This window comes from Pseudomonas sp. 5P_3.1_Bac2, from assembly GCF_025465995.1.
Taxonomy (GTDB): domain Bacteria; phylum Pseudomonadota; class Gammaproteobacteria; order Pseudomonadales; family Pseudomonadaceae; genus Aquipseudomonas.
The window spans coordinates 168,536-225,252 of record NZ_JANLNY010000006.1; the positions used below are offsets into that span (position 1 = coordinate 168,536).

The 56,717-nt window shown below is 58.5% G+C and carries 55 protein-coding genes and 1 tRNA gene (2 of these 56 running past the window's edge); 30 read left to right on the forward strand and 26 right to left on the reverse strand.

What is annotated here, in order from left to right; all coding sequences use genetic code 11:
• Positions 1-217 carry the start of an adenylate/guanylate cyclase domain-containing protein gene (locus NTD81_RS05140; protein ID WP_262180161.1) on the reverse strand. Its footprint begins 1,166 nt before the window's first position, so 217 of the gene's 1,383 nt are visible here — the first part of the coding sequence; its start codon is at positions 215-217; its stop codon lies off the left edge, out of view.
• A gap of 174 nt (positions 218-391) precedes the next feature.
• Positions 392-709, reverse strand: a complete 318-nt coding sequence (locus tag NTD81_RS05145; protein WP_262180164.1) for an Mpo1-like protein — start codon at positions 707-709, stop codon at positions 392-394.
• Between the two features lie 148 nt (positions 710-857).
• Between NTD81_RS05145 and NTD81_RS05150 the strand changes: the two genes are divergently transcribed.
• Positions 858-1,886 carry an AraC family transcriptional regulator gene (locus tag NTD81_RS05150; RefSeq protein ID WP_262180166.1) on the forward strand — a complete coding sequence of 343 codons (1,029 nt, stop codon included), beginning with the start codon at positions 858-860 and terminating at the stop codon, positions 1,884-1,886.
• On the opposite strand, the gene NTD81_RS05155 is transcribed toward NTD81_RS05150, so the two are convergent.
• Both NTD81_RS05155 and NTD81_RS05160 read right to left on the reverse strand, forming a co-directional pair.
• Positions 1,863-3,317 (reverse strand): TrkH family potassium uptake protein, encoded by a 1,455-nt coding sequence (locus NTD81_RS05155; RefSeq protein WP_262180168.1) that lies wholly within the window; start codon positions 3,315-3,317, stop codon positions 1,863-1,865. The two genes, NTD81_RS05150 and NTD81_RS05155, sit on opposite strands and share 24 nt — an antisense overlap.
• Before the next feature lie 79 nt (positions 3,318-3,396).
• Positions 3,397-4,851 (reverse strand): TrkH family potassium uptake protein, encoded by a 1,455-nt coding sequence (locus NTD81_RS05160; protein ID WP_262180170.1) that lies wholly within the window; start codon positions 4,849-4,851, stop codon positions 3,397-3,399.
• 154 nt (positions 4,852-5,005) lie between these two features.
• On the opposite strand from NTD81_RS05160, the gene NTD81_RS05165 reads away from it, so the two are divergent.
• Together NTD81_RS05165 and NTD81_RS05170 are read left to right on the forward strand one after the other, a co-directional pair.
• Entirely contained in the window at positions 5,006-5,377 is a 372-nt protein-coding gene (locus tag NTD81_RS05165) for a YkgJ family cysteine cluster protein (protein WP_262180172.1), read from the forward strand.
• 67 nt (positions 5,378-5,444) lie between these two features.
• Positions 5,445-6,002, forward strand: a complete 558-nt coding sequence (locus NTD81_RS05170) for a nitroreductase family protein (protein WP_262180174.1) — start codon at positions 5,445-5,447, stop codon at positions 6,000-6,002.
• Here the strand turns inward: NTD81_RS05170 and NTD81_RS05175 are convergent.
• The 5 genes from NTD81_RS05175 to NTD81_RS05195 form a co-directional block, all read right to left on the reverse strand.
• Positions 5,999-7,327: a sensor histidine kinase gene (locus tag NTD81_RS05175; RefSeq protein ID WP_262180176.1), complete on the reverse strand. Its 1,329-nt coding sequence runs from the start codon at positions 7,325-7,327 to the stop codon at positions 5,999-6,001. The genes NTD81_RS05170 and NTD81_RS05175 overlap by 4 nt on opposite strands.
• Positions 7,328-7,397: 70 nt before the next feature.
• Complete coding sequence (locus NTD81_RS05180; protein WP_262180179.1) at positions 7,398-7,838, reverse strand: LTXXQ domain protein; 441 nt, start codon at positions 7,836-7,838, stop codon at positions 7,398-7,400.
• Between the two features lie 106 nt (positions 7,839-7,944).
• Positions 7,945-8,622, reverse strand: coding sequence for a response regulator transcription factor (locus tag NTD81_RS05185; protein ID WP_262180181.1), 678 nt, complete (start codon positions 8,620-8,622; stop codon positions 7,945-7,947).
• Positions 8,623-8,626: 4 nt separating this feature from the next.
• Positions 8,627-8,953 (reverse strand): translation initiation factor 2 (IF-2, GTPase), encoded by a 327-nt coding sequence (locus NTD81_RS05190; RefSeq protein WP_262180183.1) that lies wholly within the window; start codon positions 8,951-8,953, stop codon positions 8,627-8,629.
• Between the two features lie 104 nt (positions 8,954-9,057).
• Positions 9,058-9,357 carry a YciI family protein gene (locus NTD81_RS05195; RefSeq protein WP_262180185.1) on the reverse strand — a complete coding sequence of 100 codons (300 nt, stop codon included), beginning with the start codon at positions 9,355-9,357 and terminating at the stop codon, positions 9,058-9,060.
• Positions 9,358-9,503: 146 nt separating this feature from the next.
• Between NTD81_RS05195 and NTD81_RS05200 the strand changes: the two genes are divergently transcribed.
• The 6 genes from NTD81_RS05200 (at position 9,504) to rluB (ending at position 14,186) form a co-directional block, all read left to right on the forward strand.
• Positions 9,504-10,379 carry a PHP domain-containing protein gene (locus tag NTD81_RS05200; protein WP_262180188.1) on the forward strand — a complete coding sequence of 292 codons (876 nt, stop codon included), beginning with the start codon at positions 9,504-9,506 and terminating at the stop codon, positions 10,377-10,379.
• Between the two features lies 1 nt (position 10,380).
• A complete protein-coding gene (locus NTD81_RS05205; RefSeq protein WP_262180190.1) occupies positions 10,381-11,010 on the forward strand; it encodes an L-threonylcarbamoyladenylate synthase in 630 nt (209 codons plus the stop codon).
• Between the two features lie 120 nt (positions 11,011-11,130).
• Complete coding sequence (locus NTD81_RS05210) at positions 11,131-11,829, forward strand: segregation and condensation protein A (RefSeq protein WP_262182043.1); 699 nt, start codon at positions 11,131-11,133, stop codon at positions 11,827-11,829.
• Between the two features lie 2 nt (positions 11,830-11,831).
• A complete protein-coding gene (gene scpB / locus NTD81_RS05215) occupies positions 11,832-12,668 on the forward strand; it encodes an SMC-Scp complex subunit ScpB (RefSeq protein WP_262180193.1) in 837 nt (278 codons plus the stop codon).
• Positions 12,669-12,690: 22 nt separating this feature from the next.
• Positions 12,691-12,870 carry a DUF1289 domain-containing protein gene (locus NTD81_RS05220; RefSeq protein WP_262180195.1) on the forward strand — a complete coding sequence of 60 codons (180 nt, stop codon included), beginning with the start codon at positions 12,691-12,693 and terminating at the stop codon, positions 12,868-12,870.
• 137 nt (positions 12,871-13,007) lie between these two features.
• Positions 13,008-14,186, forward strand: coding sequence for a 23S rRNA pseudouridine(2605) synthase RluB (gene rluB / locus NTD81_RS05225; protein WP_262180198.1), 1,179 nt, complete (start codon positions 13,008-13,010; stop codon positions 14,184-14,186).
• 79 nt (positions 14,187-14,265) lie between these two features.
• Here the strand turns inward: rluB and NTD81_RS05230 are convergent, their stop codons facing one another.
• From NTD81_RS05230 to NTD81_RS05250, 5 genes are all read right to left on the reverse strand, one after another.
• A complete protein-coding gene (locus tag NTD81_RS05230; protein WP_262180201.1) occupies positions 14,266-15,192 on the reverse strand; it encodes a GGDEF domain-containing protein in 927 nt (308 codons plus the stop codon).
• Between the two features lie 194 nt (positions 15,193-15,386).
• Positions 15,387-16,127 (reverse strand): YciK family oxidoreductase, encoded by a 741-nt coding sequence (locus NTD81_RS05235; protein WP_262180204.1) that lies wholly within the window; start codon positions 16,125-16,127, stop codon positions 15,387-15,389.
• Between the two features lie 62 nt (positions 16,128-16,189).
• Entirely contained in the window at positions 16,190-16,861 is a 672-nt protein-coding gene (mupP, locus tag NTD81_RS05240; protein WP_262180206.1) for an N-acetylmuramic acid 6-phosphate phosphatase MupP, read from the reverse strand.
• Between the two features lie 5 nt (positions 16,862-16,866).
• A complete protein-coding gene (gene ubiG / locus NTD81_RS05245; RefSeq protein ID WP_262180208.1) occupies positions 16,867-17,565 on the reverse strand; it encodes a bifunctional 2-polyprenyl-6-hydroxyphenol methylase/3-demethylubiquinol 3-O-methyltransferase UbiG in 699 nt (232 codons plus the stop codon).
• Between the two features lie 142 nt (positions 17,566-17,707).
• Entirely contained in the window at positions 17,708-19,027 is a 1,320-nt protein-coding gene (locus tag NTD81_RS05250) for a TRZ/ATZ family hydrolase (RefSeq protein WP_262180209.1), read from the reverse strand.
• Between the two features lie 141 nt (positions 19,028-19,168).
• On the opposite strand from NTD81_RS05250, the gene NTD81_RS05255 reads away from it, so the two are divergent.
• The 16 genes from NTD81_RS05255 (at position 19,169) to NTD81_RS05330 (ending at position 39,772) form a co-directional block, all read left to right on the forward strand.
• Positions 19,169-20,239: a s-methyl-5-thioribose-1-phosphate isomerase gene (locus NTD81_RS05255; RefSeq protein WP_262180211.1), complete on the forward strand. Its 1,071-nt coding sequence runs from the start codon at positions 19,169-19,171 to the stop codon at positions 20,237-20,239.
• 245 nt (positions 20,240-20,484) lie between these two features.
• The gene (gene gyrA / locus NTD81_RS05260) at positions 20,485-23,283 is read left to right on the forward strand and encodes a DNA gyrase subunit A (protein ID WP_262180213.1); all 2,799 of its coding nucleotides are present in this window, start codon (positions 20,485-20,487) and stop codon (positions 23,281-23,283) included.
• 85 nt (positions 23,284-23,368) lie between these two features.
• Complete coding sequence (gene serC, locus NTD81_RS05265) at positions 23,369-24,454, forward strand: 3-phosphoserine/phosphohydroxythreonine transaminase (RefSeq protein WP_262180215.1); 1,086 nt, start codon at positions 23,369-23,371, stop codon at positions 24,452-24,454.
• Positions 24,454-25,548: a prephenate dehydratase gene (gene pheA, locus NTD81_RS05270; RefSeq protein WP_262180217.1), complete on the forward strand. Its 1,095-nt coding sequence runs from the start codon at positions 24,454-24,456 to the stop codon at positions 25,546-25,548. The genes serC and pheA overlap by 1 nt, the downstream gene beginning before the upstream one ends.
• Positions 25,549-25,631: 83 nt before the next feature.
• Positions 25,632-26,738, forward strand: a complete 1,107-nt coding sequence (hisC, locus tag NTD81_RS05275; protein WP_262180220.1) for a histidinol-phosphate transaminase — start codon at positions 25,632-25,634, stop codon at positions 26,736-26,738.
• A 44-nt stretch (positions 26,739-26,782) separates the two neighbouring features.
• Positions 26,783-28,990 (forward strand): bifunctional prephenate dehydrogenase/3-phosphoshikimate 1-carboxyvinyltransferase, encoded by a 2,208-nt coding sequence (locus NTD81_RS05280; protein WP_262180222.1) that lies wholly within the window; start codon positions 26,783-26,785, stop codon positions 28,988-28,990.
• On the forward strand, positions 28,987-29,673 hold the full coding sequence (cmk, locus tag NTD81_RS05285) for a (d)CMP kinase (protein ID WP_262180224.1): 687 nt from the start codon (positions 28,987-28,989) through the stop codon (positions 29,671-29,673). Before NTD81_RS05280 ends, cmk begins: the two co-directional genes overlap by 4 nt.
• A gap of 152 nt (positions 29,674-29,825) precedes the next feature.
• Positions 29,826-31,511 carry a 30S ribosomal protein S1 gene (gene rpsA / locus NTD81_RS05290; protein WP_262180226.1) on the forward strand — a complete coding sequence of 562 codons (1,686 nt, stop codon included), beginning with the start codon at positions 29,826-29,828 and terminating at the stop codon, positions 31,509-31,511.
• 150 nt (positions 31,512-31,661) lie between these two features.
• Complete coding sequence (gene ihfB / locus NTD81_RS05295; protein WP_090387490.1) at positions 31,662-31,946, forward strand: integration host factor subunit beta; 285 nt, start codon at positions 31,662-31,664, stop codon at positions 31,944-31,946.
• A gap of 465 nt (positions 31,947-32,411) precedes the next feature.
• Positions 32,412-33,365 (forward strand): UDP-glucose 4-epimerase family protein, encoded by a 954-nt coding sequence (locus NTD81_RS05300; RefSeq protein ID WP_410017129.1) that lies wholly within the window; start codon positions 32,412-32,414, stop codon positions 33,363-33,365.
• A complete protein-coding gene (locus NTD81_RS05305) occupies positions 33,365-34,381 on the forward strand; it encodes an MraY family glycosyltransferase (protein ID WP_262180231.1) in 1,017 nt (338 codons plus the stop codon). The genes NTD81_RS05300 and NTD81_RS05305 overlap by 1 nt, the downstream gene beginning before the upstream one ends.
• Before the next feature lie 101 nt (positions 34,382-34,482).
• On the forward strand, positions 34,483-36,471 hold the full coding sequence (locus NTD81_RS05310; protein WP_262180233.1) for a polysaccharide biosynthesis protein: 1,989 nt from the start codon (positions 34,483-34,485) through the stop codon (positions 36,469-36,471).
• A 142-nt stretch (positions 36,472-36,613) separates the two neighbouring features.
• A complete protein-coding gene (locus NTD81_RS05315; RefSeq protein ID WP_262180235.1) occupies positions 36,614-36,958 on the forward strand; it encodes a ComEA family DNA-binding protein in 345 nt (114 codons plus the stop codon).
• A 215-nt stretch (positions 36,959-37,173) separates the two neighbouring features.
• Complete coding sequence (locus NTD81_RS05320) at positions 37,174-37,980, forward strand: SDR family oxidoreductase (RefSeq protein ID WP_262180237.1); 807 nt, start codon at positions 37,174-37,176, stop codon at positions 37,978-37,980.
• 116 nt (positions 37,981-38,096) lie between these two features.
• Entirely contained in the window at positions 38,097-39,263 is a 1,167-nt protein-coding gene (locus NTD81_RS05325; RefSeq protein WP_262180239.1) for a CynX/NimT family MFS transporter, read from the forward strand.
• A gap of 80 nt (positions 39,264-39,343) precedes the next feature.
• Entirely contained in the window at positions 39,344-39,772 is a 429-nt protein-coding gene (locus NTD81_RS05330) for a hypothetical protein (RefSeq protein ID WP_262180241.1), read from the forward strand.
• Here NTD81_RS05330 and NTD81_RS05335 read toward each other — a convergent pair.
• The 3 genes from NTD81_RS05335 to dacB form a co-directional block, all read right to left on the reverse strand.
• Positions 39,769-40,023 (reverse strand): YheU family protein, encoded by a 255-nt coding sequence (locus NTD81_RS05335; protein WP_262180244.1) that lies wholly within the window; start codon positions 40,021-40,023, stop codon positions 39,769-39,771. The two genes, NTD81_RS05330 and NTD81_RS05335, sit on opposite strands and share 4 nt — an antisense overlap.
• A 50-nt stretch (positions 40,024-40,073) precedes the next feature.
• Complete coding sequence (locus NTD81_RS05340) at positions 40,074-42,818, reverse strand: hybrid sensor histidine kinase/response regulator (RefSeq protein WP_262180246.1); 2,745 nt, start codon at positions 42,816-42,818, stop codon at positions 40,074-40,076.
• Between the two features lie 152 nt (positions 42,819-42,970).
• The gene (dacB, locus tag NTD81_RS05345; RefSeq protein WP_262180248.1) at positions 42,971-44,416 is read right to left on the reverse strand and encodes a D-alanyl-D-alanine carboxypeptidase/D-alanyl-D-alanine-endopeptidase; all 1,446 of its coding nucleotides are present in this window, start codon (positions 44,414-44,416) and stop codon (positions 42,971-42,973) included.
• A 231-nt stretch (positions 44,417-44,647) separates the two neighbouring features.
• Between dacB and NTD81_RS05350 the strand changes: the two genes are divergently transcribed.
• Complete coding sequence (locus NTD81_RS05350; RefSeq protein WP_262180251.1) at positions 44,648-44,989, forward strand: YggL family protein; 342 nt, start codon at positions 44,648-44,650, stop codon at positions 44,987-44,989.
• Positions 44,990-45,038: 49 nt separating this feature from the next.
• Here the strand turns inward: NTD81_RS05350 and NTD81_RS05355 are convergent, their stop codons facing one another.
• The 7 genes from NTD81_RS05355 to NTD81_RS05385 all read right to left on the reverse strand — a co-directional run bounded on the left by NTD81_RS05355 (position 45,039) and on the right by NTD81_RS05385 (position 52,898).
• Positions 45,039-48,008 carry an HD domain-containing phosphohydrolase gene (locus NTD81_RS05355; protein ID WP_262180253.1) on the reverse strand — a complete coding sequence of 990 codons (2,970 nt, stop codon included), beginning with the start codon at positions 48,006-48,008 and terminating at the stop codon, positions 45,039-45,041.
• Between the two features lie 112 nt (positions 48,009-48,120).
• The gene (locus NTD81_RS05360) at positions 48,121-49,176 is read right to left on the reverse strand and encodes an FUSC family protein (protein ID WP_262180255.1); all 1,056 of its coding nucleotides are present in this window, start codon (positions 49,174-49,176) and stop codon (positions 48,121-48,123) included.
• Between the two features lie 4 nt (positions 49,177-49,180).
• The gene (locus tag NTD81_RS05365; RefSeq protein WP_262180257.1) at positions 49,181-50,512 is read right to left on the reverse strand and encodes a deoxyguanosinetriphosphate triphosphohydrolase; all 1,332 of its coding nucleotides are present in this window, start codon (positions 50,510-50,512) and stop codon (positions 49,181-49,183) included.
• Between the two features lie 86 nt (positions 50,513-50,598).
• Positions 50,599-51,762: an EAL domain-containing protein gene (locus tag NTD81_RS05370; RefSeq protein ID WP_262180259.1), complete on the reverse strand. Its 1,164-nt coding sequence runs from the start codon at positions 51,760-51,762 to the stop codon at positions 50,599-50,601.
• 106 nt (positions 51,763-51,868) lie between these two features.
• Positions 51,869-52,171, reverse strand: a complete 303-nt coding sequence (locus NTD81_RS05375; protein WP_262180261.1) for a hypothetical protein — start codon at positions 52,169-52,171, stop codon at positions 51,869-51,871.
• Between the two features lie 13 nt (positions 52,172-52,184).
• Positions 52,185-52,571 carry a phage holin family protein gene (locus tag NTD81_RS05380; RefSeq protein WP_262180263.1) on the reverse strand — a complete coding sequence of 129 codons (387 nt, stop codon included), beginning with the start codon at positions 52,569-52,571 and terminating at the stop codon, positions 52,185-52,187.
• A 9-nt stretch (positions 52,572-52,580) separates the two neighbouring features.
• On the reverse strand, positions 52,581-52,898 hold the full coding sequence (locus tag NTD81_RS05385; RefSeq protein ID WP_262180264.1) for a YqjD family protein: 318 nt from the start codon (positions 52,896-52,898) through the stop codon (positions 52,581-52,583).
• A gap of 465 nt (positions 52,899-53,363) precedes the next feature.
• Here NTD81_RS05385 and NTD81_RS05390 point away from each other — a divergent pair, with 465 nt between their 5' ends.
• The 4 genes from NTD81_RS05390 to NTD81_RS05405 all read left to right on the forward strand — a co-directional run bounded on the left by NTD81_RS05390 (position 53,364) and on the right by NTD81_RS05405 (position 56,265).
• Positions 53,364-54,518, forward strand: coding sequence for a DUF5610 domain-containing protein (locus NTD81_RS05390; protein ID WP_262180266.1), 1,155 nt, complete (start codon positions 53,364-53,366; stop codon positions 54,516-54,518).
• 50 nt (positions 54,519-54,568) lie between these two features.
• Entirely contained in the window at positions 54,569-54,811 is a 243-nt protein-coding gene (locus NTD81_RS05395; RefSeq protein ID WP_262180268.1) for a glutaredoxin family protein, read from the forward strand.
• A 42-nt stretch (positions 54,812-54,853) separates the two neighbouring features.
• Positions 54,854-55,735, forward strand: a complete 882-nt coding sequence (locus NTD81_RS05400; RefSeq protein WP_262180271.1) for a chemotaxis protein CheV — start codon at positions 54,854-54,856, stop codon at positions 55,733-55,735.
• A gap of 182 nt (positions 55,736-55,917) precedes the next feature.
• Entirely contained in the window at positions 55,918-56,265 is a 348-nt protein-coding gene (locus NTD81_RS05405) for a hypothetical protein (RefSeq protein WP_262180273.1), read from the forward strand.
• A 69-nt stretch (positions 56,266-56,334) separates the two neighbouring features.
• Here the strand turns inward: NTD81_RS05405 and NTD81_RS05410 are convergent.
• Both NTD81_RS05410 and NTD81_RS05415 read right to left on the reverse strand, forming a co-directional pair.
• Positions 56,335-56,411 (reverse strand) — tRNA-Pro (locus tag NTD81_RS05410).
• Positions 56,412-56,542: 131 nt separating this feature from the next.
• Positions 56,543-56,717, reverse strand: the 3' portion of a protein-coding gene (locus NTD81_RS05415) for a YgdI/YgdR family lipoprotein (protein ID WP_262180276.1). Its footprint extends 47 nt past the window's final position; 175 of the gene's 222 nt are visible here — the last part of the coding sequence; its start codon lies beyond the right edge, outside the window; the stop codon is at positions 56,543-56,545.

Here is a 56,717-nt window from a genome sequence, read left to right on the forward strand (position 1 = left end):
GCAGGGGGTAATCGTCTTTAAAACGCAGCTTGATCTGATAAGCCAGGTGCGGATAGAGCAGGGCGTAGGGCACTAGCCACAGAATGCTGTATGAGAAATAGTGGCTGTAGGTGCCGGCCGCGATGCTGGCAGCGACCACCATATAAGCCAGAATGCGCGAGTAATGCTCGCGCAGATTGGAGTGAATCAAGGCAGCTTGTGCGCTGTTGACGTTCATCCGTTGAGGCAACCCCCGGCAGCTTTAGCCGCGCCCTGTTGGGGGCTTGGCGACGTAACGAACTGCTACGCTTTGTGACGGGGATCATAACTAGGGCAGAGCCAGTCGCCAAGCACAACTAGCACTTAAGTACTTGTCTGTGCTTGCTTGGCGCGCTGTTGGGCTTAAATCCTACTAAAACTTAATACGGCCGGTGAACGCATCTTTGAGCATGACCCAGTCGCCCATCAGCGAATACAGCGGGTAATCAAAGGTGGCTGGGCGGTTCTTCTCAAACACAAAATGGCCCACCCAGGCAAAGCCATAGCCAACCACTGGCAGGGCCAACAGCCACAGCCACTGTTGGCTGAGCAAGACATAGCCAACCAAGGCTACGATCAACAGGCTGCCGACGTAATGCAGGCGGCGGCACACGGCATTGCTGTGCTCTTGCAGGTAATAGGGGTAAAAGTCAGCGAAACGGGTGAAGCGTGCTTGGGTCTCAGTGCTCATCACGGGCCTCCTGTTATGGCTGGTGTGTGCTTGCATACGCGCATCTTTGGCCTAGTCATCAGTCTAGGTCGACTGGCGAAGTGTTCCACTGACATTGGGTGCCAGTTTAGTATCCTTGTGTCGCCCACCTTACCAATAAGAACAAGTTATGAGTGAACGTACGACATCTTCCAGTTGGGCTTCGGGAATAGTTGCTGCGCTGGAGTTGGGCGGGGTTGATTGCCACAGCCTGTTTCAGCAACTGGGCCTTAACTACGCTGCCTTGAGCGATCCTGATGCGCGTTTTACCCAGGATGCCATGACCCGTCTCTGGCAACTGGCAGTTGATGTGTCTGGTAATCCGGCAATCGGTCTTAATATGGCCAAGGTGCTGCGCCCAGCGTCCTTGAGCGTGGTTGGCTATGCCGTGATGAGCAGTCGCAACCTCGCCGAAGGCTTTGCGCGTTTGGTGCGCTATCAAAGGATTATCGGCGAGGGTGCTGACGTCAGCTTTCAGGCCACGCGCGAAGGTTATGAGGTGCAGATGAGCATCCATGGTGATCGCCTGCCCGCTGTGCGGCAAAGTGCTGAGGCGTCCCTTGCGCATTCTCTGGCTTTTAGTCGCTGGCTCACCGGCAAGACGCTGAAGCCGCGCTGGGTATGCCTGATGGGTGAGGCGCCTAAGGACTTAAGCGCCTATCAAGAAGTGTTTCAGTGCCCGCTTAAATTCAACTCGACACAGTACGCCATGCTGTTTGAACGGGCGGATCTGGACGCGCCGCTGCCGTCGGCCAACGAAGCCTTGGCGCAGATCCATGATCGCTTTGCTGGGGACTATTTGGCGCGCTTTAGCGGCAGCCGGGTGACCCATCTGGTGCGGCAGGTGCTCTGCCGGCTGTTGCCGCAGGGCGAGCCCAAGCGCGAGGCGGTGGCGCAGGCGCTGCTGTTGTCGGAGCGCACCTTGCAGCGGCGCTTGCAGGATGAGCAAACCAGCTACCAGCAAGTCTTGGATGACACTCGCCGTGAGTTGGCCGAGCAGTATCTGCAACAAGCCAATCTGACCTTGCTGGAGATTTCCTACCTGCTGGGGTTCTCCGATCCGAGCAACTTCTTCCGCGCCTTTCGCCGTTGGTTTGACAGCACTCCCGGCGAGTACCGCGTGCGGGTGCTCGCCTCAGTGGCGCCAAAAGGCCGGTAGCATCAGGACCAGCACAGTGAGGATCTCCAGCCGGCCAAGCAACATGCCCAGGGTCAGCAGCCACTTGGCGGTGTCCGGCAAGCTGGCGAAGTTACCGGCCGGGCCAATGATCGGGCCCATGCCCGGGCCCACGCCGGATAAGGTGCTGGCTGCGCCAGTCAGCGCGGTGATCCAGTCCAACCCGCACAGGGTCAGGGCCAGCGCCAATACGGCAATGGTGATGGTGAAGAAGAACGAGAAGGTCAAGATCGAGCGGACGATGTCTTCGTCCAGATTGTGCCGGTTGTACTGCTGCTTGATCACCGCGCGCGGGTGCACCAGTTGCATCAAGTTAGCCTTGAGCAGCGTGTAAGCCACCTGGAAACGGAAGATTTTCAGACCTCCGGCCGTGGACCCCGAACAGCCGCCGATAAAGCCCAGATAGAAAAACAACATGCCGGCGAAGCCACCCCACAGGCTGTAGTCACCTAGGGCCAGGCCCGTGGTGGTCATGATCGAGGTGGTGTTAAAGGCCACGTGGCGGATGGCGTCCATAAACGGCATATCGGTGGTCAGGTAATACCAAGTGCCGAGTACCACCCAAGTGCTCAGCAGGATGGTGAGAAAGCCGCGTACCTGCTGATCATTGAGCATGGCGCGAAAGTTACCGCGCAACAGCGAAGCAAATAGCACAAAGGGCAGGCTGCCCAAGATCATCAAAACGATGGTGACCCAGTGTACGGCGGGTTGGTTCCAGTGCCCAATGGACTGGTCGGAGGTGGAGAAGCCGCCAGTGGAAATCGCCGACATGCAGTGGTTGATCGCATCGAATAAATCCATGCCGGCCAGCCACAGCGCCAGACAGCCGAGCAAGCTGAGGGTCAGGTAAGCGCCGACCATGTATTTGGCGACCATATGCGAGCGCGGCATGATCTTCTCGGAACGGTCCGAGGATTCGGTTTGGAACAGGCGCATGCCACCGATCCGCAGCATTGGCAGAATGGCCACGGCCATGGCGATAAAGCCGATGCCGCCGAGCCAGTGCAGCACTGAGCGCCAGATCAGAATGCCCGGCGACATGCTATCCAGGCCGGTGAGCACGGTGGCGCCGGTGGCGGTGATGCCGGACATGCTCTCGAAGATGGCGTCGGTGACGCCCAGGTGTTGGCTGAACATAAAGGGCAGGGAGGCGAACAGGCACACCAGCACCCAGCTGGAAACCGTCAGCATGTACATATCGCGGGGACGCAAATGGCTGTCTTGAGAGCGGCCTTGAATCACCATGGCCATGCCAAACAGCATGGTCAGCAAGCTCGACCAGAGAAACGGATTAAGCTCTTGCGGGCGTGAGAACAGCAGCAAGGTCAGGGTCGGAATCAACATGCTGATGGCCAACGTCAGCAGGAAAATACCGTTGATAAAAATGATTGTCCGCAGTGTTGACCAAGCCATGCAAGGAATTCCATTTAAGCGTGACGGTGTGACTAGTCACTCTAGTCAGTTGTAGCCGTTAACACGGCGCAAAAACTTATCAGTGGCGCCAGAAGGCCCGGGTAAACAGCACTAATACGGTCAAAATCTCCAAGCGCCCCAGCAGCATGCCGATGGTCAGCAGCCATTTGGCCGCATCCGGCAAGCTGGCAAAGGTGCCGGCCGGGCCAATCACCGGGCCTAAACCTGGGCCCACGTTACATACCGCGGTGGCGGCGCCAGTCAAGGCCGTTACCCAGTCCAGCCCTAACAGAGCCAGACCTAAGGCAATGACGCCGATGGTGATGGCAAAGAAAAACGAAAAGGTGATCAGCGAGCGGACGATTTCTTCGTCGAGGTTGTGGTTGTTGTACTGCTGCTTGATCACCGCGCGGGGGTGGATCAGCTGCTGCAAGTTGGCCTTAAGCAGTACCGCCGCCACTTGAAAACGGAAGATTTTTAAGCCCCCAGAGGTTGAGCCCGAGCAGCCGCCGATAAAGGTCAGGTAGAAGAACAGCAACACCGCGAAGCTGCCCCAGCTGCTGTAGTCACCCAGGGCAAAACCGGTGGTGGTGACCACCGAGGTGACGTTAACCGCAACGATGCGTACGGAGTCCAACCAACTGTTGTCCGAATGTAGGTGCAGCCAGGTGCCAAATAGCAGGGTGACCACCACTAAAAAGCCGATGAAGCCGCGCACCTGATGGTCGCGCAGCAGTGCTTTGCGATTACCGCGCAGGGTCGCCACATAAAGGGTAAAGGGCAGACTGCCGCTGATCATCATCACTACCGCTACCCAATGCACCGCCGGTTGGCTCCAGTGGGCCAGGGATTGATCCGAGGTGGAGAAACCGCCGGTACTGATCGCAGCCATGGAGTGGTTGATCGCATCGAAGATGCCCATGCCCGCCAGCCAGAAGGCCAACCAGCCAACCAGGGTCAGGCCCAGGTAAATCACCAAGATATATTTGGCGGCCATATGCGAGCGGGGCATGACTTTCTCGCCCCAGTCCGAGGATTCGGTCTGGAACAGGCGCATGCCACCAACGCGCAGCAGCGGCAGAATCGCCACGGCCATGCCGATAAAGCCAATCCCGCCGAGCCAATGCAGCATCGAACGCCAGATCAGCAGGCCCGGCGAGCTGTGGTCGAGATCGGTGAGCACGGTGGCGCCGGTGGTGGTGATGCCGGACATGGTTTCAAAAAACGCATCGGTGTAGCTCATGTCGCGCACCAGCGTCAGCGGCAGCGCGGCAAACACGCACACCACCAGCCAGCTGGCGGTGGTCAGCAGGTACATATCGCGCGGGCGTAACTGCGCATGTTGCGGCCGCCCCGGTAGCAACAGGGCAATGCCGGCCCCTGCGGTGATCAGGCTGGACCAGGCAAACGCGCCGAGGTCATCGGTGCGCGAATAAATAAATAACGTCAGCATGGGGATTAACATGCTGATGGCCAGGGTAAGCAGGAAAATGCCGAGAATGAAGGCAATGATGCGCAGTGTCGGCAATGACATGATGTAGGCTCGGGTGTGCGGCGGCAAAGGGCGACATTCTACCCTTGCTGGGCGGGCTGTACAGCGCCGGTGGTGCCCCCTCTTTACAACGGCTTGGCACTGAATAAAATACTCGGCGCCGCCGGCCTCTCGCCGGATTCTGAGCCTCTACATCATGTCTGATAGCAATCCTTGCCTTACTTGCGGCGCCTGCTGCGCGTTTTTCCGTGTGTCGTTTTTCTGGGGTGAGTGCCAATCGGCAGGTGGAACCGTGCCGGACGACAAGGTCGTACAGATCAGCCCGCACCGGGTGGCGATGATCGGCACCGACGCGAAACCCTCCCGTTGCACCGCCTTGCTGGGCTCGGTTGGCGAAGGGGTGCGCTGCACCTTGTACGAACAGCGGTCCAGCCCGTGCCGCGAGTTTGAGGCCTCTTGGGAGCACGGCGTGCACAACCCGCGTTGTGACGATGCCCGTCGCGCCCATGGCCTGCCACCTTTGACGCCACCGCAAGCGCCCAGCGTTTCGCCGGATCGGGTGGCGTAACCAAGGCTTGCCTGTGCTTGCCCGCTAGGCACTAGAATGGCCGCCTGAATTGATTAAGAGGTGGCCAATGGATGCTCTGGATGCGCTGTTAAACCGTGTTTCTGTACCGCGCTTGGTGGCGCCTGCGCCGACTGCCGAGCAGCGGCAAGTGTTATTTCAAGCGGCATTGCGCGCGCCGGATCATGGGCAGCTACGGCCTTGGCGTTTTCTCACCGTTGAAGGTGCGGCGCTCAATCAACTCGGTGAAGTGTTTGCCCGCGCGTTGCCGGCCGATGCCAGCCCAGAGTTGCTGACGAAAACCCGCAATATGCCGCTGCGCGCACCCTTGCTGGTGGTGGTGATTGCCACCCTAAGCGAACACCCCAAGGTGCCGGCCAGCGAACAACTGCTGGCTGCCGGCTGCGCCGCCCATGGCATTTTGTTAGCCGCCCATGCGCAAGGTATTGGCGCGGTCTGGCGCACTGGCGAGCTGTCGTATAACCGCCAGGTCGCGGCGGGGCTGGGCCTGGCCGAGAATGAGAACATCGTGGCTTACCTGTACTTGGGCACCGCCGAGCGCGCCCTGCGTGACGCGCCTAAGCTCGAGGTCAGCGACTTTGTGCAGAGCTGGTCGCAACCCGCTTAAGCGCTGTGTTGCGCGAGCGGCAGTTGCAAGCTGGCACTAAAACCACCTTGCGGGTGGTTGGCCAGGAGCAGACTGCCGCCATGGCGCTCGGCGGCGCGCCGGGCAATGGCCAAGCCGAGACCGTGGCCGCTGTTGGCCTGACCGGGAGCGCGATAAAACGGCTCGCCGAGATGGGCTAAATGTTCTGCGGCCACGCCGGGCCCATGATCGCGGACGCTGACAATCAGCTGCTCCGCATTGCGCCGGGCCTGCAACTCAATGGCTTGTCCGGCCGGGTTGAAGCGCAGGGCATTACGCAGCAGATTGTCCAGCGCCCGTTGCAGTAAATCCGGCCAGCCATTGAGGCTTAGGTTCGGCTCCACCTGAATATTGATCTGCTGATGAGGCGCCTCGATGCGGGCGTCATCGCACACTTTGCCCAGCAGGGCAGCGATGGCCACCGGCTGCGCCGCGCCACTGTCGGCATCGACCCGGGCGAGGTCGAGAATCTCACTGATCAGCGCTTCTAAACGGTCGCACTCCTGGCTGAGACGCGGCCAGTATTTTTGCTGTTCGGCTGAATTGGCCCGCTCCGTCAGGGCCAGAGCGATGCGCAGACGCGCCAGGGGGGAGCGCAGCTCGTGGGAAACGTCGCGCAGCAATTGGCGTTGGCTGCTGATCAGGCCCTGGACCCGTTCGCCCATGCGGTTAAAGTCAGCGGCCAGTACTCCCAGCTCATCGCGGCGGCCGGCCAGCTTAGCCAGGCTGCTTTTTTGGTAAGCGGTCTGCCCGAGGTCGTGTACCGCGCCGCGCAAACGGTTAAGTGGGCGGGTGATCGACAGGGTCAGCCAGAGACTGAAACAGGTCAGCACCAACACCGCGATGCCTAAGGCGCTGAATGGCCAGAGCAAGCTTTCGCGCTGCCAGGAAGCCAGCGCCGGGAAGGGAATGCGATAGATAAACAGATAGGTTTCACCGCTCTTGGCGCTGGTGTATTCCGTGCTTAGGCGGCGCCAGGGCAAGTGTTCTTTCTTCGGGTGGCGGGCCTCAAAGGCAGCGGCGCGGGGAGGGAAGGTGCCCTTGATCACGGGATGACCGTTTTCATCGAGCACCTGCACATCGATGCGAAACTGGCGCTTGTGGTCTTCCAGTAACTCTTGCGCGGCGGCCGCGCCTTGGCTTTCGAAGCGTTGTGTCCACTGCTTGGCTAAGTCACGCACGGCTGGGTGCTGGCTGAGCAGCCAGGCGTCTTGGTTGAGGGCGCGGCCGAGCAGAATCGACAGCCCGGCTACCAAGGCAATGGCCAGCCAGAAGCTGGCAAAAAAACGCCAGAACAGTGATCGCACAACGGCTCCTTAAATAAATACGCCCATCAAGCTACGCAGCTTGATGGGCGGGGTGGTTCAGATCAATGCCTTAGTTCTTCTTGGCTTGCTCGGCTTGCTCGGCTTGCCAGGCTTTAAAGGCGGCGAATTCCGCGCGGCGTTCAGCCATTTTCTTTTGCTGTTCATCAAAGGTTTTTTGCTGCTCGGGTTTCAGCAGGTCGCGGATAGCTTTTTGCTGTTTAGCCTGAGCGGCCTTGAGTTCATCCTGCATGGCTGTTTTTTCGTTGGCCGGCAGTTTGTCTAAGTAACGCTGAGTGATGTCATGGCGATTTTTCAGTTCTTCGCCCATCAGTTTGCGGATTTCCCGCTGCTGCTCTTTGCTCAGGTCCAGGTCTTTGAATGGACGTGGACCTTGCTCTGCGCCATGCCGTGGGCCGAAGTCGCCGCCGCGCCGTGGGCCGTCTTCTGGCATTGCCATGGCCAGGGTGGGCAGGGTCATGGCCAGCAGTACTGCAGTCAGGGTCTTGCGCATGGTGTGTCTCCTTCTCATGGCCGGTGGATACCGGATGACTACAGTCTAGGGCGGTCAAGGTCAGGCGCAGTCAGGGCTAAGTAAAGCTTTGGTAAAGAGCGACGCGCTAGGTGCAGTAGTAGTAGCCACGGCTGCGCAGGGCGAGGATGCGCTGGCGACCATCAGGGTGCGGACCGAGTTTTTTGCGCAGGTTGCTGACGTGCATGTCGAGGCTGCGGTCGTACAGAGTCAGCTTGCGACCCAAGGCCAGTTGCGCCAACTCTTGCTTATCGACCGGCTCGCCCGGCTGCTGCAGCAAGGCTTCGAGGATGCGGCTTTCGGAGAGGGTGAGCAGCACCTCTTGATCACCCAAGGTCACGGTGCCGCGCAGTTGGCTGTAATGCAGGTCGCCGATATCGAACGGATTGCTTGCGGCCACCGGAGCCCTACGGCGCAGTACGGCGCGCAGGCGAGCGGTGAGTTCGCGGGGATCGCAGGGTTTGGCCAGGTAATCATCCGCGCCTAGCTCTAGGCCCAAGATCCGATCCAGTGGCTCGCCGCGGGCGGAGAGCATCAGCACGGGGAGCTCGGCATGCTCGCTGCGCAGTTGCTTGAGCAGTTCCAGGCCGCTGCCGTCGGGCAGCATGACGTCCAGCACCACCGCGTCGGGTTGTTCTTGCTTAAGCGCCTGGCGGGCGCTTAAGCCATCGTGGCAGGCATTGACCACAAAGCCTTCTTGGCTCAACCAACTGCTGAGCAGCTCGCAGAGCTCAATGTCATCGTCAATTAACAGCAAATTACTCATGCGATCAATTCAGCCACTCACGTCGGGTACCACGCCCACCGCGCAGCAATGCACCGGCTAAGACACCGAGCAAGGCGGCTGCCGCGCCGACCACAAACCAGGTTTGTTCTTCACTAATCAGGGGCGTGGTGCTGTTGGCTTGGGCTTCTTTAAGCTGCAGTTTGAGCCGTTGGTTTTCCTGGCGCGCGCGCTGCAATTGCGCGGCCTGGCGCTGTAGCTCCTCGTTGTCTGGCGCGCTCGCTACAGGCTGCGCAACAGGCTCTGCAACACTGGCAACGGGCGCTGCCGCGCTGGGTTGTGCCAACTGAGGTGGGGTGGTTTCTTCAGCCATAAGCCTGGCTGGCAGGCACAGCATCAGGAGCAAAAGCATTGAGCCTAGACGCATCGGAAATCCTATTGTTGGCAGTTGTTATTATGGGGGCAGCGCTGTAGTGGTTAAGGCAAGACTAACTTGAAGGGTTTTACCAGTACCGAGGCATACACACCAGCCGCCCGATACGGATCGGCATCGGCCCACTGCTGCGCGGCTAGCAGCGATTCAAACTCGGCGACGATCAAGCTGCCGGTAAAGCCCGCTGGGCCTGGATCGTTACTGTCTACTGCGGGCAAGGGGCCGGCGAGGATCAAGCGGCCTTGGCTTTTCAGCAACTCCAGGCGAGCCAAATGCGCAGGGCGGGCGGCGAGGCGTTGCGGTAGGGAGTTGTCCACATCGGTGGCATAGATGGCGTAGAGCATCGCAGTCCTTAAATTCGGCTAGTGAGTGCAGGTCGTCCGAAGCATGGGGGCGATCTACGGAATATTGAGGAATTATCGGCGTAAGCCAGCAAGAATCCCTATCTGGCGGCATAATAACAAAGATAAATTTCTCGGAAAGTGTCCCTATGGATGTTGATTTGCATTGCCACAGCACCGCTTCGGATGGCGCTCTGGCGCCCGCTGTGGTGGTGGCGCGTGCCCATGAGCGAGGCGTGCGCTTGCTGGCACTGACCGATCACGACACCCTCGAGGGTTTACCCGAAGCCGCTGCCGCCGCCGCACAGCTGGGCATGCAGTTTATTAATGGCGTGGAGCTATCCTGCACGTGGGGCGGGGCGACCATCCATATCTTGGGCTACGGTTTTGATTTGCACGCGCCCGCTTTGGTCGAAGCGCTGGACGCCTTGCACCACGGACGTTGGCAGCGTGCCGAGGAAATTGGCAAGCGCCTCGCGGCCAAGGGCATGCCCGGTGCTTTTGAGGGCGCGCGGGCGTTGCAGCAAGAACTCGGTTGCAGCGCTAACGCGCCGGCGCGCCCGCATTTTGCTGACTATTTGGTGCGCAGCGGTTACGTCAAAGACCGCGCCGAGGCTTTTCGCAAATGGTTAGGCTCGGGCAAGTTGGGCGATGTGAAGCAGCATTGGCCGGAGTTGGCTGAAACCGTCGACACGCTTCGTCGCGCCGGAGCTTGGGTGAGCCTGGCGCACCCTTGCCATTACGACTTTACTCGCAGTAAAAGACGCAAGTTGGTAGCCGACTTTGCCAGCGCTGGTGGCCATGCTCTGGAAGTGGTCAATGGCATGCAGCCGGCCGATCAGGTTGGCACCCTCGCGATTTTGGCCCGCGAGTTCGGTATGTTGGTCAGCGCCGGCAGCGACTTCCACGCCCCTGGGCAGTGGTCGGAGTTGGGCATTTACCGGCCGCTGCCGGAGGACTTGCCAGCGTTGTCGGCGCGGTTTAAACCTAGCCAAATGGCTTTCGTCAACTCAGCAGGGATTTAGCGTGAGTCAATTTTTTCAGGTCCATCCGGAAAACCCCCAAGCCCGGCTGATCAAGCAGGCGGTGGAAATTATCCGTGCCGGCGGGGTGGTGGTGTATCCGACCGACTCGTCCTACGCCATCGGCTGCCAGATGGGCGATAAAGCGGCGATTGAGCGGGTGCGCCGTTTGCGCCAGTTGGATGACAAGCACAACTTCGCGCTGATCTGCAGTGACCTGTCGCAACTGGGCCTGTTCGCCAAAATTGATACCGGTACTTTCCGTCTGCTCAAGGCCCATGTGCCGGGGCCATATACCTTTATTTTGAATGCCACCCGTGAAGTCCCGCGTTTGTTGCTGCACCCTAAGCGGCGCACCATTGGTTTGCGCGTGCCGAGTAACCCGATTGCTTTGGCCTTGCTGGCTGAGCTGGGCGAGCCGCTGATGAGTGTCAGCTTGATCATGCCCGGTGAAACCGAAGCCTTGAATGATCCCTATGAAATGCGCCAACTGCTCGAGCATCAGGTTGATCTAATCATCGACGGCGGCTTCGGTAACTTGCATGCCTCCACGGTCATCAGTTTGGCCGACGGCGAACCGGAGCTGATTCGTTTGGGTTGTGGTGACCCGGCCCCCTTTATAGGCGAGGCCTAAATGGCCGAGGTCGAAGCTCCCGACGCCCAGGCCGGCGCCCAGCAAGAGCTGCCCTTTGCCTTGGTCTATGGCCAGGCCGTCACTGAGCTGCCGCAAGATCTGTACATTCCGCCGGATGCCTTGGAAGTCTTTCTCGAGGCTTTTGAAGGGCCACTGGATTTACTGCTGTATTTGATCCGCAAACAGAACATCGATGTGCTGGATATTCCCGTGGCGGAAATCACTCGCCAGTACATGGGCTATGTCGAGTTGATGCAGGCGGTGCGCCTGGAGCTGGCTGCTGAATATCTGGTGATGGCGGCCATGCTCGCGGAGATCAAGTCGCGCATGTTGCTGCCGCGCTCAAGCACCGCCGAGGAAGAGGAAGAAGATCCAAGGGCCGAGCTGATCCGCCGCTTGCAAGAGTACGAGCGCTTTAAGGCTGCTGCCGAGGGCATTGATGGTTTAAGTCGGGTCGGCCGGGATCTGCATGTGCCTAAGCTCGATGCTCCCGAAGCGCGGGCGCGTAAGCTGTTGCCGCAAGTCAGTCTGGAAGAGTTGCTGGTCTCCATGGCTGAGGTGCTGCGACGCGCCGATATGTTTGAAAGCCATCAGGTGACCCGTGAGGCTTTGTCCACCCGTGAGCGCATGAGCGAGGTACTGGAGCGTCTTAAAGGCGGCGCATTTGTGCCCTTCGTCACGCTGTTTAGCGCCCACGAAGGCAAACTAGGGGTGGTTGTGACCTTTATGGCGGTACTGGAATTGATCAAGGAATCCCTGGTGGAGTTGGTGCAAAACGAAGCGTTTGGGCCCATCCATGTGCGCGCGCGGGCCGAATAAGCATGAATTTGAACGATCCCACTGAGCTGGCCAGTCTGCTTGAAGCCTTTTTACTGGCCAGCGGCAAACCGCAGTCCCTTGAGCGCTTATTTGAGCTGTTCGAAGAGGCCGAGCGCCCCGAGCCCAAGGTGTTTCAGGGGGCCTTGGCGATTTTGGCCAAGTCCTGCGCGGGCCGCGCTTTTGAGCTGGTCGAGGTGGCCTCCGGCTATCGCCTGCAAGTGCGTGAGCGCTATGCGCCTTGGGTCGGCCGGCTCTGGGAAGAACGACCGCAGCGCTATTCCCGGGCCATGCTGGAAACCTTGGCCTTGATTGCCTACCGCCAGCCAATCACCCGCGGTGAGATTGAAGATGTGCGCGGTGTGGCGGTTAACAGCCAAATCACTAAAACCTTGCTCGAGCGCGAATGGATCCGCGTGGTGGGCTATCGCGATGTACCGGGTAAGCCGGCGATGTTCGCCACCACCAAGGCGTTTCTCGATCACTTCAACCTCAACAGCCTTGATCAGTTGCCGCCATTAGCTGCGCTGCGTGAGCTGGAACCGGAGCCTGCGCTGGCCTTCAGCGATGAAGATCCAGCCGTGCCGGCTGACTTGCAGGCCCGCGCCGATCTGGCCGTGGCTGGCGCTGAGCCGGAGCCTGAGCCCTCCGAAGAAACCAGCTTCAGCAGTCTGTTGGCCGAACTGGATTCCATGGAGCAGGGGCTTAAGACCGACTTCGATGATTTGCCCTTAGCGGATGAGGAGGCCGAGTTGGCCGCCGCTGTCGAGGCAGAATTGGCCATGAATGCCATTGATACGGACTATGAAACCCCGGACGAGGAGGATCAGTCGCAGCAATGAATCATTTGCTGAGGCGTTCGTGGTGTCCAATCCCTGTATCAAGCTCTGTAAGTTCGACCGTGAAATTTGCCTGGGCTGTGGTCGCAGCAAGGCCGAAATCAAAGTCTGGAAGAAACTCGATAAGCCCAGCCGCCGGATGGTCTTGGCTGAAGCGCAGATGCGTTTGCTCGGCCGCGCCTTGCTGATCAGGGCGCCTAGCTAAACGTAAGTCGCGGCTGGCGGATAATCGGCTAGTCTGAATCCGTGCGTGGCCTGCGCATTTCGCGTATGCTGCGCGCCCTTTGACGCGGCAGTGGTTGTGCGCGTCTACTCACTAAGACAACACCGGGAGGTGCCCAGATGAGTGAAGTTGAAGAATACAGTCCGTCCGGCGAAAAACTGCAGAAGGTCATGGCGCGTATGGGCCTGGCTTCGCGCCGCGAAATCGAAGCGTGGATCAGCGCGGGCCGAGTGAAGGTCAATGGCGCCGTGGCCAGCTTGGGGATGCGCGTTGATCTGCACGACGCGATCGCCGTTGATGGCAAAGTGATCCGCCGCGAAGAAGCCGCTGAAAGCGTGCGCCGCGTGATCATCTATAACAAACCCGAAGGTGAAATCTGCACCCGTGACGACCCAGAAGGTCGCCCCACGGTGTTTGATCGCCTGCCACGGCCTAAAGACGGGCGTTGGATCAATATCGGTCGTCTTGACATCAATACCACCGGTTTGCTGATGTTCACCACTGACGGAGAGCTGGCCAACCGCCTGATGCACCCCTCGTACCAAATGGACCGCGAATACGCCGTGCGCGTACGCGGCGAAGTGGATGAGGAGATGATCGAGCGCCTGAAAACCGGCGTCATGCTCGAAGACGGCCCGGCGAAGTTCACCGACATTAAAGAAGCCCCTGGCGGCGAAGGCTTTAACCATTGGTACCACTGCGTGGTGATGGAAGGCCGCAACCGCGAAGTGCGGCGTCTGTGGGAGTCCCAAGGTTTGGTGGTCAGCCGCTTGAAGCGCGTGCGTTTCGGTCCGGTATTTATCACGTCCGACCTGACCATGGGCCGCTGGCGCGAAATGAGCCAGCGTGAAGTCGACATCCTCAGCGAGGAAGTAGGCCTCAAGCCGGTGGCTCTGCCGGAAATGAAAGAAAAGACCCGTGACAAGCTGGAGCGTCTGCAGCGTAAATCGGCCAAGCCAGTGGGCCGTGCCGAGCGTCCGCAGCGCACCCTGCGCCCGGCCCATGGTGGCCCTGCTGAAGGTGAGCAAGGGCGCGGTCGCAGCAGCCGTGGTGATGAGCAGCGTCCAGCGCGCACGCCGCGGCCAGCCCGGCCTGAGAGCGGTCGTGGCACGCCGGTGGCGGAGCGGCCGAGCGATGTCAGCAAGAAGCGTCCAAGCAAGCCCGGCGCCCAGCGTCCTGGCGTTGAGCTGACTGAGCGGCCGGCGCGTAAGCCCGCCGGTGCGCCGGTTAAACGGCGTAGCCAGACTGAGCGTGAGGGTCAGCGTCCAGGCTTTGGCCGCGACCGCAAGCCCGAGTAAGGCAGCGCGGCGCAAGCCGCTTATGTGACTGGCAAAATAAAGGCGACCCTGAGGTCGCCTTTATTGTTTCTGCGTCGGATTAACCGGCCATGGACAGACGGTTACGGCCGCCGCGTTTGGACTCATACATGGCCTGGTCGGCACGCTCCAGCAGGCTGTCCATGGATTCTGCGCCTTGCAAAGTGGCGCAGCCCAAGCTGACGGAGAGGGGCAGCGGTTGGTTATGCACCAGATGCTGAATGTTCTGCACTGCCAAGCGCACGCGCTCGCCGACCATGGCTGCGCCTATTGGATCGGTGTTGGAGAGCAGCACCATAAATTCCTCCCCGCCGAAACGGAACACCATGTCGACGTTGCGCAGGCTGTCCTTCAAGGCATTGGCGACGGCGATCAAGGCTTGGTCGCCAATCAGATGGCCGTACTGGTCGTTGATCTGTTTGAAGTGGTCAATGTCGACCATCAGCACTGACATCGGCTGCATATTGCGCCGGGCCAGCTCGACTTCTCGCTTAAGGCTCTGCTGCATGGCTATGCGGTTGCCGGTTTGTGTCAGCGGGTCACGCAGGGCCGTTTGCAAGGCCGCGCGGTAGAGCAGGGCGTTGCGCAGGGGGAACAGCATGCTGGCCAGCAGTGATTCGAGCTGACCGAGTTCCTCATCGGTAAAGCGCTGATTGCGCCGCAGGGTCAGCTCGCCGAGAAAATCACCGTCATGATTAAGCCGGTAGCCGGCGCTATGGCTGGCACGCTGGCCGAACTCCAAGTGCAGATCGCAGGCGTGCAACTGATAGCTGACGGCCCCCAGCGGCACTAAGCGCTGCACTTCGTGGAAAAACATCTCCACGATGCGCTCCACCTCCAGGGAGGTTTGCAGGCGCATATTCAGCTGTTGGCGCAATTGCGCCAAGCTGATGGGCTGCAAGGTTTTATGCAGCTCACGGGCATAGCCCAGGCGCTGCAGCTTGGCAGCATCAAAATCAATGGTATTGGATGGCGGGCGGGTGACCATGAAGCCTTACCTCAAACGCACGAAGCGACGATAACTGAGGTTTAGCGAATTTCATGCCAAGTTATTTGGTTAGGATTTAACCCTTAACTTACAATGGCTTAGTTGTGCGGTGGATGGTCAGTGGCAGATTTTTGCCGCTAATTAGTCGGCGTGATGGCCATTTGCCGCCGGAAAACCGGCGGCAGTTCACATTTTTACTGGGCGTCAAACGCCTGGCCATTAACGCCTTTGCTGTCTGGACCCATCAGATACAGGTAGACCGGCATGATTTCGGCGGGCAGCGGGTTGTTCGCTGGATTTTCCCCAGGATAAGCCTGGGCGCGCATATCGGTTTGGGTGGCGCCCGGATTGACGCTGTTGGCGCGCACTTGGCTGATTTCGTCGACTTCGTCGGCCATGACCTGCATCAGGCCCTCGGTGGCAAACTTCGACACGGCATAGGCGCCCCAGTAAGCCCGGCCTTTGCGCCCCACGCTGCTGGAGGTGAATACCACCGAGGCATCTGCGGACAGCTTAAGCAGCGGCAGCATGGTGCTGGTCAGCATAAACATGGCGTTGACGTTGACCTGCATGACACGCATGAAGTTGTCACCCGACAGCTGCTCCAGGGGCGTGCGCGGGCCAATGATCGAGGCGTTATGCAGCAGGCCATCGAGCTTGCCGAACTCGGCTTCGATCATTGCCGCCAGTTCGTCGTACTGGTGTGGCAGGGCGGTTTCTAGGTTGAACGGGATCACGGCGGCTTGCGGATGGCCGGCGGCCTCGATGGCGTCGTAAACGCGGCTTAAGTTTTCTTCGGTCTTGCCCAGCAGCAACACGGTGGCACCGTGGGCGGCGTAAGCCTTGGCGGCAGCGGCGCCGATGCCACGGCCAGCGCCGGTGATGAGAATAACCCGGCCTTTGAGCAGGTCAGGGCGGGCTTGGTAGTCAAACATGGTAGGCCTCGTATACAGGTGCGGCCGCCTCCGGGCGACCGGCTTCAATCAATAAGTGGCGCTTAGCAGCCGCACAGCGCGCTTTCGAGCACATCACGCAGTTCCATCGGGTGGTCCACGACCACGTCGGCGCCCCAGTTGCGCGGGTTGTCCTGCGGATGGATATAGCCGTAAGTGACAGCGGCAGTCTTGCAGCCCGCCGCGCGGCCGGCCTCGATGTCGCGCTCATCGTCGCCGACAAACAAGGTGGCGGCAGGGGCCACGCCGATTTTCTCGCAGGCCAGCAGGATCATTTCCGGATCGGGCTTGCTGCGGCTGACATGGTCCGGGCAGACCAGCACCGAGGAGCGCTGCGCCAAACCCAGCTGTTGCATGATCGGTTCGGCGTAGCGCACGGGCTTGTTGGTGGCCACGCCCCAGATCAGCTTGGCCTGCTCAATCTCGTTCAGCAGTTGCTCGATGCCGGCAAAGGGTTTGGTCAGTACCGCGCAGTGCTGCTGGTAGCGCTCGAGAAACTCTTGGCGCAGCGCTTCGAAGCCGTCGCTGTCTTCCTTGATGGCGAAGTTGGCTGCCACCATGGCGCGGGCGCCGCCGGAGATGTGATCGCGGATCAGTTTCTCGGCAATCAGCGGCAGGCCGCGTGCAGTGCGCATGGCCTGGCTGATGGCGATAAAGTCCGGCGCGCTGTCGAGCAAAGTGCCGTCCATGTCAAAAAGAACTGCTCGTAAGCGCATGCGCCTTACTCCTCGCGCAGGGTCTGGATCATGTAGTTGACGTCCACGTCGGCTTGCAGCTTGTACTGCTTGGTCAGTGGGTTGTAGGTCAGGCCGATGATGTCTTTTACCGTCAGGCCCGCTTCACGGCTCCAGGCGCCAAGCTCGGAAGGACGGATAAACTTCTTGAAGTCGTGGGTGCCGCGCGGCAGCAAGCGCATCAGGTATTCGGCGCCAATAATGGCGAACATATACGCCTTCGGATTGCGGTTGATGGTCGAGAAGAACACCTGGCCGCCGGGCTTAACCAGCTGGTAGCACGCGCGGATTACCGAGGCCGGGTCGGGGACGTGCTCAAGCATCTCCAGGCAGGTAACCACGTCGAACTGGCCGGGCATTTCTGCGGCCATGGCCTCGGCGGTGATCTGCCGGTACTCGACCTGCACGCCGGATTCCAGTTGATGCAGACGTGCTACGCCGAGTGGCGCTTCGCCCATGTCGATGCCGGTGACGTTGGCGCCACGCTGAGCCATCGACTCGCTGAGGATGCCGCCGCCGCAACCGACGTCAAGCACGCGCTTGCCAGCCAGGCCGACGCGTTCGTCGATCCAGTTGACGCGCAGTGGATTGATGTCGTGCAGGGGCTTGAACTCGCTTTCGCGGTCCCACCAACGGTGGGCAAGGGCTTCAAATTTGGCGATTTCAGCGTGGTCGACGTTGCTCATAAAAATCCCTGTATCAGGCTGCGGCATAAGCGGCGCAGGAAAAATGATCATGTTGCCAGTTTCGCGGACGACATGGGGTGCCGCTGGGGCGGCCGATGTATGTCAGTTTGTCGCAGTGCCGGCCTGTTGGCGAGCTTCGACCTCAATGGCCGGCAATTTTAGCGCCCCAACTGCGCGCATTGGCGATTATCCGCGCTTCATCCATGCGGGTCAGCACGCCGCCGTCGAGCAACTGTTTACCCGCCACCCACAGATGTTCCACACACTGCCTGCCGCCGGTGTAGATCAATTGCGAGACTGGATCGTAAATCGGTTGTTGGGCCAGGCCGTTGAGGTTGAAGGTGACCATGTCAGCGGCCTTGCCCAATTGCAGCGAGCCGATTTCATCCTGCCGGCCTAAGGCGCGGGCGCCATTGAGGGTGGCCATGCGCAGGGCGCGGTGGGCGCTCAGGGCGGTGGCACTGCCGGCCACGGCCTTGGCCAGGAGCGCGGCGGTGCGGGTTTCGCCAAGCAGGTCGAGGTCATTGTTACTGGCCGCGCCGTCGGTGCCGATGGCCACGTTGACGCCGGCTTGCCAGAGGCGCTCCACCGGGCAAAAGCCGCTGGCCAGCTTGAGGTTGGACTCCGGGCAGTGGATCACGCTGGTATTGCTGGCGACCAGCAGGGCTAGGTCGTCATCGTCGATCTGGGTCATGTGCACGGCCTGGAAGCGCGGGCCGAGCAAACCCAAGCGGTGTAGCCGCGCCAGGGGACGTTCGCCGCGCTCGGCCAGGCTTTGCTGCACTTCGTGGGCGGTTTCGTGGACGTGCATATGAATGCCGGCGTCCAGCTCCTCGGCAAGCATGCGCACGCTTTCCAGCTTGTCGTCGTTCACCGTATAGGGCGCGTGGGGGCCGAAGGCGACGCTGATGCGCGGGTGCTGTTTGAGATCATCGAACAGGCGCAGGCCGTCGCGCAGGGCGCTGTCAGCATCAAGCGCGCCGGGGATCGGGAAGTCGAGCAGGGGAATGCTGATTTGCGCGCGGATACCGCTGGCGTGCACCACGCCGCTGGCCAGGTGCGGATAGAAGTACATATCGGCAAAGCAGCTGATGCCGCTTTTGAGCTGCTCGGCAATCGCCAGCTCGGTGCCATCCTCGACAAATTGCTCGTTGACCCACTTGGCTTCGGCGGGCCAGATATGCTTTTGCAGCCAGGCCATGAGTGGCAGGTCGTCGGCGATGCCGCGAAACAGTGCCATGGCGGCATGGCCGTGGGCGTTGACTAGACCGGGGCAGAGCAGGCGCCCCGGCAGTTCCAGCACCTGTTTGGCGCTGTGCTTGAGCGCCTCGGTACGTGGTGCCAGCAGCACGATACGACCATCGCGCACGCCTAGGGCATGCTCCTGCAGGACGACTCCGGCAGGTTCCACCGGCACCAGCCAGCTGGGCAGCAGCAACAGGTCGAGGGGCGTTGAGGTCATGCTGGGCTTCCGCTGGGCAGTAAAGCGCCGAGTGTATAGGGCAACGACCTAGGCTTAAAACTTAGCCGTGATTACGCCGCTGGCGCCGTGCTAGTGCGGCGCCTGTGGGTATAATGGTCGGCTTTGCGGCGGAGAGATCAAATGCGCGAGCAGCTATTGGCCACGGAGCAGGTTAAGGCCATTGAGTGGCGTGATGGCGCGTTGCATCTGCTCGATCAGCGCGATTTGCCTGGGCAACAGCGGTGGCTCAGTTGTGAGCGTCTGGAGCAAGTGCTTGACGCCTTGCGCGACGGCGTGGTGCTGGGCGCGCCACTGAGCGCGGTGTGCCTGGCCTATGGTCTGGTGTTGGCCCTGCGTGAGCGGGTGGCGCAGGGGGCCGGCTGGGGTGAGGCTTGGCTGCAAGATTGGCAGATGCTGGTTGCCGATCAGCCCGCCGATGGCAGTTGGTCCTGGGTGCTCAAGTTGATGCGCGAGCGACTCGAACGCAGCGGCCCCCAGCAAGCCCCTGTGCTTGAGCTAGAAGCTGAGGCGGCAGCTATCCATTGCAGCCTCCTTGAAGGCTGGCAAAGCATGGCGCGCTCAGGTTTACGCTTGTTGCGCCGGCATCAGTTGGGAGAGCAGTGTTTGCTGACCCATGGTCATGCCTCGGTGCTGGCGGGTGGTGGAGGGCCGTTAGCCGTTTTGGCGGCAGCCTACGATGATGGCTTGCTTGAGCAGGTCTATCTGGAACAGCCACAGGCAGGCTCGGCTGCCAGCCGATTGACGGCTTGGCAGTTGGCTGAGCTGGCCATCCCGCAAAGCCACTACAGCGCCGCGGCCTGCGCACAACTGATGAAGGTCGGCAGCATCACTTGGGTAATAGTCGGCGCGCAGCGCATCGCCGCCAATGGTGATCTGCTTAACACCGTTGGCACTTATCAATTGGCGGTGAATGCCATGCATCACGGTGTGCGCTTGATGGTGGTGGCGCCCAGTACGGTGATTGATCTAAGCCTCGAGCAAGGCGATGACGCAGCGCTTGAAGACTTGCTAGAGCCGGCGCTGTCGGCGGACGTCACTGAGGCGTTGGCGGCGGAGGCAGGTCGTTTCGCCCCGCAGTTGGATGTCACCCCGGCAGACTTTATCGACTTCTTAGTCACCGAGAAGGGGGTGGTTGAGCGTCCCGATGCCGAGAAAATCGCTCAGTTGCTCTGTCGCAAGCGTTTGCATTGAGGCTTTGTCACCTACACGGTAGCCGCTAAAGTCGCTAGGCGGAGCTGGGGATAGGTGTGGCGCGGTGTTTGTGGTAAGCTCCGGCGGTTTCGAGGGTGCCCGATGCGGGCCCCATTACTGCGCAGATACATGGCATAACTTATTGATTTGTCGTGAGTCGCTACGCTGCAATGCGCAGCGACAGGCTTCACCCCATCCAGGACGGATGGCGTGGAGTTTCACCAGAAAAAGGAACCAGGCTACTCATGGGCGAACTGGCCAAAGAAATCCTCCCGGTCAATATTGAAGACGAACTCAAGCAGTCCTACCTCGACTACGCAATGAGCGTAATCGTCGGTCGTGCGCTGCCGGATGCGCGTGATGGCTTGAAGCCAGTGCATCGCCGTGTGCTGTTTGCCATGAGTGAGTTGGGTAACGACTGGAACAAGGCGTACAAGAAATCCGCCCGTGTGGTCGGTGACGTCATCGGTAAATATCACCCCCACGGTGATACGGCGGTGTATGACACCATCGTGCGGATGGCGCAGCCATTCTCCTTGCGTTACCTGCTGGTCGACGGCCAGGGTAACTTCGGCTCGGTGGACGGCGACAACGCCGCCGCCATGCGTTACACCGAAGTGCGCATGACCAAGCTGGCCCATGAGCTGCTGGCGGACCTGCACAAAGAAACCGTTGACTGGGTGCCTAACTACGACGGCACCGAGCAGATCCCGGCGGTCATGCCTACGCGCATCCCCAACCTGCTGGTTAACGGCTCCAGCGGTATCGCCGTGGGCATGGCGACCAACATTCCGCCGCACAACCTTACCGAAGTGATCAACGGCTGCTTGGCTCTGATCGACAACGGCGAGCTGACCGTCGATGAGCTGATGCAGTTTATCCCCGGTCCAGACTTCCCCACGGCCGGTATCATCAACGGCCGTGCCGGTATCATCGAGGCGTATCGCACCGGTCGTGGGCGCATCTATATGCGCGCCCGGGCTGAGATCGAGGACATCGATAAAGCCGGTGGCCGGCAGCAGATCATCGTCACTGAGCTGCCTTACCAGCTCAACAAGGCGCGTCTGATCGAGAAGATCGCCGAGCTGGTTAAAGAGAAGAAACTCGAAGGCATCACCGAACTGCGTGACGAGTCCGACAAGGACGGCATGCGCATCGTGATCGAGCTGCGTCGTGGTGAAGTGCCAGAAGTGGTACTCAACAACCTCTACGCCCAGACTCAGATGCAGAGCGTGTTCGGCATCAACGTGGTGGCTCTGGTTGATGGTCAGCCGAAAGTGCTGAACCTCAAGGACATGCTCGAGCAGTTCATCCTGCACCGTCGTGAAGTGGTCACCCGCCGTACTGTGTTCGAGCTGCGTAAAGCTCGCGAGCGCGGCCACATCCTCGAAGGTCAGGCGGTGGCCCTGTCCAACATCGACCCCGTGATTGCCCTGATCAAAGCCTCGCCGACCCCGGCTGAAGCGAAGCAGGCGCTGATCTCCACTGCCTGGGAATCCAGTGCTGTGGAAGCCATGGTCGAGCGCGCTGGCGCCGATGCTTGCCGTCCGGATGATTTGGACCCGCAATACGGTCTGCGTGAAGGCAAATACTTCCTGTCGCCGGATCAGGCCCAAGCCATCCTTGAGCTGCGTCTGCACCGCCTGACCGGCCTTGAACATGAAAAACTGCTGGCCGAGTACCAGGAAATCCTCACCCAGATCGGCGAGCTGATCCGCATCCTCACCAGCGCTGTGCGCCTGATGGAAGTGATCCGCGAAGAGCTGGAAGCGATCAAGGCTGAGTACGGCGATGCCCGTCGTACTGAAATCGTTGCCTCGCGCATGGACCTGACCATGGCCGACCTGATCACCGAAGAGGAGCGGGTGGTCACCATCTCCCACGGTGGTTATGCCAAGAGCCAGCCGCTGCATGCCTATCAGGCCCAGCGTCGCGGTGGTCGCGGCAAGTCCGCCACCGGTGTGAAGGACGAGGATTACATCGAACACCTGCTGGTTGCCAACAGCCATGCCACCCTGTTGCTGTTCTCCAGCAAGGGTAAGGTGTACTGGCTGAAAACTTACGAAATCCCTGAAGCCTCCCGCGCCGCCCGTGGCCGGCCGCTGGTGAACCTGCTGCCGCTGGACGAAAACGAGCGCATCACCGCGATGCTGCAAGTTGACCTCGAAGCCCTGCAGCAAAATGCCGGCGACGAAGACGAGCTGGACGATGCCGAAGGCGTGGTGCTGGAAGGCGAGCTGGTCGAAGCCGAAGTGGGCGAGGACAGCGACGCCGAAGTCAGCGACGACGAGCAAGATGAGCCGACTGGCGCCTACATCTTTATGGCCACCGCCTTCGGTACCGTGAAGAAGACCCCGCTGGTGCAGTTCAGCAAGCCGCGCTCCAGTGGTCTGATCGCGCTGAAACTGGAAGAGGGCGACACCCTGATCGCGGCAGCCATCACCGATGGCGCCCGTGAAGTGATGATGTTCTCCGATGGCGGCAAAGTGATTCGCTTTAAAGAGAAGCACGTGCGCACCATGGGCCGTACTGCGCGCGGTGTGCGCGGGATGCGTCTGCCGGCTGAGCAGCGGATCATCTCCATGCTGATCCCAGAAGGCGGCGCACAAATTCTCACGGCGTCCGAGCGTGGCTACGGTAAACGTACCGCGATGAGCGAGTTCCCACGTCGCGGGCGTGGCGGCCAAGGCGTGATCGCCATGGTCAGCAACGAGCGTAACGGTAAGCTGGTCGGCGCGGTGCAAGTGCTGGATGGCGAAGAAATCATGCTGATTTCTGACCAAGGCACGCTGGTGCGTACCCGTGTCAGCGAAGTCTCCAGCTTGGGTCGTAACACCCAGGGCGTGACGCTGATCAAACTGGCCAAGGATGAAACCTTGGTTGGCTTGGAGCGCGTGCAGGAGCCTTCGGCCGAGGACGAAGATGAGCTGCTCGAAGGCGAAGAAGGCCTGGAGCAAGGCGTTGAAACGGATGGCGAGGCAGAGACCGCGGCTGATGTTGAGGCCGATGGCGAAGCTGATCCAGCAAATCCAAGCGAAGAGTGATCTGTCGGGGCGGCGTGAGTCGCCCCGCAGTCGTTGTATCTGGCGGCCAGTGCGGGGCCGCCCAATTTTTTGAGCGAGAGTGGATGTGAGCAAGCGAGCCTTTAACTTCTGCGCCGGCCCAGCCGCGCTTCCTGAAGCTGTTCTGCAGCGCGCCCAAGCGGAACTCCTGGACTGGCAAGGCAAAGGCCTGTCGGTGATGGAGATGAGTCACCGCAGCGATGAGTACACCGCCATCGCAGCCAAGGCCGAGCAGGATCTGCGCGACCTGATGAACATCCCGTCCAACTATAAAGTGCTGTTCCTGCAAGGCGGCGCCAGCCAGCAGTTTGCTGAGATTGCGCTGAACCTGCTGCCAGAAAACGGCGTGGCCGATTACGTCGACACCGGCATCTGGTCGAAGAAGAGCATCGAAGAGGCGCAGCGCTACGGCAAGGTCAACGTCGCCGCCAGCGCTAAGGCGTATGACTACTTCGCCATTCCAGGGCAGAACGAGTGGCAGCTGTCGAAAGACGCCGCCTACCTGCACTACGCCAGCAACGAAACCATCGGCGGCCTGCAGTTCGACTGGATTCCACAAGTCGGCGACGTACCGCTGGTGACCGACATGTCTTCGGATATTCTCTCGCGACCTGTCGATGTGTCCCAATTCGGTTTGATTTATGCCGGCGCACAGAAAAACATCGGCCCTAGCGGCCTGGTGGTGGTGATCGTGCGTGAGGACCTGCTTGGCCGTGCCCGCAGCAGCTGCCCGACCATGCTCAACTACAAGATCGCTGCCGATAACGGCTCGATGTACAACACTCCGGCGACCTTCTCTTGGTACCTGTCCGGTCTGGTCTTTGAGTGGCTCAAGGAGCAGGGCGGGGTCGAGGCCATGGAACAGCGCAACCGCGCGAAGAAAGACCTGCTGTACAAGGCCATCGACAGCAGCGATTTCTACAGCAACCCGATCAGCACCAATGCTCGTTCGTGGATGAACGTGCCGTTCCGTCTGGCGGATGATCGTTTGGATAAGGCTTTCTTGGCGGGCGCTGATGCGCGCGGCCTGCTCAACCTGAAAGGTCACCGTTCGGTCGGCGGCATGCGCGCCTCCATCTATAACGCCGTGGGCCTGGACGCTGTTGAGGCGCTGGTGGCGTACATGGCTGAGTTCGAGAAGGAGCACGCTTGATGTCCGATCAGGAACTGCAAGCCCTGCGCGTGCGCATCGACAGCCTGGATGAAAAAATCCTTGAGCTGATCAGCGACCGCGCGCGCTGCGCCGAGGAAGTGGCGCGGGTGAAAATGAAAGAACTGCCGCCCGGCGAAAAGCCAGTGTTCTATCGCCCTGAGCGTGAAGCCCAAGTGCTCAAGCGCATCATGGAACGCAACAAAGGCCCGCTGGGTAACGAAGAAATGGCGCGGTTGTTCCGCGAAATCATGTCCTCTTGCCTGGCTCTGGAAAACCCGATCAAGGTCGCTTACTTGGGCCCAGAAGGGACCTTCTCCCAGGCAGCGGCCATGAAGCACTTTGGCCACGCCGTGGTCAGCGTGCCGATGGCGGCGATCGATGAAGTGTTCCGCGAAGTGGCGGCAGGCGCCGTGCAGTTCGGCGTGGTGCCGGTGGAGAACTCCACCGAAGGCGCGATCAACCACACCCTGGACAGCTTCCTTGAGCACGATATGGTGATTTGCGGCGAAGTTGAGCTGCGCATCCACCATCATCTGCTGGTCGGCGAAACCACCAAAACCGACAAGATCACCCGCATCTACTCCCATGCCCAGTCGCTGGCCCAGTGCCGCAAATGGCTGGATGCCCATTACCCGAATGTCGAGCGTGTGGCCGTGTCGAGCAATGCCGACGCAGCCAAACGGGTGAAAAGTGAGTGGAACAGTGCAGCCATCGCCGGCGATATGGCAGCTAATCTGTATGGTCTGAGCAAACTGGCGGAGAAGATTGAGGATCGTCCGGATAACTCCACGCGCTTCCTGATCATTGGCAGCCAGGAAGTGCCACCGACCGGCGACGACAAGACTTCGATCATTGTGTCCATGCGCAACAAGCCGGGCACCCTGCACGAGCTGTTGGTGCCGTTTCATAACAACGGTATTGACCTGACCCGCATCGAAACCCGTCCTTCGCGCAGCGGTAAGTGGACCTACGTGTTCTTTATCGACTTCGTCGGCCATCACCGTGATCCACTGATCAAGGACGTGCTGGAAAAGATCAATCAGGAATCCGTGGCACTCAAAGTGCTGGGCTCCTATCCCAAAGCGGTACTTTAATCCTGCCGTGGCAGGCTCCGGGACATAGTGAAAGGGTGTCGACGCCCGCCTGGAGCTTGCCGCTTTATGCGTGAGGCTTTGCTATGACCGATTTCCTCGCCCTGGCGCAGCCAGGCGTCCAGCAGTTATCGCCCTATGTTCCCGGTAAGCCTGTCGATGAGTTGGCCCGCGAGCTGGATCTCGACCCAGCTACCATCATCAAGCTGGCCAGCAACGAAAATCCGCTGGGCCCAAGCCCCAAGGTGCTGGAGGCGATTCGCGCCGAGCTGGCAGAGCTGACGCGCTATCCCGATGGTAATGGTTTCGAGCTGAAAAGCCGTTTGGCCACGCGCTGTGGGGTGGAGGTTAATCAGGTTACTCTGGGTAACGGTTCCAACGATGTGCTGGATTTGGTCGCCCGTGCTTATCTGGCGCCTGGCCTGAATGCGGTGTTCAGCCAATATGCCTTTGCCGTCTACCCGATTGCCACCCAAGCGGTGGGCGCCCAAGGTAAGGTGGTGCCAGCCAAAGACTACGGTCATGACCTGGAAGCCATGCTGGCGGCCATCGACGCCAATACCCGCGTGGTGTTTATCGCCAACCCGAACAACCCGACCGGTACCTGGTTTGGCCCGGACGCTCTGGCGCGCTTCCTTGAGCGGGTGCCAAGTAACGTTCTGGTAGTGTTGGACGAGGCCTATATCGAATACGCCGCAGGTAACGAGTTGCCCGATGGCCTTAAGTACCTGGCCAAGTACGCCAATCTGTTGGTCTCGCGCACCTTCTCCAAGGCCTATGGCCTGGCTTCGCTGCGCGTTGGTTATGCCATCAGCTCGGCGCAGGTGGCGGATGTGCTGAACCGCGTGCGTCAGCCGTTTAACGTCAACAGCCTAGCCCTGGCCGCCGCTTGTGCGGCGCTGGAGGATGCTGAGTATCTGGCTCAAGGCCGCGAGCTGAACGACGCTGGCATGGCTCAGTTGGAGCAGGGGCTGCAAGCATTGGGGCTGAGCTGGATTCCATCCAAAGGCAACTTTATTGCCGTGGACTTTGGCCGCGACACCGCGGCGATCAACCAAGCCTTGTTGCAGGCAGGGGTGATCGTGCGTCCAGTCGCCGGCTACGGCATGCCGAACTTCCTGCGCGTATCGATTGGCTTGCCGGCAGAAAACGCCCGCTTCCTTGAGGCTTTGGCGAAGGTGCTGAACGCGTGAGTGGAGCACCTTCAGCTGTCACTGCGCTGCCATCTGGCGCTCCTATGATCGGCCGCCTGGTGGTGATCGGTTTGGGCCTGATTGGCGGCTCTTTCGCCAAGGGCCTGCGTGAGCGTGGTTTGTGCCGGGAGGTGGTCGGGGTTGATCTGGACCCAGAGTCGCGCCGCTTGGCCGTCGAACTCGGTGTCGTGGATCGCTGTGAGGAGGACTTGGCCACGGCCTGTCAGGGGGCGGATGTTATTCAGTTGGCGGTGCCGATTTTGGCCATGGAAAAACTCCTGGCCGAGCTGGTGAAGTTGAACTTGGGTGAAGCGATCCTGACTGATGTGGGCAGTGCCAAAGGCAATGTGCTGCGCGCCGCTCGTCTGGCGTTTGCGGATAAACCGGTGCGGTTCGTGCCGGGCCATCCGATCGCCGGTTCCGAGCAGAGCGGGGTTGAAGCCGCTAATGGCCAGCTGTTCCGCCGCCATAAAGTGATTCTCACCCCTTGCGAGTTAGGTGACGACGCAGCGCTGCAATTGGTGTCCAAGCTCTGGGTGGAGCTGGGCGCCGATGTTGAGTGCATGGACGTCGAGCATCATGATCAGGTGTTGGCGGCGACCAGTCACTTACCGCACTTATTGGCTTTTACCTTGGTTGATTCGTTGGCTAAACGCAGCGAGAACCTGGAGATTTTTCGTTACGCCGCTGGTGGTTTTCGCGACTTTACGCGGATCGCCGGCAGTGATCCGGTGATGTGGCATGACATCTTCCTCGCTAACCGCGAGGCCGTTTTGCGCACGCTGGACGTATTTCGCGGCGATCTCGACGCACTGCGCGACGCGGTCGACGCTGGGGATGGGCATCAACTGTTGGGCGTCTTTACCCGCGCCCGCGTGGCCCGTGAGCATTTCGGCAAAATTTTGGCCCGCAGGGCTTATGTGGACGCTATGCACTCGAACGATCTGGTTTTTCTGGCTAATCCTGGCGGCAAAGTTTCCGGGCGCATCCGTGTTCCGGGAGATAAATCCATCTCCCACCGCTCCATCATGCTCGGCTCCTTGGCTGAGGGCGTGACCCAAGTTGAAGGCTTCCTCGAAGGTGAAGATGCCTTGGCCACCATCCAAGCGTTCCGCGATATGGGGGTCGTCATTGAAGGCCCGCATCACGGTCGGGTGACGGTGCATGGCGTGGGGCTCAATGGTCTGCAGGCGCCGGCTGGCCCGCTGTATATGGGTAACTCCGGTACCTCCATGCGTCTGCTGTCCGGCCTGCTCTCGGCGCAGTCGTTCGATACCACCCTGACCGGTGATGCGTCGCTGTCCAAGCGCCCGATGAACCGCGTGGCCAAGCCGCTGCGGGCCATGGGCGCAGTGATCGAAACCGGCCCAGAAGGCCGTCCACCGCTGACTATCCGTGGCGGCCAGCGCCTGACCGGGATGGACTACGAAATGCCGATGGCCAGTGCCCAGGTTAAATCCTGTCTGCTATTGGCGGGCCTCTACGCCGCCGGCCACACCTCGGTGACTGAGCCTGCGCCCACCCGTGACCACACCGAGCGCATGCTGCAAGGCTTTGGCTATCCCGTCAGCGTCGAAGGCAGCACTGCCACCGTTGAAGCCGGCCATAAACTGACGGCGACCCATATCGAAGTCCCGGCCGATATTTCCTCGGCAGCGTTCTTCTTGGTTGCTGGCAGCATCGCCCAAGACTCTGAATTGGTGTTGGAGCACGTTGGCATCAACCCAACCCGCACCGGCATCATCGACATTCTCCGGCTGATGGGCGGCGACATCACCCTGGAAAACCAGCGCGAAGTCGGCGGCGAGCCTGTGGCCGATATTCGTGTGCGCAGTGCCCAGCTCAAGGGCATCGATATCCCTGAGGATCTGGTGCCGCTGGCCATTGATGAATTCCCCGTGCTGTTCGTGGCCGCTTCGGTTGCTGAGGGTCGCACCGTGCTGCGCGGCGCCGAAGAGCTGCGGGTGAAGGAGTCGGACCGCATTCAGGTTATGGCTGACGGTCTGCTGGCCCTGGGCGCCAAGGTTGAGCCGACGCCAGACGGCATCATTATTGAGGGTGGCGCTCTGGGTGGTGGCGAAGTTTGGGCTCATGGCGATCACCGTATTGCCATGTCCTTCAGTATCGCCTCGCTGCGCGCTACTGCGCCGATCCGTATCCACGATTGCGCCAACGTTGCCACTTCCTTCCCCAACTTCTTGGCCTTGTCCGAGCAAGTGGGCATCCGCGTTGCGGTGGAGTCGCAAGCATGATCGTGCCACCGGTTATCACCATCGACGGGCCCAGCGGCTCGGGTAAGGGCACCATTGCCGGTTTGCTGGCTAAGCAACTGGGTTGGAACCTGCTCGACTCGGGCGCCTTGTATCGCCTGTTGGCCTTTGCGGCGGGCAATCATGGTGTGGATCTGACCAATGAAGAAGCGCTGAAATTATTGGCCGCCCATCTGGATGTGCAGTTCCTGCCAGCAGAAGGTGATCAAGGTCAGCGCATCATTCTGGAAGGCGATGAAGTCACCAGCTTGATCCGTAACGAGCAGATCGGCGCCGGTGCTTCGCAAGTCGCTTCGCTGTCAGCGGTACGCGACGCCTTGCTGCAACGTCAGCAGGCGTTCAAGGAAATGCCCGGGCTGATTGCAGATGGCCGTGACATGGGAACCGTGGTGTTTCCCGATGCGCCACTGAAGATTTTCCTCACCGCCAGTGCCGAGGAGAGGGCGCGCCGCCGTTACTTGCAGTTGAAGGCCAAGGGCGATGATGTTAATCTCGCGAGTCTTCTTGAAGAGATTCAGGCGCGCGATGAGCGCGATACCCAGCGTGCAGTAGCGCCGCTTAAGCCGGCTGCTGATGCAATAGTGTTGGATTCCACTGCAATCTCGATTGAACAAGTGCTAGCAACAATCCTCAGCGAGGTCGCTAACCGCGAGCTCGCTGGTTGAAAAGAGCCTCAGCTGCCTTAAGCTGATTAGCTCGCCGAGAGACCTACGAGAATCCAGTCATTGTCTCGTGCGTCTCTTTATATATGAACGTACCCACATTGTCTGGAATGTGGTTTGGGCGGATTCCCTGCCCTAAAATTACAGGAATTAAAATGAGCGAAAGCTTTGCTGAACTGTTTGAAGAAAGCCTACAGACCCTGAATCTTCAGGCAGGCTCGATCATCACTGCCATCATCGTCGACATCGATTACCAAGCTGGTTGGGTAACTGTTCACGCTGGTCTGAAGTCGGAAGGCCTCATCCCGCTGGAGCAGTTCCACAACGACGCTGGCGAGTTGACCATTAAGGTCGGTGACGAAGTTCACGTTGCTCTGGACGCGGTTGAAGACGGCTTTGGTGAAACCAAACTGTCCCGCGAAAAAGCCAAACGTGCCGAGTGCTGGATCGTTCTGGAAGCAGCTTTCGCCGCTGAGGAAGTGGTTACGGGCGTTATCAACGGTAAGGTTAAAGGCGGCTTCACTGTCGACGTTAACGGCATCCGTGCGTTCCTGCCAGGTTCCTTGGTTGATGTCCGTCCAGTGCGTGATACCACTCACCTGGAAGGCAAAGAGCTGGAATTCAAAGTCATCAAGCTGGACCAGAAGCGCAACAACGTTGTCGTTTCCCGCCGCAGCGTTCTGGAAGCCGAGAACAGCGCCGAGCGCGAAGCTCTGCTGGAATCCCTGCAGGAAGGTCAGCAAGTCAAAGGTATCGTCAAGAACCTCACCGACTACGGCGCGTTCGTGGATCTGGGTGGCGTCGACGGCCTGCTGCACATCACCGACATGGCTTGGAAGCGCATCAAGCATCCTTCCGAGATCGTCAACGTTGGTGACGAAATCGACGTTAAAATCCTCAAGTACGATCGCGAGCGCAATCGTGTTTCCCTGGGCCTCAAGCAACTGGGCGAAGACCCATGGGTTGCTATCAAGGCACGTTACCCAGAGAACACCCGCGTTACTGCACGCGTAACCAACCTGACCGACTACGGCTGCTTCGCAGAGCTGGAAGAAGGCGTGGAAGGTCTGGTGCACGTATCCGAAATGGATTGGACCAACAAAAACATCCACCCATCCAAAGTTGTCAACGTTGGCGACGAAGTGGAAGTTATGGTCCTGGATATCGACGAAGAGCGTCGTCGTATCTCCCTGGGTATCAAGCAGTGCAAAACTAACCCGTGGGAAGATTTCTCCGGTCAGTTCAACAAGGGCGACAAAATCTCCGGCACCATCAAGTCGATCACCGATTTCGGTATCTTCATTGGTCTGGATGGCGGCATCGACGGCCTTGTGCACCTGTCCGACATCTCCTGGAACGAAGTAGGCGAAGAAGCTGTACGCCGCTTCAAGAAAGGCGATGAGCTGGAAACTGTCATCCTGTCCGTAGATCCAGAGCGTGAGCGCATCTCCCTGGGTATCAAGCAACTGGAAGAAGATCCGTTCTCCGACTACGTTGCTGTTAACGACAAAGGCACTATCGTTCGCGGTACTGTTAAAGAAGTTGACGCCAAAGGCGCTGTAATCACCCTGGCTGATGGCATTGAAGCCACTCTGAAAGCCTCCGAAATCAGCCGTGACCGCGTTGAAGATGCGCGCAACGTCCTGAAAGAAGGCGAAGAAGTTGAAGCTAAGATCATCAGCGTTGACCGTAAGAGCCGCGTAATCAGCTTGTCGGTCAAGTCGAAAGACGTTGAAGACGAAAAAGAAGCAATCAAAGAAATGCGCAAGCAGGAAGTTGAAACTGCTGGTCCGACCACCATTGGTGATCTGATCCGTGCGCAGATGGAAAACCAGAACTAAGTTCTGCTTCTCCAGAAAGGGCGACTTCGGTCGCCCTTTTTTATGCCTAAAAATAGTTAAGGGACTGTTTGATAGGCTTTTCAAATCTGGTCAAGCATGCTAAAACCTTCTTACCTAGTGATCTAGCCGCTTGAAAAAGAAGGGAAAATCATGACCAAGTCGGAATTGATCGAGCGCATCGTTACCCATCAGGGGCAGCTCTCGTCCAAAGATGTCGAGTTGGCAATTAAGACCATGCTTGAGCAGATGTCGCAGGCTCTGTCGACCGGTGATCGGATTGAGATCCGTGGGTTTGGCAGTTTCTCACTCCACTACCGTGCGCCACGTGTTGGGCGTAACCCAAAAACTGGGGATTCGGTACGTTTGGATGGCAAATTTGTCCCTCACTTTAAACCTGGCAAGGAATTGCGTGATCGGGTTAATGAAGATGAATAGCCATTAGCCGTCGTTAGCTAGCCAGAATTTCTTAAGCCACGCCTAGTTCTGCTAAGCGTGGCTTTTGTTTGTCTGTCGATAAATATGCCGCTAAAAGTGCTGATTGGTAAGTTTCGACATAGTGATAAAAAAGTCCGACTAAAAGAGCAGAGCTCATTAGTAAGGGAAGGGAGCTGTTGAAGCTGCTGTCGCCGGTGGTTCGTAAGGTGAAGGCTAATGAGTCGGTTCGGCTGGCAATATCAGTAAATCCGCCTGGGAATTTTGTCACTGAGGCTCGTTATCTTGCCTAGCAGGGCCCACGCGGGTACGGATGGTTCTCCTAAGGATCTGAATTGCTCCCTGTTTCACAAGCGTATTACGCCGGTCTTTTCCCTTGTTGTTAATTTACTATGTTGCCGGATATAGGGCTTAGGTAGTCCCAGTATCACTGAATATAAGGAGTACTAAGCTTTGAGTCGTTGTGGTGTGCTGGTAACAGGTGCGTCTGGCTTTGTAGGCGGCAGCTTGCTGCGATATTTGTCTGCTCAAGGCGGATATCGATTACATGCTGCGCTGAGGAAGGAATGCCCTGATCTACCTGCTGATGTGCGCTGTCACCAAGTCGAGGGGTTAGCCCCTACGACCGACTGGTCCCAGGCATTGGCAGGGGTTGAGGTCGTCGTGCATAGCGCCGCTCGAGTGCATGTGATGCAGGAGCAGGAGCAAGATCCTCTTGCTGAATATCGTCTGGCCAACGTTGCCGGTACTGTGCAGCTGGCCCGGCAAGCGCTGGCTGCTGGGGTTAGACGTTTTATCTATATCAGCTCAGTGAAGGTCAATGGTGAGTTCACTGAGTCGGGGCGAGCCTTTACTGCTGAGGACACTCCGGCTCCGCAGGATCCTTATGGCGTCTCGAAATGGGAGGCGGAGCTTGCTTTGCGCGAGTTACTCAGCGGCAGCTCCATGGAGCTGGTGATAATCCGGCCTGTATTGATTTACGGCCCAGGGGTCAAAGCTAATTTTCTCAGCTTATTGCGCGTAGTCGAGCGTGGAGTGCCATTGCCGTTTGCGCGCGTGACGCAGCGGCGTAGCTTGGTGGGGATCGATAACTTACTGGATTTAATTAAGCTCTGCTTTGATCATCCGGCAGCGGTGGGTCAGATATTCTTAGCCAGTGATGGTCAGGATGTGTCGTTGCCTGAGCTGTTGCGTCATATTGCTCATGCAATGGATAAGCCCTGCCGGCTTCTACCTGTACCGCTTAGTTTTATGCGCGCAGGTGCCAAGATATTGGGCCGCGGAGCTATGGCACAGCGGTTGCTGTCCTCTCTGCAGGTGGATATCCGCAAGAACCAACAGATGCTGCAGTGGACAGCACCTGTCAGTCTCGAGCAGGGAGTTATTAAAACTGTGCAAGCCTATTTGGAAGCAAGTAAGTAATGAGTGTTTGGTGGTATTTGCCCTTGTTAGCCGGAGTTTCCTGTGTGCTGACCGCGCTACTGCGTCGTTATGCGATCGCTCGTAGCTTGCTGGATGTCCCCAACTTGCGCAGTTCTCACAGTGTCCCAACACCTAGGGGCGGCGGGGTGGCTATTGTGCTCAGCTTTATCGCCGCTACGACTGTGCTCTATCTACAGGGGCTCGTGGCGCTTGATCTGGCTGTCGCCATCCTCGGGGCTGGTGGTTTAACTGCCTTGGTCGGGTTCCTCGACGATCATGGTCATATCCAGGCACGTTGGCGCTTGCTTGCCCATTTTGTTGCGGCGCTATGGGGACTGTATTGGTTGGGCGGGATGCCGCAGCTTGAGTTATTAGGGGTGACCGTACAGCTTGGTTGGTTGGGACAACTGCTGGCGGTGCTTTATTTAGTGTGGATGCTTAACTTGTATAACTTTATGGATGGCATTGATGGAATCGCCGCCATTGAGGCCATAACTGTGTGTTTAAGCGCTGCATTGTTGTCATATTTGGCCGACATTAGTACTGTTTGGCTAGCGTTACTTTTAGCAGCCTGTGTGTTGGGCTTCTTGGTGTGGAACTTTCCCCCCGCGCGGATATTTATGGGCGACGCAGGTAGCGGTTTTCTAGGTGTTATCCTCGCGCTGTTGTCCTTGCAGGCCGCAACGCAATCCCCTGATTTACTCTGGGCTTGGTTGATCCTGCTTGGGGTGTTTATCGTTGATGCCACCTATACCTTATTGCGCCGCCTGCTGCGCGGGGATAAGGTCTATCAGGCACATCGTAGTCATGCTTATCAATATGCATCCCGTCTTTATCAGGGGCATTTACCTATCACGCTAGCTGTTGCCCTGATTAATTTGCTTTGGCTATTACCTGTGGCATTGATGGTTGTTTGCGGCGGTTTAGATGGCTTAATAGGCTTGATTTTGGCCTATATACCCTTGGTGTTAATGGCAATTAAGTATCGCGCCGGGCAGTTGGAAGTTTGCTCTTAAGTTTGGTGGAACAATGTTAAAGTCCAAGATGAAGACTTAGCGATTGTTAAGGTCGTCGCGAGCTAGAATATCTAGGTGCAAGAGGCGTGGAGGCATAAGTTATGGATAGGGTCAGGACCTTTTTGCTGGGGTTACCGCGACGTCAAAAGCGCCTGTTACAGGTTGCGACCGACGTGGTCTTGGTATGGGTAGCACTGTGGCTGGCCTTTATCGTGCGTTTGGGTATTGAGGATATGGATAATCCTGTACGCGATCATCTCTGGTTATTTATCTCAGCACCACTGGTCGCTATTCCCCTGTTTATTCGTTTTGGTATGTACCGCGCAGTGATGCGCTATTTTGGCAATGATGCGCTAGTAGCGATCATCAAAGCGGTCAGCCTGTCTTCCCTGATTCTTGCCCTAGTGGTGTACTGGTACAGCAATCACCAGGCGGTGGTGCCGCGTTCGGTGATCTTTAACTACTGGTGGTTGAGCCTTGTGATTTTGGGCGGTTTGCGCCTAATCATGCGGCAGTACTTTATGGGCGACTGGTTTACTGCGGCGCAACATGTGCCCTTCACCAGTCGCGACGATGGTCTGACCCGTGTGGCCATTTATGGCGCTGGCGTGGCGGGTAACCAGCTGGTAGCGGCACTGCGTATGGGCCGCTCCATGCGCCCAGTAGCCTTTATCGATGATGATCCCAGCATTACCAATCGCTCCATTTCCGGCTTGCAGGTGTACAAACCTAAGCATATTGAGGAAATGATCCGCGCGACCGGGGCCAAAGAACTATTGCTGGCCTTGCCGTCCCTCAGTCGTTCCCGCCGCCGCGAAATCCTCAATCACTTGGAAGGTTTCCCCCTGCATATTCGCAGCGTGCCGAACTTTACTGATCTGGCGAGCGGCAAGGTGCGGGTTGACGATATCCAGGAAATCGACATTGCTGACCTGTTGGGGCGCGATCCAGTGCCTGCCCGTGGTGATCTGCTGGAGCGTTGCATCACTGGCAAGGTGGTGATGGTCACCGGGGCCGGTGGCTCGATTGGCTCCGAGCTGTCGCGGCAGATCTTTGCCTTGGAGCCTGTCACCCTCATCCTGTTTGAGCACAGCGAATTCAATCTCTACAGCATTTACTCTGAGCTAGAGTCGATTGCTAAACGCTGCGGCAGTGCTGTGCACCTGCTGCCTATCCTCGGTTCAATTCGCAGTGCCAATAAGCTTGTGGATGTGATGCAGAGCTGGAAAGTGGATACGGTGTATCACGCGGCTGCCTACAAGCAGGTGCCTATGGTTGAGCACAACATTGCCGAGGGCGTGCTAAACAACGTTATCGGTACGCTCAATACGGCGCAGGCGGCGGTGCAATGCGGGGTCAGCAACTTTGTGCTGATCTCCACCGATAAAGCGGTACGCCCAACCAATGTGATGGGCAGTACCAAGCGCTTAGCCGAGTTAATTCTGCAAGGCCTGAGCAATGAAATTGCACCGGTCATGTTTGGCGATAAAGCCAACGTATCCCGGGTCAATAAAACCCGCTTTACCATGGTGCGCTTTGGCAATGTGCTGGGCTCTTCGGGTTCGGTGATCCCGCTGTTCCATAAGCAGATCAAATCTGGCGGGCCGCTCACTGTGACCCACCCAGAGATCACCCGTTACTTTATGACCATCCCGGAGGCGGCCCAACTGGTGATTCAGGCTGGGTCCATGGGGCAGGGTGGTGATGTGTTTGTGTTGGACATGGGCGAGCCAGTCAAAATTGTTAAGTTAGCGGAGAAGATGATTCATCTTTCCGGCTTGAGCATCTGCTCGGCAAAAAATCCGCAAGGTGATATCGCCATTGAGTTCACCGGCTTACGTCCAGGCGAGAAACTCTACGAAGAGCTGCTGATAGGTGAGAGTGTATGTCCTACTGAGCACCCCATGATTCGCCGCGCCAATGAGGAGTGTGTGTCGTGGGAGGAGTTTAAGGCGCATCTCTCGGTCCTGTTGGATGCGGTTGAAGCGGACGACTATGAGCGGGTACGGGGCCTGCTGCGCGAGACAGTGTGCGGCTATATACCGGAAGGCGAGATCGTTGACTGGGTACATCTCAATAAGCGTACTTAGCTAGCAGAAGAGCCTCGTCCTAGAGGCTCTGCTGAATTTTTGATGAATTTACCTTGGACTATTTGACAAGTGGGTGGGGCCAGCTAGTTTCTGGGGCGTGAGTAGGTGCTCACGTACTTAAACCAGCGAAAGGATTCCGTTTATGACTCGCATCAAACTGTCCGCCTTGTTATTTGTTCTGTTTTGCACCATTCCCCCCGCGGCGATTGCCGCTGAAGCTAAAACCCCTCCAGCTCCAGCTCCAGCTCCAGCTCCAGCTCCAGCTCAGGCTCAGGCGCCTGCTACCCCAGGCAAAGTTAATCTCAATACGGCCGATGCGGCGACCTTGCAGCGCGAGTTATCCGGCATAGGTGCAGTCAAGGCTCAGGCGATCATCAGTTATCGCGAGGAGCACGGTAAGTTCGCCTCGCCCGATGAGTTACTGGAGGTGAAAGGGATTGGCGCCGCGATCTTGGACCGTAACCGCGACAAACTCAGTGCCAACTAGACGAGGTCTTAGTGATTAAGGTCGGGATTTCCGGCCTTAATTTTTCAGGGTTGTCTGACGCATGCAGAGGCGGCCTACTTCCTAAATCCAGGCCAACCTCAGCCCAGCCCTCAGCGCAAGTTTGCCTAGCCTATTCAGCGCATTAATGGTGCGTGGGCTGCTGCAGCGCCTTAGTTACACTCAGGGCACATTCACTGCACATCAAGGCAGCCTCTATGCATAACCGTATGATGATTACTGGCGCAGGTTCAGGCTTGGGGCGTGAAATCGCCTTGCGTTGGGCCCGGGAAGGCTGGCAGTTGGCCTTGGCCGATGTCAATGAAGCGGGTTTGCAAGAAACCCTGAAACTCGTTCGTGAGGCTGGTGGCGATGGTTTTACCCAGCGCTGCGATGTGCGCGACTACAGCCAGTTAACGGCCTTGGCCCAAGCTTGCGAAGAGAAGTTTGCGGGTATTGATGTCATCGTCAATAACGCTGGCGTCGCCTCGGGCGGCTTCTTCGGTGAGCTGTCACTGGAAGATTGGGACTGGCAGATTTCCATCAACCTGATGGGGGTGGTGAAGGGCTGTAAGGCGTTTCTACCCCTGTTGCTCAAGAGCCAAGGGCGCATCGTCAATATCGCTTCCATGGCCGCCTTGATGCAGGGCCCGGCCATGAGCAATTACAACGTGGCTAAGGCCGGCGTGGTGGCGTTGTCGGAAAGCCTGTTGATTGAGCTCAAGCTGAATAAGGTTGCGGTACACGTGGTCTGCCCCTCGTTTTTCCAAACCAACCTGCTGGATTCATTCCATGGCCCAACCCCTGAGATGAAAGCCCAGGTAGGTAAGTTGTTGGAAAGCTCACCGATTACAGCGGCAGATATTGCCGATTACATTCACAGTGAGATCGCCAAGGGCAGCTTTATGATTCTGCCCCACGAGCAGGGCCGAGTAGCCTGGGCCATCAAGCAGCAAAATCCGCAGCTGTTGTATGACGAGATGACAGCCATGGCCGACAAAATGCGTGCCCCGCGCACGAAGTAAGCCACCTAGCCGGTTGACCCGTGCCGGATAAAACCGGTAGTTGCCTTGTTTGCCCGGCAGTGAGGGGGTAGGGTGCACGGGCTGGCGGTGGTCACCGCGTTATGAATGGATGTTTTGTGAAGCCTTTACCCCGGGCCTTATTGCTATTGGCCCTGATCTTGGCCGCGATTAATTTGCGGCCAGGCATTACCTCCCTTGCCCCCCTCATTGAACGTATCGCTGCTGAGTTAGGCTTAAGTCGTGGTTTGGTTAGCATGACCACTGCACTGCCGGTGCTGTGTATGGGGTTGCTGGCTCCGTTCGCGCCGCGATTGGCGCTGCGTTTAGGACTTGAGCGCAGTATTGCCCTGTGTCTGAGCCTGATCGCGGGGGCCTTGCTGTTACGTGCGCTGGGGCCGCACACCGGGCTGCTGATCGGCAGTGCTGGGCTTTTGGGCGCCGGGATCGCTGTGGCTGGCCCGCTGCTGTCGGGCTTTATCAAACGCCACTTTGCAGGCCGCATGGGCAACGTGGCGGCGTGGTACTCATTGTGTATGGCTGTTGGCGGTGCCAGCGGAGTGGTGCTGACTATTCCGGCCATGCACTGGCTGGCGGATGATTGGAACTTAGGCCTGGCGTTTTGGGCATTGCCGGCGCTGCTGGCGTTGCTGTTGTGGTGGTGGATTCCCAGCCACAGCGAAAGCCAAAGTACTGAAGCGCAAATGGGCTTGCCTTGGCGTGAGCCTCGGGCTTGGCTGTTGAGCGCCTTCTTTGCCTTGCAGGCTGGGTTGTTTTACACCTTGGCGACTTGGGCTGTGGCGCGCTATCACGAGGCTGGCCTGAGCTTGTTACATAGCAACAGCCTGTTCAGTCTGACCATGTTAATGGGCCTGCCCAGCTCTTTTGTGATGCCGTGGTTGGGCCAGCGCTTTGGCAATCGCTACGCCATGATGATGGGCTGTGGCCTGCTGGCTTCGCTGTGCTTGGCAATGATCACCTTTGCCCCCAAGGTCGTGCCTGAGCTCTGGGCGGTGGGCATCGGCTTTGCCTTAAGCGGCTCGTTCTCCCTCGCCTTATTGCTGCCTTTGGCGGAAGCCGGTTCGCCGCTGGCCGTGAGCCGTTGGACGGCGATGATGCTCTGCTGCGGCTATTGCACGGCCTGCGTGACGCCGGTTTTAACCGGACTGCTGCGCGATCTTTCCGGTAACTATCAAGTGCCCTTTGTCCTGTTGACCAGTCTGGCGCTACTGATGACGGTGCTGGCGTGGTACCTGCAACCGAAAGTGCGGCGCTCGTCCCGTTAACGCGGGGCAGTTGGCGGCAATGGTTCCCTCGCTTGCTGGCACTGTGATAGAAGGCAGCCTGAATCTACTGGAGTGCTGGTGTGGAGTCTGAGTCCATCGTTTACGGCTGCATTCGTGACTGGCCTGGCGCTGAGCCGGGGCAAACCCGCTTGCGCCGCGTGCACAATCAGCAGGTGTTGGCTTCTCTGGCCCCGCTTGAGGCATGGAGCCTGCTCGGCGCGCAGATGTTCGCGCGCACTGAGCTGGCAGCCGACGCCGTGCAGCAGACCCAAGTGATTCACTTCGCCGCCAGCTATGCCACGGTCGAATATGAATGGGCTCTATGGATTAAAGAGTTCGAAGCCCTGCTCAAGCGTTTGTACTGGAGCAGCGCGGTGGTCCACCTGGAGACCGAACTCAATGGCACCCATACCTTTCGTTGGGAGTCCGATAACGGCGGGCACAGCCCGCAAGAAGGCGAGCTGCGCGTGCGCTGTGCATGGGAGCGCGAGGGCGGGGTACGGGCTTAGTCTTCGGCTTCCAACGCTTGCAGGGCGTCGAGCCATTCCTTGGGCACTTCTTGCTTGAGCGCCAACTGACATTGTTGGCTTTCCGGATCAAATACGATCACTGCCTGACCCTTGCTTAAGGCCAAGCGCACCCGTTCAACCCGGGTGGTCAGCGGCGTTTCATCGCCATTGTCGGTGCCGTCGCGGGTGACAAAATCTTCGATCAGGCGTTGCAGGGTGTCGGCTTCAAGCAGGTGGTAGGGAATTAACACGGGGTTCTCCAGCGCACGGGCGATGGCCAGCGTCGCGCGGTTAAGCGGATCTAAGTAGAAGGTGCCGGCAGGTAAGCATCTAGGGTGCGATAGAGCTTGTCACTATCCAGGGGCTTGCCGAGAAAATCATTCATCCCGGATTCGCGGCTATGTTGCCGGTGCTCATCGAGGATATGCGCGGTGAGGGCAATAATCGGCACCGCCGGTAAGTTGAGTTGTTGTTCATAGCGGCGAATCTGCCGGGTGGCTTCGAAGCCGTCCATCTTCGGCATTTCACAGTCCATGAGGATCAACTGAGTAGCGCTGGGGTCACGCTGATATTCATACAGAGCGGCAAGGCCGTTGCTGACCAGCCGCACACTGTATCCCCGCTTCTTCAGCAAGCCTTGCACCACCAGTTGATTGACCGAGTTGTCCTCGGCCACCAAGATGCTCGGCGCCTCGTGGCTGGCTATGCGCTTCAAGCTGGGTACGCTCACCGTACTCGGCACCGTCTCGGCATAGAGTTGATTTAAGGCGCTGCGCAGAGCATTGATCGCCAGCGGTTGGGAGAGTGCCAGCAACTGTAATTGCTCGGCGTCGGGCAGGTGGTGCGACTGCTCCGGCGAACACAGCAGCAGTACCCGTTGATCGGGCTGTAGCAGCGGACGCACACTGTCCAGCCAACTGCCGATGGTGCCCGGCCATGGCGCCATCAGGACCAGCAGTGGCGGGATGGCAAACTCTTCGAGGTAACTGCGCAGTGCATCCGGGTTTTGGCAGCGTTCGGTGCGCATGCCCCAGCGCCCCAGCAAGCGGCTGAGTGCATCCAAACCCAGACCATCGAGGGAGCTGAGCAGAGCGGTGCGGCCTTTGAGCAGCTCGTACAGGGCATCACTGCTGCCCGCCTGGATGGCATTGGGCACGCTGAAAACAAAACGGCTGCCTTGATTGGGGGTGCTCTGCACCTCGATGCGGCCGCCCATCATTTCCACCAGCTCTTTGCTGATCGCCAAGCCCAAGCCGCTGCCACCATAGCGGCGGGTGGTGCTGGAGTCGCCTTGGGCGAATGATTCAAAGAGTTTATCTAGGGCTTGGTCGTTAATCCCAATGCCACTGTCGCTCACCGCGAAGACCAAGTGCAGCTGACCTTCGGCATCACTGCGGCGGCTCACGTTAAGTGCTACATGGCCCACGGCGGTGAACTTGAGGGCGTTGCTGAGCAAATTCAGCAGCACTTGTTTGAGGCGGGTAGGGTCGCCGTGGACATAACGGGGGATACCGCTTTCCAGGCTGATATACAGCGCCAGGTGCTTATCCAAGGCTTGTGCGGTAAACAGGCTAAAGGTCTCGGAAATCAACTCTTCCAAGTCGAATTCGATGTGTTCCAGGCTCATCTTGCCGGACTCGATGCGCGCGTAATCGAGGATGTCATTAATCACTTTAATCAGCGAGCCGCCAGAGCTGGCAATGGTGTCGACGTAGAAACGCTGGCTGTGATTGAGCGGGGTTTCTTTAAGCAGTTGCAGCATGCCTAGCACGCCGTTGAGCGGCGTGCGGATCTCGTGGCTCATCTTGGCCAGGAAGCGGCTTTTCGCTTGGCTGTCACTGGCCGCCAGCTCGGCAGCTTGGCGCGACTGGAAGCCTTCTTCTTTGAGCGAGTTGATGCGGTCGGCCAAGCCAATCGACAGGGTGATCAACTCCACGATGACGCCGATTCTTACCACCGTGTCGTTGTACGGGCCCAGGGTCTCGATGCCCAGCGAACCGGCGGTGGCTTGGAAGAACGCACAGAGCAATACCGCCCAAGCCACGCTGTAGTACGAGCCATAGCGTAAGCCGCAGCGCCAGACGTAAAGACCACAGATAATCAAACTCAGTGACACCACCGAGACGGTGAGGCTGGCCAGGATGCTCCAATGGGTATAGCTAATCAGCGGCAGGCAGAACAAGCCGATGGCGCTTAGAAGCATCAAGAGGCGTAGACAAGCATCGGCGCGGGGGAAGTTTTGCTGGGTATGCAGAAAGTGCCGGCTGAACTGGATGGCACTTAGGCACAGTAAGTACATCAGGGCATGGGTGCTAAGGGCTTCCAGCAGCACTTGGTTAGGCAGCAGTTTGAACAGTAAACCGTCATAGCTGAGCCCCATGAGCATGGCGCTGAAGTTGTAAACCAAGTACCAAAAGTAGGCGGACTCGCGCAGTGACAGGTAGAGAAACAGGTTGTAGCAGAACATCGCAAACAGCACGCCGTAGAACGCGCCGTGAAATACGTTGAGGTTTTCATGGACGGCGGCACCGGCCAGGTAAGTGCTGAAGTACAGCGGCACAAACAAGGTACTGGTGGTTTGCACGCGGATCAGCACCGCGGTGTCGCCCGGCGGTACCTGCAACGGGAACCAGAAGTTACGCACCTGCACCGGGCGCTGGGCGAAGTGGTAACGATCGCCGCTTTCTTGCATCTGCCAAAGCCCTTGCGGGTTTTGCACAAAAACTTGCAGATGGTCGAGCAGGGGGTAGTTGACTTCCAAATAACCGGCTAGGCCCTGCGGCTGCAGGTTGTTCAAATTAACCTTAAGCCACCATACCGAATCGTTTTTACCCAAGTTGGTGTGCGCGCCTTGCACGCGCGTGAAACGAGAGTCGGCCATGGCACTGACTTGCTCAACGCTGAGGCTGCCGCTTGGGTCTTCTACATAGGCGGTGTAGGGTCCCAGCGACAAGCGTAGCTCGGGGCTATTGAGGGGCGCGGGGAGCATCGCTGATGCGGAGCCGCACAACCAATAAAGCACTAGAGTTAGCCAGATTCGGGACATGCGCGATCTCATTCAAGAAGGGCAGCGGGTAAAGGCAATGTGGCTGTATAGCCATTTGCCCGGAACAGCTATGGCCAGCAATACTCCTAGATTAGATCGCAATAGCTCAGGGCGTGGCCGCACTCAATCTGGCGACCACGGCTGGCTGAGGGTTAACGTTGGGTGCCTGCTTTGGGCTGGCGGTAGAGGTCGAGTAACACTTGGTCGAGAATCGACGAAGCACCCCATGGCCGTGGATCGTTGAGGATCGCTACCACTGCCCAGCTATTACCGTTGCTGTCACGGCTGAAACCGGCGATGGCGCGCACGTTATTCAGGGTGCCGGTTTTGATCCGCGCCTGGCCGGCCAGCGGGGTATTGCGCAAGCGTTTACGCATGGTGCCGTCGGTGCCGACGATTGGCAGCGAACTCATAAACTCGGCGGCATAGGGGCTACGCCAGGCGGCCTGGAGTAATGCGGCCATTTCCCGGGCATTGACCCGCTCATCACGGGACAGCCCCGAGCCATTCTCCATGACCAAATGCGGGGCGGTGATGCCCTTACCTGCCAGCCAAGCGCGAATCGCGCGTTGTGCCGCTTTGCTGTCATCGGCATCGGCGCTGGTGCGGAACTTGGCGCCAATGCTGAGGAACAGCTGGCGGGCCATGGTGTTGTTACTGTACTTGTTGATGTCGCGGATGATTTCCGCCAAGTCTGGCGAATAAGCGCGTGCCAGTAGGCGGGCCTTATCCGGCACGGCGCCCGAGCGGTCGTGGCCGCGGATGCTGCCGCCGAGTTCTTTCCAGATTGCGCGAATCGCGCCTGCGGCATAGCTAGGATGGTCCAGCAGCGACAGATAGGTTTGCGAGCTGCAGCCTTCGGCCAATTGCCCGGTCACTACAACGGTGGTGCCATTGGCGTCGGTCCCCGGGCTGTAGCGCACATCAGGCCAGCCTGGGCACTGTGCAGCCGGCAGCGCTTTGACGCGGTTTTCTATGCGGATCGCCTCAATCGGTGGCTCAGTGGCGATGATGACTTTGCCGCCTTCGTTGCGGGCGATAAAGCGCAGGGCTTTGAGGTTGACCAGCAGCGAATCAGGGGTTACCAGAAATGGCTTATAGGCATCGCCGCCATCATCGTTAAAGCTGGGTAGCGCTGGTGGGTTGAAGTAGTTGCGGTCCAACACCAAGTCGCCGGTGATTTGCTGCACACCGTTGGCGCGCAGGTCACGCAGCAACAGCCAGAGTTTTTCCATATTGAGTTTCGGGTCACCGCCACCTTTGAGGAACAAGTTGCCATTGAGCACGCCATTGTTCAGTTGGCCATCGGTGTAAAACTCGGTTTTCCATTGGTAAGTCGGGCCCAGCAGCTCCAGCGCCGCATAGGTGGTGACCAGCTTCATGGTCGAGGCTGGGTTAACCGAAACATCGGAGTTATAGAAGGTGCTGCTGCCCGGCCCGTTGAGCGGGATGGTCACCACGGACAGCGACTGACTGTTGATTTTGTTGGTTTTGAGTGCCTGCTGCACTTTGTTGGAGAGAGCCGGTGCGGCGGCCAGAGGTAAACAAACAGGCAGAAGCAGGGTAACGATGGCCAACTGGCGTAACGATTTGATCATGGGCAAATACCCTGCGCTGAGATGAAAAGGTAAACGTGCATGGGCTGCATTCCTTGCAACGAGTGAATAGCCTCGGATTATGCCCCAATCAGGCCCTTGGCGCAGGCTTGTTACACCGTGTTTCCATGGCCTTTCAGCGCTTGCCGAAGATCGCGGGAAATTTTCTAAACGGGCATGTAGGGCGCGAAACTGCTAGAGTACGGCGCGTAATTACTTTTGAGGATTGTTTCTATGGCTACTAACCGTTCCCGCCGTCTGCGCAAAAAACTCTGCGTGGATGAATTCCAGGAACTGGGTTTTGAGCTGAACCTGAACTTCAAACAAGACCTGTCCGATGAAGCTATCGATAGCTTCCTTGAGCAGTTCCTGCGTGAAGCGATGGAAGCCAACGGCCTGGGTTATGTGGGCGGCGATGACTTCGGTCTGGTGTGCCTGGCTAAACGTGGCTCGGTCAGCGAAGAGCAGCGCACTGCTGTTGACGCTTGGCTCAAAGGCCGTAGCGAGCTGGCTGACTACACCGCTAGCCCGCTGATCGACGTGTGGTACCCGGAAAACGCGGTTAACCCAGCGTGATCCCAGCAAGCGAGGCGCTCTGCAGCGTCTCGCTTGCCACCCTTGCGCGCTATACCGGCAGGGCTTCAGTTAAACCTGCCAGCGCCAATATCCCCCGCTCATCGACCTGATCAATCTGTTCGTGACGTAGAAACTGCTCCGCATAGCGGCGGTACACCTGTGCCTGGATAAACAGGCCGAACAGCTCGGGGTCGATATGTCCGCTCAGACACATCCCGGCCATGATGATTAGCGCGTCGGAGAGCATCTTGCCCTTTTTGTACGGGCGATCGACTGCGGTCAGGGCTTCAAAGATATCCGCCACGGCCATGATGCGCGCCGGCAAACTCATCTCATGACGCTTAAGGCGTTTGGGATAACCCGTGCCATCCATTTTTTCGTGGTGCCCCCCCGCAATCTCCGCCACTTTGCTCAAGTGCGCAGGGAAGGGCAGGTGGCTAAGCATGCGGATGGTCTGCACCATGTGTCCGTTGATGATGTAACGCTCTTCGGCGGTGAGCGTGCCGCGGCCGATGCTGAGGTTGTACAGCTCGCCACGGTTGTATTTGTACTGCGGCACCTCGAGTTGGAAGCCCCAGGGGTTGTCGGCTGGAATGCACTCACTGGGCGGGCGCTCGATCAGGTGGATGGCTTTGTCGCTGAGCAAGTTTTCTCGGGTTGGCAGTGTCGGGGCCGGGCTGCGTGCATGGCGCAGTTGCTCTTCCCAAGACACCCCAAGGCGATCATCTAGGGTGCGCAGCCAACTGCGTGTAGCGATCTGCCGCAGACGTTGCAGGTCGGCCTCCAGCATCAACTCCGCGCCCTTGTTACAGCGGGCGACGAAGGCGAAGTCATCATCCAGGCTGGCCAACAGCTGATCGCGTGCCTGGGCCAAACTCTCGGCCTCGCCACCGTTGGCCACGCTTTGCCAATAGCTGATCCAGGCATCGCGCTTGAGCACTTCGAAACGCATGCGGATCTCATGGATGCGATCGTAGAGAGTCTCCAGTTTGGTGGCCTTGTCCACCACATACTCCGGCACCGTGACCTTGCCGCAGTCGTGCAGCCAGGCGGCGATGTGCAGCGCTTCCCAATCCTCTTCGTTGGGCTGGTAATCCTTAAACGCCGGCTCGTTGCTGTCGGCGGCGGCCTTGGCCAGCATAAAGGTGATTTCCGGCACGCGTTGACAGTGCCCGCCGGTATAGGGACTTTTGGCGTCGATGGCGCCGGCAATCAGTTGGATGAAGGAGTCGAGCAGCTTCTTTTGCTGATCCAACAGGCGCTGGCTTTCAATGCACAGCGCGGCCACCCCGGACACTGCCTCGATATAGGCAATGCGCTCCGGGCGTAGCATGGCTAGCTCATCACCGTCCGCGCTTTGACGCTGTATAAACAGCAGCACGCCCAAGGTATGGCCTTGGCGGTTGTGCAGGCCGGTACTGACCACATGTACCCGAGGGCTGTCTAAGGCCTGCAGCAACCCTTGGAAGCCTTGGGCTTCACTAACATTCAAGGTCAGCGTGGTGCTTTTGCCGCCATTGGCGACCTGTGCCAACCAACCGGGCAGCTTGCGGTCATGCATGGCGAAGCTGGGGATTTGCTGCTGCTCCAGGCTGTGTTGCTGATGGTCGATAAACAGCCCGTGGGGTTCCAGCCGGCCCGTGCTGGCGTCGCGCAAATACAGGAGACCGGCGCAGGCTTCGCTAAGCTCGACGGTCTCGCGCAATACGCGCTTAAGCAGTGGGTCGAAGCGCGTCTCGGCGGAGAGTCCGGCGGTGATGTCGTGGAAGCTGGCGATGGTGTCTTTCATATGCTTCATGGCCACCGCCAGTTGGTCGACTTCCTTGACCATGCTGCGGCCACTGGCCGGGTGTTTGAAATCAAAGCGGCGAATCGCTTCAGCCTCGCCAACCAGCATGCGCAAGGGTTTAACCAGCAGATTGGCCAGCCACCAAGCCAGCGGAATACACAGCAACAAAATGACTAAAGTCAGCGCCGCCATTTGCCAGCGAATGCGATAGGCATCGGCCAGCAGTTCGTGCTCCGGAGCCATTAGCAGCAGGCGCAGGCCTTGAGGGCCGCCTTCGCGCAGTTGGCTAAAGGAAATTTGCCAGCGCTGCTCATCGATGATCACGCTGCCTTGTTGATCGTCCTGTAAGTCCAGCTGGAGAAACTTGGCCAGCACCGGACTTAGATTCTCGACCTGGGCCAGTTGCAGTTGCTCGCCCGGCACTACCAAGCGGGAGCTGTCCGGATAAGCCACGGCGCTGCCGTCGGGGCTGTACAGCACCGCTTCGGAGGAAGGGGGCAGGTCATTGTTGGCCAGGGTCGCCGATAAGTCGGCCAGGGTCAGGTCGGCGCCGAGCACCGTGCCATCCCGGCTTTTACGGGCGAGAGTGGTGCCGATTTCGCGGGTCGAGAAAAAACTATAGGGCGTAGTGGTGAAGTGGCCTTCACTGGCCAAGGCGCTGCTGTACCAAGGACGCGTGCGTGGGTCGTAGCTCTCTTTAAGATTTTGCCGGCGGCTAATCGGCTGCAGGTTTTCATCGATAAACAGGTATTCCGAATCGCTGCGCTGCTGGCTGTAGCGATCGATGCTCCACACCTGATACGCAGCATTGGGCGGCGCCACGAAGATCTCGCGCAGCATGTCGCTGCGTATTGGCCGCACCATAAAAAAACTGCCGTCGGCATAACCGATATAGATCGAGGCCAGTTTGGGATTGTCGCGCAGGGCTTGGGTGAAGGTCGGCAGCAAGCCCATCCGCGCATGGCGGTCTTGCCCTGTAAGCTGCTCGTTACGCACCAGCAAATTGAGCATCAGGCGAATGGGTTGGTAAGTGTGCTGCAGGTCGCTCTCGACCTTTTCGCGCATTTGCTTAAACAGCTGCTCGCTGCTGCTGAGGATGATCTTGCTGGTCTGCTGGTAGTTAAACAGCCCCAGCACAGTACCGCAGAGGAGTAACAGTAAGGTGAATAACACACTGATGTGAATATGCAGGGCAAAGCGGCGGCTGTTGAGCCAGGGCTTAGGGTGCATGTGGGGCGCCTTGATCACTGATAAGTCAGTTCAAAGCATAGTCAGGCTTGTTGGCTTTGCTCGAGTAAAACCCTAGGTTTTAGTACAAAAGTTCAACTAATTTTCCGACCCGTCACTCGGTGGAGGGCAACTGACGGCTCAGGCGGTGTTGCAACCAGCGCTGGAGGCCATGTATTAGCAGGGCCACGGCAAGGGCCACCGCCACCCCGGTGAGGCTGTTGAGCAGGCGCACTTCCGGTACGTGCCAATCCAAGGCCAGGCATTCGGCGAGGAGCACTGAGCAGAGAATGCTTTGCAGCATAAACAAGCCGTAGTGATTGGCCTGCCAGGCGCGGCTGAGAATAATCAGCGGCAACAGGAGGCTGACCATCAGTGTCGGGCTTTGCAGGCTGTGCCCGAGCAAGATCAGCAACACCGCCACACTGAGGCTGCCGAGAATGGCCAGCAGCGCACGTTGCAGGCTGCTGTAGAAGCCGACCTGGAGGGTCGCCAAGACGGTCAGGGTCAGCCAGTAACCACGGTCGACGTTGGTCAAATTGACCACCAGAGCACACAACCCCAAAGCCAAGGTGCAGGACAGCGCATGCAAGCGCCACTGGGTTTGCGGCAGGCTTTGGCTATGGCGCATCAGTACCTTGATGATGCTGATAAAGCGCGGCATATACGGCCACATACGCAGCCCGTGCAGCCCTCGCAAACCAAAAGCCAGGAGCATCACCCAGAGACCGCCGAGGATAAATAACACGGCCACGGCATTGGGATTATGCAGCGAGCTGAGGCCCAATTGGCTTTGCCCCAGGCTCAAGCAGATCACCAGGCTGACGGCGAACTTGCCGGTTTCTTTGCCGAAGCGTTGCAGCCAAGCCAATAACAAACCAAAGGCGGCGAACAGGATAAAACTGCTTTGGTAGTGCTCGCCGGCCCAGAACCCCAAGCCCGTGCTGCACGCGCCTAAGATGCACAGCATGAGCATGCGCAACATGCCTAGGCGGTGCATGGGATTAGCCTGCGCGGCATGGAAAGCGCCTAAGGAGGCCCAGAAAAAGCCCGGGTGGCCGCTAAATAAACCCAACAACAGGGGCAGGGCGCAGCCGAAACCTGCGATCAGCGCCGAGCCCCAAGCAGCTGGGCCCGCATGCCAAATAAAGGAGGGTGAGGGCTTCTTCATGAACTTATACCGGGCTGGAGCGCCCCGTCATTTCGCGGGCCATCTCTGTAGCGTAGCTGTCGGTCATGCCGGCGATAAAATCGATCATGCGTAAAAACGCCGGGTATAACTCGGTGCCGGGACGCGGTGCATTATTGCCCAGCAGATCGAGAATGCGCCGGTTTTTAAACGACAACGGGCCGCCTTCAAACTGCTCCAGAGCGGCTCCGCAAAAGGCGTTAAGGAGGATTTCCAAGGTGGTGTAAGCACCAATTTCATGCAGGGTTTTGCGTTTGTCCTGAAAGATTTTCTGCCGTGCCATGTCCTTGGCGCCGAGCACGCAGCGCTTGGCGGTGGCGTGCATGTGTTCGACCAGATCGCCCTGTAATTGGCCGGCCAGCAAGGTGTCATGCTGCTCAACGAAGGCTTGTGCGGCCGCATTGGTCAGGTGCTCGATGGCTTTGCCGCGCAGAATTGCCAGCTTGCGCCGCTTGGAGTCGCTGGCGCCGAGCTGGCGGTAGGTTTCCGGCAGATCATCGCCAACCAGATCAAGCAGCAGCGCTTCCACTTCGCTGTATTCCAGCAGCTCCATTTCCAAGCCATCTTCCAGATCGATCAGGCCGTAACAAATATCGTCGGCCGCCTCCATCAGATACACCAAGGGATGTCGTGCCCAGCGCTGCTCATCGAGCTGCGGCAAACCGAGCTTATTGGCGATTTGCTCAAGCAACGGCAGCTCGCTCTGATAGCAGCCGAACTTGTGCTTTTTGTAGCCCAGGGCTTCGGCATGGCGTGCCGTCCAGGGGTATTTCAGGTAGCTGCCGAGGGTGGCATAGGTGAGGCGGGTGCCGCCATCGAACTGGTGGTATTCCAGTTGAGTCAGCACGCGAAAGCCTTGGGCGTTGCCCTCAAAACTTAAGAAGTCGCCCCGTTGTGCCGGGCTCATGGCGTCCAGCCAACCGCGTCCAGCGGCCTGCTGAAACCAATGGCGGATGGCGTCTTCACCGCTATGGCCAAAGGGTGGGTTGCCGATGTCGTGGGCCAGGCAGGCGGATTGCACGAGCACGCCGAGATCGCTCGGTGCGCACCAATCCGGCAGGCGTTCACGGATCATTTCACCGACGCGCATGCCCAGCGAGCGGCCGACACAGCCGACCTCCAACGAGTGAGTCAGACGGGTATGGATATGGTCGTTGCTGGAAACCGGATGCACCTGGGTCTTGCGTCCGAGGCGGCGAAAGGCGCCGGAGAAGATGATGCGATCATGGTCTTTATGGAAGGGGGTACGCCCGAGTTCGGTAGCGCTGTGGGTAGGTTTTCCAAGACGTTCACGGTTAAGCAGGCTGTGCCAATCCAAAGCAGGTCCTCGCCGATAGGGCAGATGGACCTTAGCTTCGGTGTTATGGGCGGCGGTTGCAAGTCTATAGGTCGGCTGCCGCCTGCTCAGAACGCCGCGGCGTCGATGTCGATCAACAGCAGGCGATTGCCGTTATCGATAAATTGCCCGGCGGTTAAGCAGTACTGGTTAGTGGTGGCATCGCGGTAGGTGCTGGACAGAACCAGACCGTGGGCATCCCAACCTTCGGCCAGCACTTGATAAAAGTACGGGCGCCATGACCAGTTGTGGCCGATATAGCGGTTATCGCTGTGCCAGCTCTGCTCGCGCCACTCTAAGTTGGCGCTGACTTGCGTGCCGTGGCGATCACATTGGAACAGCCGCAGCAGCCAAGGGTAGGCATGGGGGGGGGGCAACTGGTCGGTATGACTGCCGCTGGTGAGCCAGTGTTTGAAGCTGTTCATCAGCTCATGCAATTGCTGGCGCAAACTCAGCAGGCGGGCCCGTTCGCTGAGTTTGCGCCGCACGTAGCGATCGCGCAGCTGGGCGAAGTGCTCGACGAAGGTGTCGCTGGGCAAGAACTCAGCTTGGCCCTGGCCGAAAATATAGCCTTGGATATAGCGCGCGCCACATTCTAGGGCAAAGTCCAACTGTGCCTCGGTTTCTACGCCCTCGGCGATGATCCAGCAGCCGGTGCGCTCGGCCATCAAGGCCAGGGCTTTGACCACCTCGCCGCTGTGGCCACCGCGCGCCGCCTGCTGAAACAGACGCATGTCCAGTTTGAGGATATCCGGTTGCAAGCTCAGCACCCGATCCAGCTGCGAACTGCCTGCGCCGAAGTCATCAATGGCTACCCGCACCCCGGCCTCTCGGTAGCGGTTTACCACCCCGGGCAGGCGATTTTTAGCACCGTTTTGCTCGGTGATTTCAAACACGATGCGCTGTGCGGCAATACCGCTGCCGGCGAGTAACTTGAGGCTCGGCAAAGTTTGCTTTGGCTTGAGCAGGCTGATCCAGCGCGGCGAGATATTGAGGCTGAGGAACCAGTCTGCTGGTGCCTCGGCAAAGCGTGCCAGTGCTTGCCGGCGGATCTCCCGGTCGAAGGCGCGCAGCTGCGCATTGGCAATGTGCGGGTCGCTAAACAACGGGCCGGCTGAACGCAGTTGACCAGCGCTGTTACGCAGCCTGGCTAATGCCTCGACCCCGGCGATGCGGCCGGTGGCCGTGTCGATAAAGGGCTGGAACACAACCACCGGTTCACCGTTGAACACAGTTTAATTCCTTAGCCAGCAAGAGCTTGGCGCAAATAATCGGCAAGCTAAAGCAAGAACATGGCCACAATCGATGCTGTGACCTGGCTCAGGAAAAAAGTACTGCTTAGTCTTTGCGCCGCAGGATGGGCAGCGCAACCATGGCTAGGCGCAGCCACTTACGCAGATTGCTGGAGCGCACGCCAAGGGTGGTCAGCAGCATCGCGCCACCGGCCAGCCACAGTGATCTTTTGTGTTTACCCAGCTCGCTGCGCCAGTTGTGGCGCAGGTCATTCATTTGCTTGAGCGGTTGCAGCATGACCTGGGCCTCGTGGCGCAGCTCCTGACGATGCAGCTCTAAGCGCATACGCAGGATGTTCTTGCGCAGTTGGCGGCGCGACAGGTTATCTGGCAGGTCTGGCAGGCTCATAGGGACAGGCGCCTCAAGGCAGCAGTTGTTCGCGGTCGCGGGCCAGTTCTTCAAGGCTGGCGCTAAACGGGGTAGGGGCTTGGCGGATGCGTTGAAGCAAACTCAACACGCAGGTCAGCAGGCCCAAGGTATAGAACAGGCACAGGCCCACGATCACCAGCAGGCGATGGGTATCCCAGAAGGCGATCAGCACAGCGGTGGATAAGCCAAACAGCAGCATCAAGGCAAACAGCAAGCTCAATCCGGTCAGCAGCAATAAGGTGACGGTGCGCCCCTGCTGCTCCTTGAGTTCCTCAACGAATAGTTCGATATGGCCTTGCAAGAGCCCGAGAAGGGCACTGGCAAAACGTCGCGGCGAGTTGCCGCGACTGGCGGATGATTTCGACTCAGTCGCATCCATAAATGAGCTCTAGCGCCGGGAAATCAGCAAGCCTAACAGCAAACCAATGGCGGCGGAAAAGCCGATGGTTTGCCATGGGTGGGATTGCACATAACCTTCAGTGGCGTCCAAAGCCGCCTTGCCGCGTTGGGTCAGGGCTTGCTCGGCGTTGTTCAGCGTGTCGCGGGCGCGACCAATGCTTTCACGCAATTTATCGCGCAGCTCATCGCCTTGCTCACCGACCACACTGGCCGATTGCTGAAGCAGCTTCTCGGTTTCACCAACGAGGGTTTGGAACTCTTCAAGCAGTTTGTCTTGCGGTTCACTTGCAGCAGCTTTACGAGCCATAGGGTTCTCCCACTGGGTTTATTGGTCTTGGCTTTTGAGTTCGGTGACTGGCCAATGTTCACTAGGGTTTAGCTCGCTGACCGGGTTTTGCACGAACTTACCCCATATTTTGCTGAGCGATTGCCACCGTTTGAGCCATTGTGGGACAGGTTCAATGTGCGCTTACTGTGCCTGAGTAATGATTTAAGTTACTAAAAAATATCGATTATTTATTTTTGCTTAGGCTGGGGCTGAGCGCTGGCATGGCTCATTATCTGAACGGCTTTGGAAAATTGTCCGTTTGTCGAATCAGGTTATCTTATTCCTAAACCGAGTTCGGCCGCTGTGATGATCTGCTGGCTTTACTTCACCTGCCAGCCAAGTTGCTGCTGTAGGCACGCCTTTGGTCGCTCAAGTGCTATGTGGACTAAAGTTTCACTGCGCCGCGCCGCCAACTTGTCAGTCACTCAACTTAGGAATCTGGCCATGAATCCGCTCAACTCTGCGTCCTGGGCTACGTCCCGTGCCACTAATGGGAGTATCACCAGCCCCGCGCGCAATCAGGCCGATGGCCAGACAACTTTGGCCAATCGCCTGACTGAGCGCTTAGGCTTGGTCCCAGGCTCCTTGACCGGCAAAGGCCAAGAAGATTTCAGTCCAGACAAAGTTGCCGAGCGGGTGCTGGGCTTCGTTGAGCAAGGTTTGCAGTCGGCGCAAGCCTCTGGTGCCGATAGCAGTAAGTTGCAAAGCATTCTGCAGCAAACGCGTAAGGGCGTGGAGCAAGGCTTCTCCGAGGCACGCAAAATTCTCGACGATATGGGCCTGCTCAACGGTCAGGTGGCCAGCGATATCGATTCGACTTACGAGAAGATCCAAAATGGTTTCAGCGCCCTCGATCAGCGCTACAACCCCGGCACCAGCAGTGCCGGCAGCATCAGCCTGAGCAGTCAAAGCCAGCGCTTTATTGCCAAGGCAGAAAGTTTTCAGCTGGAGGTGACCACTCGCGACGGCGACCGCCTGCGTATCGCTATCGCCCAAGCCTCGGCCAGTTGGTCGCAAAGCAAGGTGGCGGCCAGTAGTGATGGCAGCACGAGCGCGCTGCTCGCCAGCAGTCAAAGTGGCAGCGTGCAGATTGGTGCCTGGCAGGTGGATATCCAGGGGGAACTGGACGACCAAGAACGCGGTGCCTTAGAGAAGCTGTTCGGTCAGGTACAGGACTTGGCAGACAAATTTTATAGTGGCGACCTTAACGGTGCTTTCGATCGCGCCATGGCCCTGGATTTGGATGGCGAGCAACTGGCCTCGATGTCCTTAGCGTTAAGTCAGACCACTGTGCGTCAAGCCACTGAGACTTACAGCACGGTGGCGCAGCAGGGCGGTCAAGCGGCCAGTGCCTTCAATGGTGCTTTGTTCGATTACGCGCAGAGCTTGCTCGACAGCCTGCGTAGCAGTCAGCAAGTGGCGGCACCTGAGGATGCGAAGAGCATGCTGGAGCAACTGCTCGAAGGCGGCTTCTCCCTCGATGATCGCTTTAGCGACGACAGCCGGGCTCAGGCCGGGAAGCTCAACAGCCGTTTGCTCGATGGCTGGCAGGCATTGTTGGGCGGCGCACCGGGCAGTAGTGCCCGCCCACTTGCCTAAGGTGCGGCAGTGCTAAACTGCGCCATCATTAACCTTGTGGATGTGTGCAGATGTTCCCGGAGTGTCAGCTGTTCGGTACCCTCGGTTGCCATTTATGTGAGGTGGCTGAGGCTGAGTTAATGCCCCTGGTGGCACAGGGGCTGTCGGTTGAATTGATCGATATCGCTGAGCGTGAAGAGTGGGTCGCCAGTTATGGCCTACGGATCCCCGTGTTGCGTCGTATCGACAGTGCGGCGGAATTGAACTGGCCGTTCACTGGCGCGCAAATCCTTGAATTTTTACGCAGCACTTGATGCCCTCCGTCTGCGGGCCAAGCCTTATAAGGAATGCGATACATGAGCTCGATACATGGTGATGCTTTGTCGTTGCTGTTGTTTCGTTTGCACAGTGGCCGCTTACTGGGGATCAACCTGCTGAAAGTGCAGGAGATCATTCCGTGCCCCGCGTTGACCAAGCTGCCTAGCCGCCATCCCCATGTGCGCGGCGTGGCCACATTGCGTGGCGCCGCCCTGACGGTGATCGATCTGGCCAAGGCCATTGGTGAGCGTGGCGTCAGTGCGAGCAACGATGGCTGCCTGATCGTCACCGAGCTCAGTCGCTCGCGTCAGGGCCTGCATGTGCAGCAGGTGGAGCGTATCGTGCAGTGCTACACCCGCGATGTAAGACCGCCGCCGGCGGGTTCGGGAAACAAGGCGTTTATCACTGGGGTGACGCAGATCGACGGCAAGATTGTGCAGATTCTCGACATCGAGAAAGTCCTTCACGAACTGGCTCCGGCGGATTTGGACGAGCAAGAAGAACAGGTGCTCAGTGACAGTCAGTTAGCCTTGCTGAAAGGCCGCCGCGTATTGGTGGTGGATGACTCCCATGTCGCCCTGCACCAGAGCATGATCACCCTGCGTAAGCTCGAACTGGATTGCCATATGGTGCGTAGCGCCGCCAGCGCTCTGGAATTTTTGCAGGCGCAGCATGACGCGGGCCTGCCGATTGAGGTCTTGGTGTCGGATATTGAAATGCCGGAAATGGACGGCTACGACCTCGTTCGCACCTTGCGTAAAAAACCGGATATCGGGCAAATCTACGTGCTGCTGCATACCTCGCTGGACAGCACCATGAACACCGAAAAAGCCAATGCGGTGGGCGCTAACGATGTGCTGACCAAGTTCTCCACGGTTGATTTGAGTCTCGCCTTGGCTAAGGCTTTTGCCAGCCTCTGATTAGCCCTGTGGATGCCTTTCGAATAACCCGCTACGGCGGGTTTTTTGTGCTTTGGAAAATGTCTTCAGCGTGCCGTTTGCGACGCCGATCACTTAATGGGGCAGAAGGTTCTTAAGGCTGAAGGCGTTTGCCGGGCAATTATTTATGCTGTCGCACTGGAGCAGTTAAGGGCTGTGGAGCGATGGTTAACGTGCAGGTTTCAGGGGTGGTTAAAGGGTTACTGCAAGGTGGCTTGTTACTGGCCTTATTAAGCGCAGCCACAATCAGTGCTGCGGCTAATCAGCCCTGTTCAGGCAAAAAGGGCGGCGTGGCGCGCTGTGACGGCGAGTTGTTTGTCTGCAAGGATGGCTCCATCAGTGCTTCAAAGCGTCGCTGCGCGGCAGGGCGTGATGGTTCGAGCGCGGCGCCACTGCGGGTAATTGGCGGCGATGGTGCCTGTGCTTGCGGTAGCGGCACTTTGTGTACCGGCCCCAGGGGTGGGCAGTTTTGCATCACCAGCAGCGGCAAGAAGAGTTACAAACGCCAATAAAAAACGGCCACTAGGGCCGGTTTTTTTGCGGTTTAACTGAGCTTAAAAGCCTGAGTTAAAACCCTAAGATGGTCGGAGAGACAGGATTCGAACCTGCGACCTTCTCGTCCCGAACGAGACGCGCTACCAAGCTGCGCTACACTCCGAATAGTTCGAGATTCTATTTAAAAGCATTTGTCGCACAAGGGCTGGCAGCAATTTTTGCCTGCGAAGTTAAACCCCAGTTACTGCCTTAGATACCGGGCAATTGGTTGGGCCCGGTATCTAAGCTCAGGGATTACAGCTCTTTAACGGTGCGCACTTGGTCCTTGTTGACCTTGGCACGTTTGCCGTCGAGTTGTTCGAATTCGTAGAAGCCCGAATTTTCGTCGTAGTCAGGTGTATCTACAGTTTGGATTTCACGACCATCGTTCAGGGTGATGACGGCTGGCGAGGAACAACCGGCCAAGGTA

Coding starts and splice junctions, on each gene's coding strand:
- NTD81_RS05145 (WP_262180164.1), bottom strand. CDS start 709: ATGAGCACTGAGACCCAAGCACGCTTCACCCGTTTCGCTGACTTTTAC.
- NTD81_RS05150 (WP_262180166.1), top strand. CDS start 858: ATGAGTGAACGTACGACATCTTCCAGTTGGGCTTCGGGAATAGTTGCT.
- NTD81_RS05155 (WP_262180168.1), bottom strand. CDS start 3,317: ATGGCTTGGTCAACACTGCGGACAATCATTTTTATCAACGGTATTTTC.
- NTD81_RS05160 (WP_262180170.1), bottom strand. CDS start 4,851: ATGTCATTGCCGACACTGCGCATCATTGCCTTCATTCTCGGCATTTTC.
- NTD81_RS05165 (WP_262180172.1), top strand. CDS start 5,006: ATGTCTGATAGCAATCCTTGCCTTACTTGCGGCGCCTGCTGCGCGTTT.
- NTD81_RS05170 (WP_262180174.1), top strand. CDS start 5,445: ATGGATGCTCTGGATGCGCTGTTAAACCGTGTTTCTGTACCGCGCTTG.
- NTD81_RS05180 (WP_262180179.1), bottom strand. CDS start 7,838: ATGCGCAAGACCCTGACTGCAGTACTGCTGGCCATGACCCTGCCCACC.
- NTD81_RS05185 (WP_262180181.1), bottom strand. CDS start 8,622: ATGAGTAATTTGCTGTTAATTGACGATGACATTGAGCTCTGCGAGCTG.
- NTD81_RS05190 (WP_262180183.1), bottom strand. CDS start 8,953: ATGGCTGAAGAAACCACCCCACCTCAGTTGGCACAACCCAGCGCGGCA.
- NTD81_RS05195 (WP_262180185.1), bottom strand. CDS start 9,357: ATGCTCTACGCCATCTATGCCACCGATGTGGACAACTCCCTACCGCAA.
- NTD81_RS05200 (WP_262180188.1), top strand. CDS start 9,504: ATGGATGTTGATTTGCATTGCCACAGCACCGCTTCGGATGGCGCTCTG.
- scpB (WP_262180193.1), top strand. CDS start 11,832: ATGAATTTGAACGATCCCACTGAGCTGGCCAGTCTGCTTGAAGCCTTT.
- rluB (WP_262180198.1), top strand. CDS start 13,008: ATGAGTGAAGTTGAAGAATACAGTCCGTCCGGCGAAAAACTGCAGAAG.
- NTD81_RS05230 (WP_262180201.1), bottom strand. CDS start 15,192: ATGGTCACCCGCCCGCCATCCAATACCATTGATTTTGATGCTGCCAAG.
- NTD81_RS05235 (WP_262180204.1), bottom strand. CDS start 16,127: ATGTTTGACTACCAAGCCCGCCCTGACCTGCTCAAAGGCCGGGTTATT.
- mupP (WP_262180206.1), bottom strand. CDS start 16,861: ATGCGCTTACGAGCAGTTCTTTTTGACATGGACGGCACTTTGCTCGAC.
- ubiG (WP_262180208.1), bottom strand. CDS start 17,565: ATGAGCAACGTCGACCACGCTGAAATCGCCAAATTTGAAGCCCTTGCC.
- NTD81_RS05250 (WP_262180209.1), bottom strand. CDS start 19,027: ATGACCTCAACGCCCCTCGACCTGTTGCTGCTGCCCAGCTGGCTGGTG.
- NTD81_RS05255 (WP_262180211.1), top strand. CDS start 19,169: ATGCGCGAGCAGCTATTGGCCACGGAGCAGGTTAAGGCCATTGAGTGG.
- gyrA (WP_262180213.1), top strand. CDS start 20,485: ATGGGCGAACTGGCCAAAGAAATCCTCCCGGTCAATATTGAAGACGAA.
- pheA (WP_262180217.1), top strand. CDS start 24,454: ATGTCCGATCAGGAACTGCAAGCCCTGCGCGTGCGCATCGACAGCCTG.
- hisC (WP_262180220.1), top strand. CDS start 25,632: ATGACCGATTTCCTCGCCCTGGCGCAGCCAGGCGTCCAGCAGTTATCG.
- NTD81_RS05280 (WP_262180222.1), top strand. CDS start 26,783: ATGATCGGCCGCCTGGTGGTGATCGGTTTGGGCCTGATTGGCGGCTCT.
- cmk (WP_262180224.1), top strand. CDS start 28,987: ATGATCGTGCCACCGGTTATCACCATCGACGGGCCCAGCGGCTCGGGT.
- rpsA (WP_262180226.1), top strand. CDS start 29,826: ATGAGCGAAAGCTTTGCTGAACTGTTTGAAGAAAGCCTACAGACCCTG.
- ihfB (WP_090387490.1), top strand. CDS start 31,662: ATGACCAAGTCGGAATTGATCGAGCGCATCGTTACCCATCAGGGGCAG.
- NTD81_RS05305 (WP_262180231.1), top strand. CDS start 33,365: ATGAGTGTTTGGTGGTATTTGCCCTTGTTAGCCGGAGTTTCCTGTGTG.
- NTD81_RS05310 (WP_262180233.1), top strand. CDS start 34,483: ATGGATAGGGTCAGGACCTTTTTGCTGGGGTTACCGCGACGTCAAAAG.
- NTD81_RS05315 (WP_262180235.1), top strand. CDS start 36,614: ATGACTCGCATCAAACTGTCCGCCTTGTTATTTGTTCTGTTTTGCACC.
- NTD81_RS05320 (WP_262180237.1), top strand. CDS start 37,174: ATGCATAACCGTATGATGATTACTGGCGCAGGTTCAGGCTTGGGGCGT.
- NTD81_RS05340 (WP_262180246.1), bottom strand. CDS start 42,818: ATGTCCCGAATCTGGCTAACTCTAGTGCTTTATTGGTTGTGCGGCTCC.
- dacB (WP_262180248.1), bottom strand. CDS start 44,416: ATGATCAAATCGTTACGCCAGTTGGCCATCGTTACCCTGCTTCTGCCT.
- NTD81_RS05350 (WP_262180251.1), top strand. CDS start 44,648: ATGGCTACTAACCGTTCCCGCCGTCTGCGCAAAAAACTCTGCGTGGAT.
- NTD81_RS05355 (WP_262180253.1), bottom strand. CDS start 48,008: ATGCACCCTAAGCCCTGGCTCAACAGCCGCCGCTTTGCCCTGCATATT.
- NTD81_RS05360 (WP_262180255.1), bottom strand. CDS start 49,176: ATGAAGAAGCCCTCACCCTCCTTTATTTGGCATGCGGGCCCAGCTGCT.
- NTD81_RS05375 (WP_262180261.1), bottom strand. CDS start 52,171: ATGAGCCTGCCAGACCTGCCAGATAACCTGTCGCGCCGCCAACTGCGC.
- NTD81_RS05380 (WP_262180263.1), bottom strand. CDS start 52,571: ATGGATGCGACTGAGTCGAAATCATCCGCCAGTCGCGGCAACTCGCCG.
- NTD81_RS05385 (WP_262180264.1), bottom strand. CDS start 52,898: ATGGCTCGTAAAGCTGCTGCAAGTGAACCGCAAGACAAACTGCTTGAA.
- NTD81_RS05390 (WP_262180266.1), top strand. CDS start 53,364: ATGAATCCGCTCAACTCTGCGTCCTGGGCTACGTCCCGTGCCACTAAT.
- NTD81_RS05395 (WP_262180268.1), top strand. CDS start 54,569: ATGTTCCCGGAGTGTCAGCTGTTCGGTACCCTCGGTTGCCATTTATGT.
- NTD81_RS05400 (WP_262180271.1), top strand. CDS start 54,854: ATGAGCTCGATACATGGTGATGCTTTGTCGTTGCTGTTGTTTCGTTTG.
- NTD81_RS05405 (WP_262180273.1), top strand. CDS start 55,918: ATGGTTAACGTGCAGGTTTCAGGGGTGGTTAAAGGGTTACTGCAAGGT.